The following is a 54,682-nucleotide window of genomic DNA, read 5'->3' as shown; positions in this document are numbered from 1 at the left end:
GTCGGGCGGCAAGGATTCCTACGGCCTGTTGGCGCTTCTTCTTGATCTGCAATGGCGCGGGCTGCTGCCGGTCGAGCTCTTGGCCTGCAATCTCGACCAGGGCCAGCCCAACTTTCCGAAGAATGTTCTGCCCGATTATCTCGATTCGATCGGTGTGAAGCATCGCATCGAATATCGGGACACCTATTCGATCGTCACCGAAAAGATCGGCGAGGGCCGCACCTACTGCTCGCTCTGCTCGCGCTTGCGGCGCGGCCATCTCTACCGCATCGCGCGCGAGGAGGGCTGCGCGGCCCTGGTGCTCGGACATCATCGCGAGGACATCCTCGAGACATTCTTCATGAATCTCTTCCATGGCGGGCGATTGGCGGCCATGCCGCCAAAGCTGATCAATGACGAAGGCGATGTCGTCGTCCTGCGCCCGCTCAGCTATTGCGCCGAGGCCGATCTTGCCAAATTCGCCGGCGCAATGCGCTTTCCCATTATCCCGTGCGACTTGTGCGGCAGTCAGGACGGATTGCAGCGCAACGCCATGAAGGCGATGCTGGATGATATCGAACGCAGGATGCCGGGGCGCAAGGACACCATGATCCGTGCACTGACCAATGTGCGGCCGTCGCACTTAATGGATCGCAAGCTGTTCGATTTCGTCGGTCTCGTGACCGGCGCGTCCGAAGCCGCCGACGTTGGACCGGAGCGTCAATAAGGAGACGTTCTATTCGACCGGCGGATTGTGCGGCTGGAACAGGCGTCCCTTCTCGCCCACCAGCACCATGACAAGGGCGAACACGGCGGCGAAAAAATAGCCCGCTGCCAGCGGTGTCACCGTGCCGTCGAAGGCCTGGCCGATGAAGGCTCCGAGCAATCCCCCGCCGACCGTCTGCATGAATCCCTGCACCGACGAGGCGGTGCCCGCCACATGGCCAAGCGGCTCCATCGCCAGGGCGTTGAAATTCGAGCCGATCCAGGCGAACTGCATCATGGCCAGCGCAAAAAGGCTGATGAACAGCCAGAACGGCACCGGGCCGAACAATGACGCCGTGAAGGCGATGGTGTTGACGATCAGAAACCCGATCAACGCCCCGTGCGCGAGCCGGCGCATGCCAATTCGTCCGACAAGCCGCGAATTGAGAAAGGACGAGACGGCCATCAGGCCGGCGACGGCGGCGAAGTAGACCGGGAACATTGTCCCGGTGTCATAAATACCGATGTAGACCTGCTGGGCCGAATTGATGAAGCCGAACAGGGCCCCGAAAACCGCGGTCGTGGCGATCGTGTAGCATATGGCGACGCGGTTCGTCAGGACGATGCGGAAGCCCTGGGCAATGACGTCGAGCCTGAACGGACGCCGGTATTCTTCGTGCAGCGTCTCGGGCAGCCGCATTGCCGTCCACAGGGTGAAGACAAGAGCCACGCTTCCCATGAACAGGAAGATCATGTGCCATGTCGACAACAGCATCATGACCTGGCCGATGCCGGGCGCGATCACCGGAATGATCATGAAGACCATGAAGACGAGCGACATGACTTCGGCCATGGCCCGCCCGCCATAGACGTCGCGGACGAGCGAGACCGAGATGACGCGGGTTGATGCCGCGCCCAATCCCTGGACGAAGCGAAAGGCCAGAAGCGTGGCGAAATTGGGCGCGAAGGCGCAGGCGAATGCTGCCACGACATAGATGCTGAGGCCCGTCAGCAGCGGCACGCGCCGGCCGAACCGGTCCGAGACGGGTCCGAAGAGCAACTGGGCGAGGCCGAAGCCCGTGATATAGGCCGTGATCACATATTGGCGTGTGTTCTCGTCCTCCACGCCAAGGCTCGCGCCAAGTTGCTGCAGGCCGGGCAGCATGATGTCGATGGCCAGCGCATTGAGCGCCATCATGGCGGCCGTGATGGCGATGAATTCCCAGCGTGCAATGGCGAGCGGCGCCGTCGGCGCCAGGGCAGCCCTCTGGTCCATGTCAATTGATCCAGATTGTATCCACAAAAAGAAAACGCGCCGGCCAGCCGACGCATTTCACTCACTCCATTCCCGGGCGCAGGCCCGGGAATGGCCAAATCAGTACCTTGTCAGGCGGCGCCTTTGACGCTCACGCCTTTCTCGTCGAGAAAGCCTTGCAACTCACCCGCCTGGAACATCTCGCGAATGATGTCGCAACCGCCGACGAACTCACCCTTCACATAAAGCTGCGGGATGGTCGGCCAGTTGGAATATTCCTTGATTCCCTGCCGCAATTCGTCGGAGGTGAGCACGTTCACGCCTTTGTAGTCGGCGCCGACATAGTCGAGAATCTGCACGACCTGACCGGAAAATCCGCACTGCGGAAAACCGGGCGTGCCCTTCATGAAAAGAACAACGTCGTTGCTCTTGACCTCGTTGTCGATGAACTCATTAATGGCGGTCATTGCATCCAGTCCCTGTTCCTCCGGCCAACGTCCGGAGACGGATATCATCCTCTGGCCCCTAGATAGAAGATCATCGGCCATATGTCGAGGCTCGAGGCGGTTCAGGATGTTTCCTCCCGCCGAGCCTTGACGCTTCCGGCCCAGCCGAACGGCCAGAATCCGTTGGCCCGAGCGGTATCATTCGGGTGCGCTGGTCTGCAGCGCCAGGGCGTGCAGAACACCGCCCATATTGCCCTTCAGCGCTTCGTAGACCATCTGGTGCTGCTGCACCCGGCTCTTGCCACGGAAGCTCTCCGACACGACTTCGGCCGCATAATGGTCGCCGTCGCCTGCGAGATCGCGGATGGTAACGGTGGCGTCGGGAATCGCGTCCTTGATCATCCGTTCGATCTCATGTGCGTCCATGGCCATGGGTTTGCCTCCACCGCTGCTTGTTTGAGTGAGATATGGCGTTCCGCTGCGCGCGGGTCAATTGGCCGAGGGCAGTTCGCCTTCCATGAAGCGGGGGAACCATCCCTCATGCGCCGCCTTGAGCTGTGTCACGGCGAGCGGTTGTGCTGCCGGCAGCCGCAATTCGCCGCCGCCGGTGCTGCCGATCCAGGGAGCCGACACGCCCAGTTCCGCGCCGCGCTCGATGATCGCCCTGAGCTCGGCACCCGAGGCAGCGACGGTCACCAGATAGCGTCCCTGGTCCTCGCCGAACAGAACGGGGATCGGATCGCAGGCATAGGGCAGGTTTGCCGCTGCGCCGATCCCCGATGAGATCGCCATCTCGGCCAGCCCCACGGCGAGACCGCCGTCGGACAGGTCGTGGACGGCTGTCGCAATCCCTTCCCGGATCAATTCGCGAACAAAGTCGCCGGTCCTCTTCTCGTGCTCCAGGTCGACGGGCGGCGGCGGACCGTCGAGGCGGCCATGAATGTCGCGCATATAGATCGATTGTCCGAGATGCGTGCCCCAGCCCTCCGGCGCGCCGACGAGCAGGATCGCTTCGCCCTCGGCGGCAAACCCGGTGCGGACCATCTTCGACCAGTCGGGGATGAGCCCGACGCCGCCGATGGTCGGGGTCGGCAATATGCCCTTGCCGTTGGTCTCGTTGTAAAGCGAGACATTGCCCGAGACGATTGGAAACCCAAGCGTGGTGCAGGCTTCGCCGACACCCTTCACGGCCATGACGAACTGGCCCATGATCTCCGGACGTTCCGGATTGCCGAAATTGAGATTGTCCGTGGCCGCCAGCGGTTCGGCGCCCGTCGCCGTCAGATTGCGCCAGCATTCGGCAACGGCCTGCTTGCCGCCTTCATACGGATCAGCCTCGCAATAGCGTGGCGTGACGTCGGAGGAAAAGGCGAGCGCCTTGGTTGCATGGCCCTCGACCCGGACGACACCGGCGTCTGCGCCCGGAATCTGCAGTGAATTGCCCTGGATCAGCGTATCGTACTGCTCCCAGACCCAGCGCCGCGAGGACAGGTCCGCGCTGCCCAGCATCTTGAGCAGCGCTTCGGCGATGTCGGCTTGCGGGATATCGTCTGCGGCAAGCGGCGCCGGCTTGGCCGGCTCGACCCACGGGCGGTCGTATTCCGGCGCCTCGTCGCCCAACTCCTTGATCGGCAGGTCGGCAACCTCCTCGCCGCGATGGAGAACGCGGAAGCGCAGATCGTCCGTCGTCTCGCCGACCACGGCAAAATCGAGCCCCCATTTGCGGAATATCGCCTCGGCCTGCGCTTCCTTCTCGGGCCGCAGGACCATGAGCATGCGCTCCTGGCTCTCCGACAGCATCATTTCATAGGCACTCATGCGCTCTTCGCGTACCGGCACCTTGTCGAGGTCGAGGCGGATGCCGAGATCGCCCTTGGCGCCCATTTCGACGGCCGAACATGTGAGCCCGGCCGCGCCCATGTCCTGGATGGCGATGACGGCGCCCGACGCCATCAGTTCGAGACAGGCTTCGAGCAGGCATTTTTCTGTAAAAGGATCGCCCACCTGCACGGTCGGGCGCTTTTCCTCGATCTTCTCGTCGAACTCGGCCGAGGCCATGGTGGCGCCACCGACGCCGTCTCGGCCGGTCTTGGCGCCCAGATAGACGACCGGCAGCCCGACGCCCTCGGCCTTGGAGTAGAAGATGCCGTCGAGCTTGGCCAGGCCGGCGGCAAAGGCGTTGACGAGAATGTTGCCGTTGTAACGGGCGTCGAAATTGACCTCGCCACCCACGGTCGGCACGCCGAAGGAATTGCCGTAGCCGCCGATGCCGGCGACGACGCCGGCGACGAGGTGGCGGGTCTTGGGATGATCGGGCGCACCGAAACGCAATGCATTCATCGAGGCGACGGGCCGCGCGCCCATGGTGAAGACATCGCGCAAAATGCCGCCGACGCCGGTGGCGGCGCCCTGATAGGGCTCGATGTAGGAGGGATGGTTGTGGCTCTCCATCTTGAAGACCACGCAATCGCCGTCGTCGATGTCGACCACGCCGGCGTTTTCGCCCGGCCCCTGGATCACCCGCGGGCCGGAGGTCGGCAAAGTACGCAGCCATTTCTTGGAGGATTTGTACGAGCAGTGCTCGTTCCACATGGCCGAGAAGATGCCCAACTCGGTGAATGTCGGCTCGCGGCCGATGAGATCGAGTATACGCTGGTATTCGTCGGGCTTGAGGCCGTGGGCCGCAATAAGCTCGTCGGTGATCTTGACGTCGTTGATGATGGTCATCGGGAGCATTCGATTCCGTTGGCGCGCTTGATCAGGCTCTTAGCGCACCTTGCCGCGCCAATACACCGCCCATTGGCCAAAAATTGCGGGAAAATGCAGCCTCGACACCGCTTCAGCCATAGCTGTCATAGCTCGCCGCCCCGCCTTCCAGGACACGGCGGACGGTATCGAAGCCGCCCTGCACCTCTTCGCGCGTGCGCAGGGCGGAAAATGCGATGCGCACGCGGTGATAGACGTGCTCGGTGCGTCCAGGCTTGAACTCGTCCTCGTCGTCGATGAGCACGTCTTCATTGGCCACGGCATGCTTGAAGATGCCCGAAAGCCAGGGGTCGGGCAGCTTCAGCCAGACGAACGGCGCGTGGGCAGCGGAAACGAAGTCGAGACCGGCAAAGCTCGCGCGTGCCATGGCTTCGCGTGCTGCGATCTCGGCGCGCACCTTGGCCAGGATATCCGCAGCCGCACCCGACAGAACGAGTTGCGCGGCCAGTTCGGGCATAAGGAACGGCTTGCCGCCCGACAGCATCTTGTAGGTCATGAAGACGCGCGGCGCGAAATGCGGCGGACAGGCGATCCACCCGGCGCGGATCCCCGCGGCGACCGTCTTCGACAGCCCGCCGATGTGAAATGTCCGCTCCGGCGCCAGCGCCGCAAGTGACTGCGGTCCCTCCGGCAGCAACGCGCCATAAACCGCATCCTCGATCAGCCACACATTGTGCTTGCGGGCGATCTCGACGATGTCCGCCATTCGGCTCGCCGACAAATTGGTCAACATCGGATTTTGCAGGCACGGCATCAGGAAGACGATCTTCGGATGCTGCTGGGCGCACAGGCGATCGAAATCCTCGGGAACGACGCCACTTTGGTCCGATTCCACTGCGATCGGCCGCCGCCCGATCAGCGTCGCACTGCGGGCGATCGAGGAAAATGTAAGGTTTTCGAATACGATTCGGTCGCCTGGCGCAGTGACGGCGGCGATCACCGCCATGATTGCCGCATGGGCACCGAGCGTAGGAACGATGGCCGAGGGATCCGGCGTCCAGCCGCCGCAGTCGAGCCACCGGCAGCCTGCTTCGAGCCAGCCGGGCGAGGGGGTGCGCACATAGTCCAGGCATTCCTCCCGGGACCGGGCGGCGATGCTGGACGTCAGGTTCTCGATGACCGCCGACTGCCCGACGTCGGGCGCGGCGGTGGAATCCATGCGCAGCTTGCCCGGCACGGGCGGAGAGCGCGTGCCGGTCAACGGGGCGGGAAGGGCCGGCGCCGTGGCCGCTTCTTCCTGCCCGAGCACATAGGTGCCCCGGCCGACCTCACCGGACACGAACCCGCGCTCGCGTACCAGCTTGTAGGCGCGTCCGACCGTTCCGATCGTCACCCCGATGTCGAAGGCGAGATTGCGCTGCGGCGGAAGCTTGGACCCAACCGGAAGGATGCCGGAGACGATATCGCTTTCGATCTGATCGGCGAGACGCAGATAGAGCGGCCCGGAGCCGTGCGGCAGCGAAGGAAGCCAATTTGTCATGGTGACAAATCTCTATATTGCGATCATTGGCGAGTCAAATCATGGATAATACGGGGAGGATTTCGGTGCAATTCGTACGCGGGAGCGCAGAGATGGGTACAATAGATACAATTCGCCAAGATGGTGCTGCTGGGCAGTATATCGCCAGACGTTTCCGTTCGAACTATCTGCGTGTTGTGGTCACGCGCCTCGTATCGGCATTCATCTGGATCGATGGACGCATGGAACGTCAACGCAGCCGGCGCGATCTGATGGAACTGACTGACGAACAGCTCAAGGATATCGGTGTCTCGCGCAGCGAGGCCTACCGCGAATGCATGCGTCCGTTCTGGGATTGAGTGAGGCGTTCGCCGGCCACCGTGGATCGCCGTCCCTTTCCGGCCAGCCGGTCGAGAAGGACAATCACCGCGCTCATGGCGACAAAAACGGCGGCTATGATCAGGATTGTCGCGATTACGGTCAGCCAGCCATTGGCGGTTACATCGAGGAACGGGTAGGGCACTTCTCCGGCAATCGGGGCACGGATCATCGCGTAGCCGACATAGGCCACCGGATAGATCATCCATGATGGAATCTGACGATAGGACAATTGCCCGTCGGCGCCATCTAGGAGCCACCACAGCAGAAGAATGGCAGGCGCGCCGGCATGCAGGATGACGTCGGAAAGGCGGAGCATGCCGGTGGGATGCCAGAGGTCCTTGAGTATGGTCCAGTAGACCAGGACAACCAACGCCGTCGCCGCGAGTACGCCGCCACGGACGGACGCTCTTCGAAAGAAGGCTGGCCTGGCGAACAGGGCGGCCATATGGGTAATCACCATCAAGATGTTGGTCAGGATCGTGAAGAAGGAAAAATAGTCCACGATTGCGCCGCCATAGCTGCGCCCCGCCTCGATCAGGGCAGGCACCATCAGGACGAATTGCAGGACCAGGACGAACAGACCGACCACAATGCCGGCAATGTTGAGCAGGCGTGCCATCCTACGAAACTCCAGCGTGACCGACGGTTGTCGAGCCTAGCGCGCGTTCGCTTCAAACGGAAAGGTTTGAGCGGGACATGCTCCGGACTGCTTCATTACTTCACGGAAGTGAAAACCATCCGAACGCCTTGCGCAACCGCAGAATGAGGGCCCGTTTCCGTCCGCATGACTGATTGCATGCCCTTTTTACGCCTGACGGCAAGGCCGAAGACCGCGGCACCACGACTTGAACGAAGGCGCCGTCAGGCTGTCGCGGCGCAAGCAGAAGAACCTGCATTCCAGCGGCGAATGTCGGCCGCGATGCGGCTGCCCAGCGGCCCGTCCATCAGTGGCCCGAACGCCTGGAGGTCAGGCCGAGGACCTTCTGCCTGAACGACCAGCAGCGGCCGCAATTCCGGGGCCTGCGCAGGCACCAGCAAGAAGCGCGGGCGACCGGAAAAGGAATTCAACTCGTCGGCCAAGCGGTAGGATCGGAAATCCGGGTCCTTCGAGGCAAACCAGCATTTGTGCGCATGGATGGCGATGCGCTCCATGGTCTGAAGCGCCGCACTCTTGCCGGATGCAGCAGGACCGGACCCCGACTGGCAGGCCGTCAGCGCGATCAATGTTGCCGCACAGACGAAAATGCGCTGCCCGAAATCCGAAATCATCAAGCAGCGATCCCCAGCGCGCTTTCGAACAGGGCACGCCCGTCCGAGCCGCCGTGGGCGTCTTCGATCAGGTTTTCAGGGTGCGGCATCAGTCCGAACACATTTCCGCTCGTGCTGACGATACCGGCAATGTCGTTGATAGCCCCGTTGGGATTGGTGCCTTCAGCGTAGCGGAACACCACCTGGCCATCACCTTCGATCCGGCTCAGCGTTTCGGCATCAGCGAAAAAGTTGCCGTCATGATGGGCGACCGGGCAGCGGATGATCTGACCATGAGCGTAGTTGCGCGTAAAGGCCGTATTGGCGTTGGCGACCTGCAGCTTGACTTCGCGGCAGACGAATTTGAGCGATGCATTGCGCATCAGCGCGCCGGGCAGAAGACCCGCTTCCAGCAGGATCTGGAAGCCGTTGCACACGCCCATCACCATGACGCCCTTCGCGGCCTTCTCGGCCACGGCGCGCATGACCGGCATGCGCGCCGCAATGGCGCCGCAGCGCAGATAGTCGCCATAGGAAAAGCCGCCCGGAATGACGATCAGATCGACATCGGGGATTTCGGTGTCGGTCTGCCACACGGTGAGGGGCGGGTTGCCCGAGACCTTCGTCAGCGCCGCGATCATGTCGCGGTCGCGGTTGAGGCCGGGAAGGAGGACGACGGCTGATTTCATGTGCTCGTATCGTAGGGTTGTTGCGGACGTTCGGCCATTTCGCGAAGATCCTGGCGGCGTTCTATGCGCTCAAGGCGCTCGTCGTGGCGTCCAAGGATCCCGTAAATATTGTGAGTGTCCTGCTGTATCGCGATCATATGACCGCGAGTGGAAACCAGTTCCTGCTTTATTTCCGTTTGGCCGGTTTCGAGGTTGTCCAGCCGAGTTTGCATCTTCTTGAGGAGTTCATAGAGCAGGTCATTGCTGACTTCAGCCATCAAGCGCCTCCGAATGCAACCTCTACGCGATCTTGATACTATAATCCTCAATCACCGTGTTCGCCAACAGCTTCTCGCACATCTCCTTGAGCTGCAATTCGGCCCGGGCATGATCGGCGCTGTCGATCTCGACATCGAAGACCTTTCCCTGCCGCACCTCGCCAACGCCGTCAAAGCCGAGCGCGCCGAGCGCGCCTTCGATCGCCTTGCCCTGCGGGTCGAGGACGCCGTTCTTGAGGGTGACGGTAACGCGGGCCTTGATCACGGTGTTCAATCTCCGGCTGAGGCTTGTCGACGCGGTCGCATGCGGCCAGGGTCAATGTTTGACGAGGGTCGGTCCGGACGGTCGCGGTTGGTCGTTCTCGTTCATGATGCCGAGCCGGCGCGCAACCTCCTGATAGGCTTCCACGAGGCCGCCCATGTCACGACGGAAACGGTCCTTGTCGAGCTTGTCCTGGGTGGCGACATCCCAAAGCCGGCATGAATCGGGTGAAATCTCGTCGGCCACGACGACACGCATCATGTCGCCCTCGAAAAGACGGCCGCATTCGATCTTGAAGTCGACAAGCTGGATGCCCACGCCGAGGAACAGGCCGGAGAGGAAATCGTTGATGCGGATGGCGAGCGCCATGATGTCGTCGATTTCCTGCGGGCTCGCCCAGCCGAATGCGGTGATGTGCTCTTCCGACACCATGGGATCGTCCAGCGCATCGGCCTTGTAGTAGAACTCGATGATGGAGCGCGGCAGCATGCTGCCTTCCTCCAGTCCGAGCCGCTTGGCCAGAGAGCCGGCAGCAACGTTGCGCACGACCACTTCGAGCGGGATGATCTCGACCTCCCGGATCAGCTGCTCGCGCATGTTCAAACGGCGGATGAAGTGTGTCGGAATGCCCATCCGGTTCAAATGGGTGAAGATGTATTCCGAGATCCGGTTGTTGAGGACGCCCTTGCCGTCCACGATCTCGTGCTTCTTCTTGTTGAAGGCGGTGGCGTCGTCCTTGAAGAATTGCACCAGCGTTCCAGGCTCAGGGCCCTCATAGAGGATCTTGGCCTTGCCCTCGTAAATGCGGCGGCGGCGGTTCATAGGATAACTCTGGTCCTTGCGTGTTGACAGTCAGTCGGGGGACCGATCGTAGTGCCGTCGAAGTGCGGGCGGCAGAACAGGTTCTTCGGCGCGTCTCTAGCGCAACTGCATCATCTACTCAATCGGCAAATGAAGCCAGTCACCCGGAATCGGATGTTGAAGCAAGGCTGCCGCCGCGCTTCCTGCCCACCAGTTCGACCCGAACACCGAAAAGCTTTGATTTCGGGCGAGGCTCGCCCTACAAAATTCATAGGCATTTGAGCCTGCGGAGAAAGGAACATGACGAGCATGAAAGACCGGGAAGAAAGCTTCGAGCGCAAGTTCGCCCATGACGAGGAACTCAAGTTCAAAGCCATGGCACGGCGCAACAAGATGCTCGGGCTTTGGGCTGCCGAAAAACTCGGCAAGGCCGGTGCGGATGCCGAGGCGTACGCCCAGGAAGTCATCAATTCCGACTTCGAGGAAGCGGGCGACCATGACGTGTTCCGAAAAGTCCGTGCGGATTTCGATGCTGCCGGGGTCGACCAGTCCGACCACCAGATCCGGCGCACGATGGACGAATTCCTGGCCGTGGCCGTCGACCAGGTAAAAAGCGGCTAAGGTGCTGGACCAGCCGATTCCGCTTGCAAGGACCGCCCGTTCGGGCGGTTTTTGCTTTCGGGGCGGCATTCGCTTTGCTTGAATGCGGTCGATCTTTGTCCAGGGAGGATTCGTGGAAATGAGTTTGCGATCGCGGCTGCAGGACGGCGAGACCCTGTTTACGGCCTGGTCGGGCGTTCCGGACACGCTGACCGTGGAAATGGTGGCGAGACAGGGCTTTGATGCCGTAACGCTCGACATGCAGCACGGCGGCCATCACGAAGACAGCGTCCTGCGCAGCATTCTGCCGGTCACGGCGGCCGGCAAACATGCTGTGGTGCGCATTCCCGTCGGCCGCTTCGACATGGCGAGCCGCGCACTCGATTTCGGTGCCGAGGCCATCATCGCGCCCATGGTCAATTCGGTGCAGGATGCGCGCGACTTTGCCGCCGCCATGAAATATCCGCCGCTCGGCGAACGCTCATGGGGACCGACATTCAGCTTGCCGCGCAGCGATCTGACCGACACGCAGGACTGGCTCAAGCAATCGAACGTGCGCACGCTTTCCTTCGCCATGATCGAGACGCGACAGGCGCTCGACGCGCTCGACGGCATTCTGGAGGTGCCGGGCATAGACGGCGTCTTTGTCGGGCCATCGGATTTCTCGATTGCCTGGACGGAGGGCGCGGCGGTCGATCCACTTCTCCCAGACATGACCGAGACCCTGGCCGACATAGGCCGGCGCACGCTCGATGCCGGCAAGGTCGCCGCGATCTATGTCATCGACATGGGCCTGACCGGCCGCTATGCGGCGATGGGCTACCGGTTCCAGGCGATCGCGTCGGAACACAGGCTGGTCGAAACGGGAGCGCAAATGCTGATCGAGAACGCCAGAGCGGGTCTCAAGCAGGCCTGACCGTGTCTTGCGGGGTCAAAGCCGCGAAAGAAACTGCGCGAAGACCATCGAGCCTTCCGGCCACGGCCCGTGCCCGGAGCCGGCGTTGATGTGGCCGGCCTCACCGGCATCGATGAACAGGGACCCCCACGCGCCTGCAATGTCTTCGGCGATGGCGAATTCGCAGAACGGATCGCTGCGGCTGGCGATGGTGACCGACGGGAAGGGAAGCGGATTGCGCGGGTAGGGGCCGAACGTCATCAGGTGCTTCGGCCGGATCTTCGGATTGGCCACGTCGGGCGGCGCGACGAAAAAAGCCCCGGCAATCGGCTTCTCGATTGCGGGCAGGGCGTGAATGGCCGTCGGTATGCCCAGGGAGTGACCGACCAGGACGATCGGCCGCTCGGCCTTATTGGCGGTATCGGCGAGCCGCTGCGTCCAGTCCTCGCGCACCGGCTTGGACCATTCGTCCTGCTCTACCCGCCGCGCCGTCGAAAGCCGGCCCTCCCACCGCGTCTGCCAATGGTTGGGGCCCGAATTCGTATAGCCGGGAATGATGAGAATATCTGCGTCCTTGACCTTCATGCGCGCTCATGTAGCGACCGGCCTGTCGCAGTGCAACCCGCCGCTTTCAGGCATTCCGGCACATCCCTCCGGGTGCCGGTTCGTCAGGAACCGAACACGCGTTCGAAGATCGTGTCGACATGCTTCGTGTGATATCCGAGATCGAACTTTTCGCGGATTGCGTCTTCCGACAGGGCGGCTCGGACATCCTTGTCTGCGAGCAATTCTTCAAGAAAATCTTTGCCTTGCTCCCAGACCTTCATGGCGTTTCTCTGAACCAGCCGGTAAGCGTCCTCGCGTGAAACGCCGGCCTGCGTGAGCGCCAGGAGCACGCGCTGCGAATGGACGAGGCCGCGGAACTTGTCGATGTTCTTTTGCATGGTCTCGGGGTAGACGACGAGCTTGTCGACAACGCCGGTAAGCCGCGCCAGCGCAAAATCCAGCGTCACCGTGGCGTCGGGGCCGATCATTCGCTCGACCGAGGAGTGCGAGATATCGCGCTCGTGCCACAGCGCCACGTTCTCCATCGCCGGCATGGCGTAGGAACGGACCATGCGCGCCAGCCCGGTCAGGTTCTCCGTCAGCACCGGATTGCGCTTGTGCGGCATGGCCGACGATCCCTTCTGGCCGGGCGAGAAATATTCCTCGGCCTCCAGCACCTCGGTGCGCTGCAGATGGCGGATTTCGGTGGCCAGGCGCTCGATCGAGGAAGCGATGACCCCGAGCGTGGCGAAGTACATAGCATGACGGTCGCGCGGGACGACCTGGGTCGAGACGGTCTCCGGCTTCATTGCGAGCCTTTGCGCCACATGCTCCTCGACCCGCGGATCGATGTTGGCGAAGGTGCCGACGGCGCCGGAGATGGCGACGGTGTTGATTTCCTCGCGTGCCGAGACGAGCCGCTCGCGGCAGCGGGCGAACTCGGCATAGGCCTGGGCGAGCTTGACGCCGAAGGTGGTCGGCTCTGCGTGGATGCCGTGCGAACGGCCGATGGTGACGGTGTCCTTGTGCTCGAATGCGCGGCGCTTCAGGGCGGCGAGCAGACCGTCGATGTCGGCCAGCAGGATATCGCTGGCGCGCACGAGCTGGACGTTGAAGCAGGTGTCGAGGACGTCCGAGGAGGTCATGCCCTGATGGACGAAGCGCGCCTCGGGTCCGACGATTTCGGCCAGGTGGGTCAGGAAGGCGATCACGTCATGCTTGGTTTCGCGCTCGATCTCGTCGATCCGGTCGACATCGAATTTGGCGGCCGATCCCTTTTCCCAGATGGTCCTGGAGGCTTCTTTCGGAATGACACCGAGTTCGGCCAAGGCCTCGCAGGCATAGGCCTCGATTTCGAACCAGATGCGAAACTTGGTCTCGGGCGACCAGATGGCGACCATATCCGGCCGCGAATAGCGCGGGATCATGATTGTTGTCCTGCTTCATGGAGGAAAGCTGGTTCGGCTGTAGCAGAGGGGAGCGGCAAGCTCAACGCGCACGTGCGGTCAGGCACAGCGCAAAGACGATCAGCGCTGGAACGCCCACCGGCAGATAGAGCCGCAGGCCAAGGGCCGCGAACTGGTAGAACGCGCCGAGGATCGTGAATATCAATTGCAGCGTCCAGTCGACCGAGGGGAACGATGCGTGCCACTGGGCGAAGTAGACGCGGTGATGCATGGCATAGAGTGTGGCGGTCGCGCCGATCGTACCCGCGGCCAGGGTGAACAGGTGAGCGGCAAACCGCGCCTCGATGCGTTGCGTGGCAATGGTCAGGCGAAATCCGATGCGGGCAAGCAGATATCCGACCACGCCGCCGAGGCCAAAGATCGTGGAAACCGCGCGGATTTGCTCGTCTGTCCGCCAGTCGAGCCAGATCAGGGACACCGCCGCGCTGAGCGCCATCAGCGCACCCCATAAGGCGGCGCCGGTGGCAAATTGCAGCATTGCTGCCGGGCGGGCTCCTTGCGTGGCCGCGCCCGGCACATGGCGGTCAGGCGACGTCACGTCAGGCTCGACCAGGCGGGATAGAGGTCGTTGTCGTCCGGCTGTGCGGCATGGACGCCACGCGCGATGGCACGGGCCATTGTCGAGGCCGAAGCGGCATAAAGCTCGGAGGAGGCCGCCGCGTCGGGCTTGATCTGGCTGGCGCCGGTTGCAAGCGCGAACACCAGATCGCCGTCGACGGGCGTGTGCGACGGCCAGATGGCACGCGCAAAACCGTCATGGGCACTGATCGCCAGGCGTTTCGCCTCGGCCTTGCTCAGGACCGCATCGGTGGCGATCACCGCGATCGTGGTGTTGGCGCCGTTGCCGGCCAGATCGCGGAACTTCATGCGAATGTCCGTGGCGTCGGTGGGCAGGGGGGAAGGATAGCCGAGACCGCCGAACTCGTCGCCGGCCTCGAAGGGAGCGGCCCAGAAATGCCGGCTGCGCCCGATCGTTGCCGAACCGGTCGGATTGACGCCGACGAGCGCGGCCACCGTGATGCCATTTGGCAGGACCGTGGATGCAGAGCCGAGCCCGCCCTTCAATCCGGCCGTCAAGGCGCCGGTGCCGGCGCCCTGCGTGCCGATGGAAAAGTCCTGTCCCGCCGCGTCGGCCGCCTCATAGCCCATTTCGCGGTAAGGCGGGTAACGGCCCCAGACCTTCTCCCCGCCATTGATGAGGTCGAACAGGATTGCAGCCGGGACGATCGGCACCCGCTGATTGCCGACCTTGTGGCCGATGCCGCGCTCGCGCAGCAGGGCCTGGACGCCGGAGGCTGCATCGAGCCCGTAGGCCGATCCGCCGGCCAGCACGACGGCGTTGACCGTTTCGACGCTGTTGTGCGGCTCCATCAGATCGGTCTCGCGCGTGCCTGGCGCGCCGCCCAGCACCTGGTACGAGGCGACCGCCGGCGTGTCGCACAATACCACCGTCACGCCCGACTTCAGTCGCAAGTCCTGCGCATTGCCGACGCTCAGGCCGCCTACGTCGGTCAGCAGGTTTTTCTCTCCCGTCTTGAACTGCATCACTCCGTCACCTGTCTGAATGTCTCGCCATCGAACTCGAACAGCCGGTAGGGATTGCCCTGCCAGTCTCCCATATCGTCAAAACGCACCTCGCCGAGCACTGTGGCGAAAGCGCCGTCCTGCAGGGCCGTCGCCACCGTCATCTCGGGAGAGGTGGCGGAGCGTACGGCCTGGAGCGCGGTCTCGACCGCCGCATAGGTCGGCAAGATGTAACCCTCCGGTACGACGCCGCTCTTTCGCATAACCTCAACGGCTTGCGGATCCGCCAGATCCGCCCATTCCGGCAGGCCAATCATCAAGGTTCCGGGCGCCAGCGCCACATCGTTGTCCGCTGCGCGCAACGTCTCCCCGCCGGCAATGGTGAGACCATAATCCAGTTCGGCAGCGTCGCGGCCAAGGATCGCGATATCGGAACGGTCGCCACCGGCCAGCACATGGGTCGCGCCGGCCTTGCGCAGACGGCCGGCGAGCGCGATCTGATTGTCGAGCTGCGGCCGGAACGTGTCGGTAAAGACCGGATTCAGGCCGGCTTGTTCCGCGGCCAGCCGAAAGCCCTCCGCCAATTCGCGGCCGTAGATCGTGCCGTCGTCTATGATGGCGATGTGCTCGTCGCTCCAGCGCCGGATGAGATAGGTCTGCGCGGCCTGCAATTGTTCGGCGGCGCGCGGGGCAAGGCGGAAGACCGGCCAACCGGTCTTGTTGCGCCGCTCGGTCAGGCTGTCGACGCGCACGCCGGTCGTGACGACCGGAATGCCGGCATCCTTCAGGACGGGCAGTGCCGCTTCGATGGAATCGATGCACAGGAAGCCGACCGCCACGCTGACCTCGGCCTCGACGAATTGCTGCGCGGCGGCCCGCCCGCCATCGGCGCTGCATTGATCGTCGGCGATTTCGAGGGCGGCGTCCCGGCCGTTCTCGGCGGCAAGCGCAGCGCCAGAGCGCATCTGCTCGCCGAGCGTGGCAAAGTCGCCCGACAGCGGTGCGGCAAGGCCGAGCCTGGTTTCGGCCGCCAGCGCACCCGTTGTGCTGACCACGACTGCGAGGAGGGTTGCCGACAGGGCTGGCAGAACATGCATGCGCGTTTTGGGCCTGAAACCATGTGCAAAGGTCTGGCAAACAGGTAAACAAGCGGACCGGGCGGCGCAACATGCTTGTCAGGCTGCTTGTGACGCTGCCCAGTATCCCTATATTTCGGCCACGCGCCGCAAGGAACAATTCAATTGCTGAAGAAGAGCCAGATCGAACCCAAACATTATCGCGATGCGATGGCGAATTTTTCAGGCGCCGTCCATATCGTCACCACCGACGGGCCGGCCGGTCGGCGCGGCGTTACAGCCATTGCCGCGTGTTCCGTCTCCGACAATCCGGCGACCGCGCTGGTTTGCCTCAACCGCGAGAACCGCGCCAATGATTGTTTCGTCGAGAACGGCGTTTTCGCACTCAACACGCTTTCGGCGGACCAGGAACCGCTCGCCTCGCATTTTTCGGGATTGACCGGCCTGGCGCAGGACGACCGCTTTGCCGCCGCCGATTGGGAATTGCTGACGACGGGCGCTCCCGCATTGGTCAATGGCATGGCGGTGTTCGATTGCGAGCTCATCGAAGCCAAGGACCTGGCCACGCACCGGATCCTCATCGGCAAGGTGACAGGCCTCAATGTCGGGGATACGCTCGACCCGCTCATCTATTTCAACAGGGCCTATCGCACGCTCAAGTCTTGAGGCCCATGTCTGGAGAGACAATGAACCGCAAAACCGGGAACGGCCTGCCGCAGTCGATCGACGAGACGCTGGCCCTGCTCGAGGGCGCCGACTATGTCGCCGACCGCGCTCTGGCCACCGTTCTCTTCCTGAGCCTGCGCATGCAGCGTCCGCTCTTCCTGGAAGGCGAGGCCGGCGTCGGCAAGACCGAGATCGCCAAGGTGCTGGCCCAGGCGCTCGACCGCCGTCTCATTCGCCTGCAATGTTATGAAGGGCTCGACGTCTCCTCGGCCGTCTACGAATGGAACTATGCGGCGCAGATGGTCGAGATCCGCATGGAGGAGGCGACCGGCGTTTCCGACCGCAAGGCGATGGAGCGCAACGTCTTTTCCGAAAAATACCTGATCCGCCGGCCGATCCTCGACGCGCTTTCCGGGCGCGACGGCAAGGCCCCGGTGCTGCTTATCGACGAGCTCGACCGCACCGACGAGGCGTTCGAGGCCTTCCTGCTCGAAATCCTTTCAGATTTTCAGGTCACGGTGCCGGAGCTTGGCACGATCAGCGCCGAGGAGCCGCCGATCATCGTCATCACGACCAACCGGACGCGCGAGATCCACGACGCGCTGAAGCGCCGCTGCCTTTATCACTGGGTCGACTATCCCGATGCGGCGCGCGAACTGGAAATCGTGCGGCGCAAGGTGCCGCATGCCAACCAGCGCCTGTCGGACGAGGTGGTGCGCTTCATCCAGAGACTGCGCGAACTCGACCTGTTCAAATCGCCCGGCGTCGCCGAAACGATCGACTGGGCCAGCGCGCTGACCGAGCTCGACAAGATCGCGCTCGATCCCGAAACCATCTCCGATACGTTGGGCGTGCTGCTGAAATATCAAGACGACATCGCCCGCATTGACGAGGGCGAAGGCCGTCGCCTTCTCAAGGAGGTGAAGGCTGAACTGGCAGAAGGGTAGGCATCGATGCCGATCAATCCCTCCCTCCCGAAAACCGCCGATGCCGACGGGCGCATTGCCGACAACATCGTCTATTTCGGCCGTGCGCTGCGCAAGGCCGGCATGCGTGTCGGCCCGGCCTCGATCAAGGATGCGATCGAGGCGGTGCTGGCTGCCGGCATCGGCACGCGCGAGGATTTCTACTGGGTGCTCCATTCCGTGCTCGTTACGCGCCATGAAGACCATGCCGTGTTCGACGAGGCGTTCCGGCTGTTCTGGAAATCGCGCGAGCTGATCGAGAAGATGCTGGCGATGTTCTCACCCATCGCACCCGACAGACGCGAAAAGGCCAGCCAGCGTGCGGCCGAGCAGCGCGTGGCGAGCGCCCTGTTCGACGGGCACGAGAAGGACCGCCAGAAACGCGAAATGCCGGAGGTCGAGGTCGATGCGCGCTTTACCGTCTCGGGCAACGAAATCCTGAGGCAGAAGGATTTCGCCCAGATGACGGCGCGCGAGATCGCCGAGGCCAAGCGCGCCATCGCCGGTTTGAAGCTGCCGGTGGACCTTATCGCGACCCGGCGGTTTCGGCCCGATCCGCACGGGCGGCGCGCCGACCCGCGCGCCATGCTCAAGGGTGCCATGCGCACCGGCGGCGATCTGATCGTGCCGAAGTTCAGATCGGTGCGTACCGTTCACCCACCCTTGGTCGTGCTTGCCGACATTTCCGGCTCGATGAGCCAGTACACGCGCATCTTTCTGCACTTCCTGCACGCACTGACGGAAAAGCGCCGCCGCGTGCACACCTTCGTCTTCGGGACCCGGCTCACCAACCTGACGCGGCAGATGCGCCACCGCGATCCCGACGAAGCGCTGGCGGAATGTTCGCGCGCGGTGGAGGACTGGTCGGGTGGAACGCGCATCGGCGAGGCGCTGCATGAATTCAACCGGCTCTGGTCGCGCCGCGTATTGGGGCAGGGTGCCGTCGTGCTGTTGATTACCGACGGCCTCGAGCGCGATGACGTGGCGGGGTTGCAGCGCGAAATGGATCGCTTGCACAAATCGTGCCGCCGGCTGATCTGGCTCAACCCCTTGCTGCGCTTCGACGGATTCGAGGCGCGGGCGCGCGGGGTGCGCGCCATGCTGCCGCATGTCGACGAATTCCGCCCCGTCCACACGCTCGATTCCCTGTCCGATCTCTGCGCGTCGCTGTCGGCCGGCCGCTCGCGCGACGCCGATCCGCGCATCCATATGGACCTTGGCAATCGGGTTGCGGCGTGACCATATTCGATCAGGAGGAGCGCATGATGCATGTGGCCAATCTCGACGAAAATCGTGATCCGTTGTTGATCGCGGAAGCCTGGATGAAGGACGGCAAGGACGTCGCCGTCGCCACGGTGATGGAGACCTGGGGCTCGGCGCCGCGGCCTGTTGGCAGCCATCTGGTCATCGATACGGAAGGCAATTTCGAGGGTTCGGTGTCCGGCGGCTGTGTCGAGGGTGCGGTCGTGGCCGAAGCGATGGACGTGCTCGACAGCGGCAAGGCGACCATGCTCGAATTCGGCGTGGCCGACGAGACTGCCTGGGAGGTCGGACTTTCCTGCGGCGGCCGGATCAAGGTCTATGTCGAACGGCTGGGCTGAGGCACGAGGATGGATCCCCATAGCCTGAAAAAGCTCAACGCCGAGCGCGAGGCCCGCCGTGCGGCCGTGCTCGTCACCAATCTCGATGACGGCCGAGACCGGGTCATTTGCGAGGGCGACGAAGTGGCCGGAGCGCTTGGCCAGGCGGTGGCGGCGGGTTTGCGTTCGGGGCGTTCGGGCCTCGTCGAGGCGGACGGCACCCAGTTTTTCCTCAATGTCCATCTGCCGCCACCGCGCCTCGTCGTCATTGGGGCTGTTCATATCAGCCAGGCTCTGACGCCGATGGCCAAGATCGCGGGCTTCGACGTAGAGATCATCGATCCGCGCACGGCCTTCGCCACACCGGAGCGTTTCCCGGACGTGCCGCTGTTGGCCGAATGGCCGCAGGACGTCCTCGAAAAACATCCGTTCGATCCCTATACGGCGGTCGCCGCGCTGACCCATGATCCGAAGATCGATGATCCGGCGCTTGTTTCGGCCCTGCAAACGGGCTGCTTCTATGTCGGAGCTCTGGGCAGCCGAAAGACCCACGCCAAGCGCCTCGACCGCCTGACCGCGGCCGGCCTGTCAGAAGATATGCTCGCCCGCATCCATGCGCCCATCGGCGTCGATATCGGCGCGGCAAGCCCGGCCGAAATCGCCGTCGCCGTGCTGGCCGAAATCATTGCGGCATTTCGCAGGCGGGGGCTCGCCGACAAGAGGGAAGGCAAGGCGGCGTGAAGTTCGGACCCGTTCCAACAGCCGAGGCACAGGGTGCCACCGTGGCGCACGCCGTCATGGCCGGGCGCCGCAAATTCAAGAAGGGGCATCGCCTGACCGCCGCCGATATCGCCGAACTGTGCGAGGCGGGCATTGAACAGGTCACGGCCGCAGTTCTGGGCCCCGATGACATTGGCGAGGATGAGGCGGCGGCCCGGATCGCGGCCGCACTCGGCAGCGAGAATGTCGAGGTCAAGCCTGCCGCAACCGGCCGCGTCAATATCCATGCCTTGGCCGCCGGCGTTTTCACCGTCGATCGAGCCATGGTCGACGCCATCAACGCCGTCGATCCGGCAATCACACTGGCCACGCTCGGTGAATTCGAACCGGTCGAGGCCGGCCGCATGATTGCGACGGTCAAGATCATCCCGTTCGCCGTGCAGAAGGGGCTGGTCGAAGCGGCCGTCGAACGATGCGCCGGCGGCCGTGCGTTCGGTGTCCAACCCTATCGGCCGCGTCGCGTCGCACTCATCCAGACGGCGCTGCCGGGCATCAAGGCGAGCGTGCTCGACAAGACACGCCGCATAACAGAAGAACGCCTGGCGCGGTCGGGCAGCGTGCTGGCGGGCGAGCACAGGCCACCGCATGACGAGGACACGCTTGCCCAAGCGATCGGCGAGGCCGCGCCGACATGCGACCTGCTCCTGATTTTCGGGGCATCCGCGGTCAGCGATCCGGACGACGTAATTCCCGCAGCCATCCGCAAGGTCGATGGCATCGTTGAACGCTTCGGCATGCCGGTCGATCCGGGCAATCTGCTGGTGCTCGGTCGACTGGGCGATAAGCCCGTTCTCGGTGCGCCCGGCTGCGCCCGCAGTCCGCGGGAAAACGGCTTCGACTGGGTGCTCGACCGGCTGATGGCCGATCTGCCGGTAAGCGGGCGCGACATCGCCGCAATGGGTGTCGGCGGTCTTTTGATGGAAATCGCCGAACGCCCGCAGCCGCGCGAAACGGCTGCGCGCGCACGCCACACAGAGGTTCATGCAGTCGTGCTGGCTGCCGGACAGTCGCGGCGCATGGGCGGCCCGAACAAGCTCCTGGCGCGCTTCGACGGCGTGCCGCTTGTCAGGCGAACCGCCGCACGCGTCGTTGCCTCCGACGCCGCCTCGACCAGCGTGGTGATCGGCCACCAGGGCGAAAGAATCACCGATGCCCTCAATGGTATCGAAGTGATTGTCATTGAAAATCATGATTATGCGGCTGGACTTTCAACCTCTCTCAAAGCCGGCATTCAGGCACTTCCGGCGGCCGCTGCCGGGGCGATGGTCGTGCTGGCCGACATGCCGGACCTGACGACACCGGACCTGAACCGCCTGATCGCCGCCTTTCACGCGCATGGCGGGCGTGTGGTCGTGCGGGCAACCCATGGCGGAAAGCGCGGCAATCCGGTGATCCTGCCGCGCTCGCTGTTTGGCGCGGTGTCGGCGCTCGAAGGCGATACCGGGGCGCGCCATATCGTCGAAAACGGCAGCGTCGAGGTCGTGGATGTCGAGATCGGCCGGGCGGCGACGATGGATGTCGACACACCCGACGCCTTGCACGCTGCAGGTGGCTCCCTCGAGGCCGCTGGCGCGGCTGATCGTTCGGGATGATCCCTGTCACGTCCCTTGCGCGATTGCTGGTCTTGCCGGCGGCGATCCTGATCGCGGCCTGCGGGACGGGATGGGCCGACGCTGTGGAACTGAAGCCATACAAGGATCGGCTCTTCGGCTATCCGGGCATTTTGTCGAGCACGGACGACGGCGCCGCGATTGCCGTCGATTATCGGGAGTTGCGCGACATCAACCGGCGCGACGCGGTGCCCGAACGGCGCGTGCAGGCCGCCTATGTCGATCTCGGCGTGCGCCGCAGCCAGCAGGATCTCGTCGTGGACGGCATTCGCCACATCGCGGTCGGGCGCACCGATGGCGCGCGCATCATCACCATCTATCTGCACGGCCAGGGCGGCAATCGGATGCAGGGCGCAAACGATTTCACCTTCGGCGGCAATTTCAACCGCATCAAAAACCTGATGGCAAGAAATGGCGGGCTCTACCTGACGATCGATCTCCCCGATTTCGGCGCGGGCGGGGCCGCCGCGGTCTCCCGGCTGATTGCATATTATGGCCGCACGTCGTCCGATGCACCGGTCTTCATCGCATGCGGTTCGATGGGCGGCATTTTGTGCTGGCGCATGGCCGGCGGCAGCCAAGTGGTCGAAAGGCTGGGCGGGCTGATCCTGCTCGGCTCCGACCGGGACGAACGCTTCTTGGCCAGTCCGGCCTTTCGTCGCCGGGTGCCCGTTCTCGTGGCGCATGGCAGCCGCGACAGCGTCTTTCCGATCGACCGGCAGCGGGCATTCTTCGACACTGTTCGGCGCCACGCGCCCGGCTATCCGATCCGTTTCGTGCGCTTCGAGACCGGCAGCCATGGCACGCCCATCCGCATGACGGACTGGCGCGAAACCTTGAACTGGATGCTGTCGCAGCGATGATACCGAAACAAGTGAGGAGGCGTTTGCATGGGCGAGGAATATGTCGATCCCACCCGCGAAATGTTCGGCGCATTTCGCGGATTGGCCGAGGAAGGGCCGATCCACATGCTCAACCTGGTCCGCTTTCGCGACAAGGCCGCCTATCCGGACGGCCGCGAGGCGACCGGCTGGCAGGCCTACGCAGCCTATGGCCGCGAGAGCGGACCGATCTTCCGCCGCGTGGGTGGACGCATCGCCTGGTCGGGCGATTATCGCCTGATGCTGATCGGACCCGATGAAGAGCGCTGGGATCGCTGCTTCATCGCCGAATATCCCTCCGGCGCCGCCTTCGTCGAAATGGTCAAGGACCCGGACTATCAAAAGGCCGTGGTGCATCGCCAGGCGGCCGTGCTCGATTCGCGGCTGATCAGGCTGAAACCGCGCGAGGCCGGGCAGGGGTTCGGTGATTGATGCCGCTACGGTCCTGAATTGTAGTCGAGCACGGTTTCGGGATTGATCTCGCCGTCATAGGACGCATCGACATCGTAGCGGACGAGCGTGAAGCGGCCGTCTCGAAAGAGCCAGGTGCCGGTCGACGAAGCATCGCCGATGCCGCGCCATTTGTTGTGGGACATGATGGTGTAGGTCTCGGGATCGTAGCCTGAATTGACCAGCATGGGGCCGGTCTCGAAGCCGATGGTGCGGATGCTGTCGACCTTCTCCTCGGGATTGTCGTTCTCGTAGCGAATATCCAGTTCGGGCGAGGCGAACTGCAATTCGCGCACCCCGCCCACCTCGTCTGCGAGATAGTAGACGTGGTTTTCGTTGTAGGCGCCCGCGCCGCAATAGAAACGGAACAAATGCGCCTTGCGCTCCGCCGTTTCCGGACCGTCGCTGGCGTAGCGAAAGGCGATCGTATGGCTTTCAGGCTCGACATCCGCTCCGTCGGGAAGGGTCCGGGAACATTCCTCGCCATGGGCGGCACGCAGCAGCCGCTCGGCGGTTTGCGCGTCGCGTTCCAGGGCGGTGAGGGGAGGAGAGTCGCCGCATTGCGGTGGTAGGGCCTCCTGGAGCGACGTGTCGGCCGGCTCCAGCGCGCCTTCGACGAGATGCATCGGCTCGAACGGATCCGACTGGATCTGCGGATTGGCGAGCCGCGCCGTGTAGCAACCGGCAAAGACAGAATCCGTACCATCCTCGTCAACGGCCCGGATGGCCACGGCTATGGTGTAATAGACGCTGCCCGCCGCACCCTCGGCGCCATAGGCACCAGTCAGCACATCGACACGGTCCGTGCCTTCGAAACCGGCGGCGAACGCATCGAAATCGGGAGCCGGCTTATCCTCGCCGAAATAGCCCCAGGCGCGGGCAAATTCCTTGCGGTTGATCGCGTTATAGTAGGATTCAACCAGCGCCACCGGGTCGGACCGGTCGTCCAGATAGACGCTTTCCTGGGCCAGCGCCGCCACCGGCGACCAGACCATGCCGGCAACACATATTCCCCGCAATCCAATTCCGCTCATCGAATCCACCTCCTGCACCGGCCAGAGTTGGCAAAGATTGCGGCGGTGGTGTGAAGGCCGATGAAATTGCGGCGCAGCAGCTGCCCGGTTCAGTTCTTCGCCATCCGGCGCGCCATGCCGGGAAAATCGGCCGGCTTGATGCCGATATCGGCCCGATCGGCAGCGGACATCCGGTTGAGGAACGACATCGCCTCGCGGTAGCGGTGGCTGTCACCGGCGGGGCGCTGAAACAGCTTGCCGAAATAGCTCATCTGATTTCTCCTTATCTTTCCCGCCTTCAATATAGGTGAGGCAGCGCCGATGTTGCAGTGCAGCAATCGCATGCCAGCCATGCGCCGCAAGGCGAATTGCGGGTGATCGGACACCGGCTGTGGTTCGGGACTAGCCACGTACGAGAATTGGCAAGGATTTCCGATGCTTTGCGTTAAGTCATCATGCACATTCTCCGGTTAGACACGCTATGGACGGCGGCGCGGCAGCGTCGCACCCGGTGGATCGGGAATTGACGATGAGCGATTTTTCCAAGAGCGAGTTCGCCGCGCTGCTTGACGAGTTGATCGAGACCAGGGCGCGCGAAGCGGAGGAGGGCGATGGCGCTTCGGCCGCACGCGGCCATGCGTCGATGCCGTTCAGCTATGTCGGCACGCAGGATGCCGCCGAGGCCTTCTTCGCCAGCGTGCCGGGCGAGGTGGTTGCCGATCTTTATCGGCAGAATGCCCGGGCACAGGGCGCGCCGATTGCCATCGACAATCCTCCCGGAATCGAGTCACCCGATCCCGCTCCCCCGCTGCCTTCGATCGATCCGGCAGAAATTGCTCGCGAACTCACGCTGACCGCGAACCGGATTCCACACGACATCGACCGCATCCGCCGCGCATTCGCCTTTGCCAACCATCCAGACCGTGTCGACCCGGCGTTGCGCGAGCGTGCCGAGATCCGCATGCGCATCGCCAACATGCTGATCGACCAGGTGAAGAAAAAGGTGACGAAGCGCCGACGCTGATCATCCGGGCGGTTTTGACGACACCGGCAGTTGGTCTATAAGGCGGCGTCTTTCCCGGCGGCGGCGCCAGCGCGCCATCCGCGATCGCAATCCGGAGCTTTACCATGCAACAGCGCCGTCTCGGCCGCACCGATCTATCTGTTTCCAGAATCTGCCTCGGCTCGATGACATGGGGCGAGCAGAACAGCGAGGCGGAAGGCCACGCCCAGATGGACATTGCCTTCGAGCGCGGCGTCAATTTCATCGACACGGCCGAGCTCTATCCGATCCCGCCCAAGGCGCAGACGCAGGGACGCACGGAAGAGATCATCGGCACCTGGATGCGCGCGCGCGGCAATCGACGGGATGTCGTGCTGGCCTCCAAGGTGGTCGGTCGCACGGCCAATGAATGGTTTCGCGGAGGCCGTCCGTCGAAACTGGTGCGTGCCGATATTGTCGACGCGGTCGAAAAGTCTCTGAAACGGCTCCAGACCAATTATATCGACCTCTACCAGATCCATTGGCCGGACAGGCCCACGCCCTGGGGCGCCAATCCGACGCGCATCGGGATTGCATCCGACCAGGCCGGTGAAACGGTTGACGACGAGACGCCCATCGAAGAGACGCTGGCCGTTCTCGGTGACCTGGTCGAGCAGGGCAAGATCCGCCATCTCGGACTGTCGAACGAAAGTTCCTGGGGCGTGATGCGATTTGTAGCCGCCAGCGAGCGCGGTGATGGGCCGCGTATTGCCACGCTGCAAAACGCCTACAGCTTCGTCAACCGGACCTATGAGGTGAACCTGGCCGAGGTCTGCCAGCGCGAGGATATCGGTTTGCTCGCCTATTCGCCGCTGGCCCAAGGCTATCTGAGCGGCAAATACGACCATGGCGCACTGCCGAAAGGATCGCGCAAACAGCTCTTCGACCGTCTCCAGCGCTACGAGAAGCCGTATGCGGGCGAGGCGATCCTTGCCTATAACGAGCTCGCTCGGCAATTCGGCATGGAGCCGGCCCTGTTCGCCAATGCATTTGTGACGAGCCGGCCCTTCGTCGCATCCAATATCGTCGGCGCAACGAATCTCGACCAGTTGGCTATGGCGCTGGACTCGGCCGATGTAGAGTGGACGCAGGAGATGCAGGAGGCGGTCGACGCGATTCATCAGCGCTTCGGCAATCCCTGTCCTTGAATATGGGCGTCACAGCAGGAATGGAGGACGGTGTGACAGCGGATTTCGAGCCCGGCTCAGGTCGGTTTCCGTCGCCGGGTCCGATATGCGGCCAGTCGGCTATCGAACTGGCACGAGCGATCCGCGAGCGGCGGCTGTTCGTGCGCGAGATCATGGACGCCTTTATCTCGCGCATCGAGACCGTCAACCCGCACGTCAACGCCATCGTCTCCATGCGCCCGCGGGAGGAATTGCTGGCGGAGGCGGACGCTGCCGATACGGCCTTGGCGCAGGGCGTCGAAGCTGGGCCGCTTTTCGGGCTGCCGATCGCGATCAAGGACCTGGCTCTCACCAAGGGGCTGCGCACGACATTCGGCTCGCCGATCTTCGCGCGCCACGTGCCCGATGTGGACGACTATTTCGTCGAGCGGATCCGCCGCGCCGGCGCCATCATCGTCGGCAAGACCAATGTGCCGGAATTCGGGCTCGGCTCGCACACCTACAATCCCGTCTTCGGACCGACGCTCAACGCCTATGATCATCGGTTGACCGCCGGCGGCTCGAGCGGCGGCGCCGCGGTGGCCCTGGCATTGCATATGCTGCCGCTGGCCGACGGCAGCGACATGGGCGGCTCGCTGCGCAATCCCGCAGCCTACAACAATGTCTATGGCTTCCGTCCCTCGCAAGGCCGCGTGCCCGGCGGTCCCAATTTCGAGGCGTTCATGTCGCAAATGGGGATTGAAGGGCCGATGGGGCGGAGCGTCGCCGACATCGCGCTGCTTCTCGGCGTGCAATCCGGACACGACCCGCGCTCGCCGCTGTCGCTCGACGGGCATGAGGATTTCCTGGCCGGGCTGGCTCCGCGCGTACAGGGCGCCCGCATCGCCTGGATGGGCGATCTCGGCGGCCATCTGGCCGTGGAGGAGGGCATTCTGGACCTGTGCACGCAAGCCCTGGCACAGCTCGAAGGTGCGGGAGCGACGGTCGATTCCCATGTGCCGGATTTCGACTTCGAGGCCTTGTGGCAGGCCTTCGTCACCTTGCGCCATGCCACGAGCGGCTGTGCGCTGAAAGCGCATTACGACGATTCCGACAGGCGCTCGCAGCTCAAGCCCGAAGCCGTCTACGAGGCCGAGGGCGCGCTGCGGCTCGAGGCGCCGGCAACATTTGCCGCCTCGCAGCGGCGCACGGCCTGGTATCAGACCGTGGTGCGGCTTTTCGAGCATTTCGACTATCTGGCGCTGCCCACGGCGCAGGTCTTTCCCTTCCCCGTCGAATGCCATTGGCCGGAGGAGATCGCGGGGCGCGCGATGGACAGCTATCATCGCTGGCTCGAAGTGTGCACGCTGGCAACCATGGCCGGCCTGCCGGCGATCAGCGTGCCGGTCGGCTTCGACCCGGCCGGGCGGCCCATGGGCATGCAGATCATCGGCCGGCCGCGCGGCGACTTGTCGGTGCTGAGCCTCGCCGCCGGCTACGAGAGACTGACACCCTTCGGCGTGCGCTGAAGCGGCGGTGCATGGGGCCTGGCGCCAAAGCCGGGCCGTACGCATTCTGCGCTGATGGCCGGACAAGGCAGTTGTTTCGCCAGGGTAGTGCCAAACGTGGCAATCTTTCCAACAACCGGCCAAAATTTGTCACGGAACCGACATCACAGAGTCATGGCACGCGCCTAGATTGTCTCCTGCGGGCGGCGATGAGGAGACTTGGCATGATTCACAGCGAAACCACGCTTGACGAGCTCCTGAACGAGCCGATCATCAGGAAGGTCATGGCGCGCGACGGCGTGCGCACGAACGACATCCGGGCGCTGATGAACGAGATCAGCGGCCGCGCGCGGCACGCCACCCATAACGAGGCGATTCTCCTGCCGCCGCCCGGCCAGATGCGGATGATGGAGCGCAGGGCGTGAAACACCGGCTTGCCGGACATACGCCCGGCCTGCGGGCCGCATTGCCGACGGCCGCCCAAGACATCGGTTCGCACCGATGCCTGCATTTAGACGCGTTCCTCAGTGCAGCCTTTTGGTGCTGAGGAACAATCACATTTCCTTTTGAGATTCGAGAACGCCGTTTGACTGCCGGAAAGCGCGGTCCGGCTCAACGGGTCCGCACCTATGCCACTTGGGACCGCGTATGCGTCTGGTCGCCACGTCCGGCGAGCAGGCCGGCAATGGAAATATCTTCGTCGAGCGCATCCCAATGCAGTCCCATCGGGCTGATTTCGACATCCTCTCGCTCCGCCTTCGTCGCGTGCAACAGGCGCGGAAACCAGGCCAGCGGCACGCCGATTGTGCGGCCGTCGCTTAGGTCCACCCACATGGTGTGGTCGTCGAAGCGGACTTCAGCCGCCGAAATGCTCATGCCAAGCCTGTTCGATCTGCACGTGATTGGTTTCCACAATGGAAATTATAGTCCTTAGCTGACGTGAATTGAAGCCGAAGCTCTCCGCGACCGAAACCGCGGTTCCACCCAAATCTTAGCTTCGCCGTCGCTGCTGCGCACATGCACATGAATCGGCTCTCGCGGATCGCCTTCATTGAGATAGAAGAAGAGGCGATAGGGACCGGAACTGAAGATGAGTGGCATGATCGGCGCCAACTCCCTGCTCAAGAAAATGGCCCGATCTTGCGACCGGGCCAATACGTCATCGTTCCATATACGATATTCGGCGGTTCTTCACGAGCACCCACTTGTACTTCCGCAGGTATCGCACTTTTCGCAGGTCCCGTTGCGCACCATGGTAAAGTTCTGGCACTCCGAGCACATATTGCCGGTATAGCCCTGCATCACTGCCTGGGCGCGGCGTTCGGCGGCCAGCGCCTTGGCATCGGAGGCCTCCTTGGCCGCCTCTTCGGTGAACAGGGCATCGGCCTCTTCGGCTGCCGCGTCTTCGGCCAGTTCCTTCGCCCGCTCCTCATAGTCGCGCTTGAAGGCGCTCGCCGCTTCCTGCTGCTCCGCAACGGCGGGGCGGGCCGCGGTCGACAGCGCACGCACATTGGAGCCCGAATAGGCCGTCGGCACATTCGTCTGCTGCGGGGCAGGGGAGCCGGCCTGGCCCTTCGGGTCGTTGCCGGAAATCACCTTGAAGGCCGCGCCGCGTGTCAGGCCCTTGGAAACCGGCAGCGACTTTCCTTCCGAAATGCCCTTGCCGAGCGTGGTGTTGGAAAAGTCGCTCGTGTCTACATGGGCAAGGTCGTTGCGTCCCAGATAGGAGACCGCAAGCTCGCGGAACACATAGTCGATGATCGACGTGGCGTTCTTGATGGCGTCGTTGCCCTGCACCATGCCGGCCGGCTCGAACTTGGTGAAGGTGAAGGCATCGACATACTCCTCCAGCGGCACGCCATATTGCAGGCCGATCGAGATGGCGATGGCGAAATTGTTCATCATCGCGCGGAAGGCCGCACCTTCCTTGTGCATGTCGATGAAGATCTCGCCGAGCCGGCCGTCGTCGAACTCGCCGGTGCGCAGATAGACCTTGTGCCCGCCGACCACGGCCTTCTGGGTATAACCTTTGCGCCGGTTGGGCAGCTTTTCGCGCTCGCGCACCACCTTTTCGACGATGCGCTCGACGATCTTCTCCGTCACCTGGCTCGCCCGGGCGGCGGTCGGTGCCGCGACCAGTTCCTCCATCAGGTCGTCGGCTTCCTCGTCGTCGTCCGACAGCAGGGAGGCATTGAGCGGCTGCGAGAGCTTGGAGCCGTCGCGGTAAAGCGCGTTGGCCTTCAGCGCCAGCTTCCACGACAGCATATAGGCTTCCTTGCAGTCCTCGACTGTCGCCTCGTTGGGCATGTTGATCGTCTTCGAGATGGCGCCCGAAATGAAGGGCTGGGCCGCCGCCATCATGCGGATGTGGCTGTCAACCGACAGATAGCGCTTGCCGATCTTGCCGCACGGATTGGCGCAGTCGAAGACCGGCAGGTGCTCGTCCTTCAGATGCGGCGCGCCTTCCAGCGTCATCGCCCCGCAGACATGGACGTTGGCGGCCTCGATCTCCTTTTTGGAGAAACCCAGAGCAGGCAGCATCTCGAACGAAAAATCGCCCAACTGCTCGTCGGTGAAACCGAGCGCCTCCTTGCAGAACTCTTCGCCCAGCGTCCACTTGTTGAAGACGAACTTGATGTCGAAGGCGCTCTTCAGCGCCGCGTTCAGCGCGTCGATCTTCTCGTCGGTGAAGCCTTTTGCCTTCAGCGCACCGGGATTGACGCCGGGCGCCTGGTTCAGATTGCCGTGGCCGACGGCATAGGCCTCGATCTCGGCGATTTCGGCTTCAGAGTATCCGAGCGTCCTGAGCGCTTCCGGCACGGCGCGGTTGATGATCTTGAAATAGCCGCCGCCGGCCAGCTTCTTGAACTTCACCAGCGCGAAATCGGGTTCGATGCCGGTCGTGTCGCAGTCCATGACGAGGCCGATCGTGCCGGTCGGCGCAATGACGGTGGCCTGGGCGTTGCGGTAGCCGTGCTCCTGGCCGAGTTCCAGCGCCCGGTCCCAGGCGGCGCGGGCATGCTCGACCAGTTCGGCCTGCGCGACGTCGGCGGCATTAAGCGGCACCGGATTGACGGCGAGCTTTTCATAACCCTCCGTTTCACCATAGGCCGCGCGGCGGTGGTTGCGCATGACGCGCAGCATGTGCTCGCCATTGCGCTCATAATCGGGGAAGGCGCCGAGCTCGCCGGCCATTTCGGCCGAAGTCGCATAGGCCGTGCCCGTCATCAGCGCCGTCAATGCGCCGCAAATGCCACGCGCTTCCGGCGAATCATAGGGAATGCCCGACGTCATCAGGAGACCGCCGATATTGGCATAGCCCAGACCCAGCGTGCGGTATTCATAGGAGAGCCTGGCGATTTCCCTGGAGGGGAACTGCGCCATCATCACCGAGATCTCGAGCACGATGGTCCACAGCCGGACCGTGTGCTCATAGGCCGCGATGTCGATCGTGCCGGCTTCCTCCGGCCGTGCGCCCGGTTCGCGGCCCGACTTGCGGTACTGCAGCAGGTTGATCGAGGCGAGGTTGCAGGCCGTGTCGTCTAGGAACATGTATTCCGAGCACGGGTTGGAGGCGCGGATGGCGCCGGCCGACACGCAGGTGTGCCAGTCGTTCATCGTGGTGTTGAAATGCAGGCCCGGATCGGCCGAGGCCCAGGCGGCATAGCCGATCTTTTCCCACAGATCGCGCGCCTTGACGGTCCTGGCCACCTTGCCGTCGGTGCGCCGGATCAGGTTCCACTCGCCGTCATTTTCCACCGCGCGCAGGAAGTCGTCCTTGAGCGAGACCGAATTGTTTGAGTTCTGCCCCGAGACGGTCAGATAGGCTTCGGAATCCCAGTCCGTGTCGTAGGTCTTGAATTCAATGTCGGTGTGGCCCTGGCGCGCGAACTGGATCACCCGCTTGATGTAGTTTTCGGGCACCTGGTTCTTCTTGGCGGCGCGAATTTCGCGCTTGAGCGCCGGATTCTTGGCCGGCTCGAAACAGTCGTCATTGTCGGCCTGGCAGTTCACGCAGGCCTTCATGATCGCCGCAAGATGCTGCTTGACGATCTTGGAGCCGGTGACGAGGGCGGCGACCTTCTGCTCCTCCTTCACCTTCCAGTCGACATAGTCCTCGACGTCGGGATGGTCGATATCGACGACGACCATCTTGGCCGCGCGCCGCGTCGTGCCACCCGACTTGATGGCACCGGCCGCCCGGTCGCCGATTTTCAGGAAGCTCATCAGGCCCGACGACTTGCCGCCGCCCGAGAGCTTTTCGCCCTCACTGCGCAGATGGCTGAAATTCGACCCCGTGCCGGAGCCGTATTTGAACAGGCGCGCCTCGCGCACCCACAGGTCCATGATGCCGCCTTCATTGACCAGATCGTCGCCGACGGACTGGATGAAGCAGGCATGCGGCTGGGGGTGCTCATAGGCCGATTTGGATTTCACCAGCTTGCCGGTGAACGGGTCGACGTAATGATGGCCCTGGCCGGGGCCGTCGATGCCATAGGCCCAGTGTAGCCCGGTGTTGAACCATTGCGGCGAGTTGGGCGCGACGCGCTGTGTGGCGAGCATGAAGGCGAGTTCGTCCATGAAGGCCTGCGCATCGGCCTCCGAATCGAAATAGCCGCCCTTCCAGCCCCAATAGGTCCAGGTGCCGGCAAGGCGCGTGAAGACCTGCCGGGCATCGGTTTCCGAGCCGTAACGCTCGTCCTCGGGCAGCGCCTTCAGCGCCTCCTCGTCGGCCACCGAGCGCCACAGGAAGGAAGGCACGTCGTTTTCCTCGACCCTTTTCAGGCGCGCGGGCACGCCCGCCTTGCGGAAATATTTTTGCGCCAGAATGTCGGCCGCGACCTGGCTGAACTGGGCCGGCACATCGATGTCGGCGAGCCGGAAGACGATCGAGCCGTCCGGGTTCTTGATCTCGCTCGTCGCCTTGCGGAACTCGATCTCCGCATAGGCCGATTGTCCATCCTTGGTATACCGCCGTTCGATGCGCATCTTGGCTTCCTCATCTCCATTTGTAGCACACTTCGGCCGGGCAGCCTCGTTCCGCCCAACACCCGTATGCCGTCCGCCGCTCGGGCCACGTCGTCAGACGCGCCCCCTTCAATTGCCGCCCGGCGCCGGTCCACCGGCATTGCCGCACGCCCGATCGTCTGACCGATCACGTGCCGGGCGGGCCCCCGTCTCCATATTGCTGATTTGTGGCTCACTCCATCGAGTGCAACACTATCTAGGCAATAGGATCACCGCAAACACTAAATATAGTATTAACAGCTCGTTTACGCTAGTCGTTCTCGTGCGCCGCTGCGAGCATTTCTCAAGGTAAAACAACGCCATTGCCGCCCGTCCCTCATGGCAGGCAACATTGCAAAGACGCAGCAAGATCTGGAATTTCGACCGGTCAATTTTCCCGGCCGCACGCGTCACGAACTGAACACCCGATCCATAAAAGGCGACTCGCAGTCGAGCGTCAAGGGATCGTTCGCGCAAGTTCTAAGACCCCAATATGTTGTATGTCGATCATGTGGATATCGGGGACGGATGAAGATGCGGCTTGTACAGAACGATCGTTCGGGAGGCGTGCGTGACAGCTCACGCAATCCGCCCACGTCAGGGCAGGGGAGTGTCCGTCCTGCCGACCCACACGGCCTAGGCGCCGAGCATGGCAAGCATGGCATACAGGCCGGCCGCGATGGCGGCAGTGGCGGGCACCGTCACCACCCAGGCGGCTACGATTGTCGTGAAATGGGCCCTTCGAACCAGCTTGCGCCGGTTGATCTCGGCACTTGACGGCTTGCTCGGTTTCGACCGGGCGGCATCGCCTTGGCTTTTCGTGCGGCTGGCTTGTACGGCGCCGGTCTGCTCGGCCATGCGGCGACCGTTCTTGCGCTCCAGATAGGCACGACGGCGCGGCGAATGGGCGGTGTACCATTCGCGGAAGAAGCCGACGCCGAAGACCGCGCCGACTGCGATGTGGGTGGAACTGACCGGCAGGCCGAACGACGAGGCGACGATGACGGTGAGTGCAGCCGACAGCGCCACGCAGAATGCGCGCATCGGATTGAGCTTGGTGATCTGCTCGCCGACCATGCGCACCAGGCGCGGTCCGAAGAGAAGCAGGCCGATCGATATGCCGACCGCACCAATGATCATGACCCAGGAGGGAATGGCGACGGCATCGGCCATTTCCCCGCCGCTGGCCACGCGCACGATCGCCGCCAGCGGTCCAACGGCATTGGCGACGTCGTTGGCGCCATGGGCAAACGACAGGAGGGCGGCCGAGATGATGAGCGGGACGTTGAACAGCCGGCGCAGTGACTGGTTGCGGTTTTCCATGCCCTTGGCGCGCCGGCGGACATGGATGTACGCCAAACCCCAGGTAGCGGCGAAGGTCGATATGCCGATGAGCGCGATCGACATTCCGTCAAGATGCACCACCTTGCGCAGACCCTTGGAGGCAAGATAGGCGGCAAAGGCGCCCGCCATGACGGCGATCAGCAGCGGAACCCAGCGCACCGCCGCTTGTATCTTGTTTTCCTGATAGATGATGTGCGCCTTGATGAAGGCGAGGAAGGCAGCCGCGATGACGCCACCCAGAACGGGCGATATGACCCAGCTCGCCGCGATACCGGCGACCACGTGCCAGTCGACGGCCGCAAAGCCTGCTGCGGCGACGCCCGCGCCCATCACCCCGCCGACGACGGAATGGGTGGTGGAGACAGGCGCGCCGAGCCAGGTGGCAAGGTTGATCCACAGCGCCGAGGCCAGCAGTGCAGCCATCATCGCACTGACGAAGAGCGTCGGGTCGGCCACCGCTTCGGGCGCAATGATGCCCTTGGAGATCGTGTCGACGACGTCGCCGCCGGCAATCAGCGCACCGGCGGTTTCAAAGATCCCCGCCAGCACAAGTGCGCCGGCCATCGTTAGCGCCTTGGCGCCGACCGCTGGACTGACATTGTTGGCAACGTCGTTGGCGCCGATATTCATCGCCATATAGGCGCCGATCGCCGCAGCGGCGATGATCGCGACGCCACCAGGCTCGCCGGCCGTGAACAGGGCCGCCGCAAGCGCCACCGCAGCCATGAAGAACAGGGCAAAACCGGGACCGGCCAGCCCGCGCGCCAGGAAACCCGCGGCTTCGTTGACCTGGACCAGTTTCTCCAGGTCCTTGTCGAGCGTAGCCTTGCGCTCCATCGAGCCTGAATCGTCCATTCGATTTCCTGTTCGGGCAGTTCGCGCCATTGTCTCGGGGTCGGTGGGCAAGCGACAATCGTCCGCCGCCGCGCAGCGCTATGATTTCAGGTCTATGACCGCGTCAAGGTCTTATCTTAGCGGGATGGAAGTCGGCAAGGATCTCGGCCAGGTCGGGTTCATTCACGACCCTGGCCGCCTCGTGCGGCTTGAACCAGCGGCGAAGGCGCTCGCCCTTTTCAGGCCATTTGCTGGAGACCTGCTCCACGGCAAGCGGGAATACGATCACCTCGCAGCGCTGCTTGAGCCCGGATCTGAGGCCCTTGCCATAAAAATAACGACCAGTTTCGTCCTTCGCGATGGCGCCACGGATGCCCGCTTCCTCCATCGCTTCGCGGCCTGCGGCATCATGGCCCGCCTCGTCGCCCTCCGGCCAGCCCTTGGGCAGCACCCAGCGACCGGTATCCTTGCTGGTAATCAGCATGATCTCCGTTTCGCCGTCGACCAATCGGTAGGGCAGGGCGGCGACCTGCACGCGCGAAGGCGCACCGCCCAGGAGACGGCGCAGCCGTTCGATCGAATGGTGCCATGTGCGGTTGTTGACGAGCATTCTCGGTAAACCCCTGTCATCTCGACAGTCCAGTTTATGCTGATTCCTGCTTTTTGATCAGACGCTTCGGCAAATCTCTGCAAGAATTCTGTGAATTCCTGCATGCATTGATTCATCGCTGCAGGTCGGACCCGCATGCAGTCTGTGCCGAGGCAACTGGCTTGCCACAGGCATAAATACGCATTGGAAGGTCCGTTTCAAGAGCCCGAACGGTGCGTTTGCCGCCCGCCGCAACTTCGTTCAGCCGGGCTGGCCGTCGGAAATCGGCTGTTGATAGGTAAAGCCCATGTCCCAGGGAAAATAGATCCAGGTGTCCTGGGATACTTCGGTAACGAAGGTGTCGACCAGCGGACGCCCTTTGGGCTTGGCGTAGACGGTGGCGAAATGTGCCTTGGGCATCATGGCCCGCACGATGGTGGCGGTCTTGCCTGTGTCCGTCAGGTCGTCGACGATCAACACGTCTTCGCCGCCATTTTCCAGCAGCGTCGGCGTTATCTCCTTCAAGACCTTCAGATCGCCCTGCGAGGTGTAGTCGTGATAGGAGGCCACGCACACCGTTTCGATGAGCCGGATGCCGAGTTCGCGCGCTATAACGGCCGCAGGGACAAGCCCGCCGCGCGTGATGCACACGATCGCCTTCCATTCACCGTTGGCGCCTGCAAGACGCCATGCCAGCGCGCGCGCATCGCGATGGAACTGATCCCAGGATACGGGGAAGGCCTTTTCTGGAAGCGACATTGCCTAGCGTCTCGACTTTGTAACATCAGGAGAATAGGCAGCGATCCTTAACCGCAAAGCTCCACGCCATGCAAGGCGATTTGGCACAACACGCACTGCAGCGGTTCGATTGTGTCTACTTTCGCTTCGCGCGCGTTCGCTTCAAACGGACGTTTGAAGCGAAGATATGCAGGTTAGATCAATATGAACGACAATCAGTGATTGCCCGGCCCATGAGGCTCGTAGCGGCCGTCGGGCGTCTGGCGAAAAAAATCTCCGATTTGCGGATGCCTTACAGGCTCGCCCGACGTGTCGTGAAGAAGGTTCTGTTCGGAGACATAGGCGACGTATTCGGCCTCTTCGTTCTCCGCCAGCAGGTGATAGAATGGCTGATCCTTGGCCGGACGCATCTCCGGAGGAATGGATTCATACCATTCCTCGGTGTTGGCGAATTCGGGATCGACGTCGAAGATGACCCCGCGGAACGGAAACAGCCGGTGGCACACCACCTCGCCGATGCTGAATTTTGCTTGTCTCATTTCAGTCATGCTTATAACCCACCGCCCCCTATGTGGCGCAACCGGCAAGAGAGTTCAATAGCGTCGGCCATCATTGGCATTGACCTTGGGCCACGCAGCGTTTAGCGCCAAGCCGATATTGCAGAGCTTGGTTTTATGACGGACGTCCTCGGTCTCGTTCTTCCCTTCTTCGGACTCATCTTCCTGGGCTTCTTCGTCGCCAGGATCGTCAAGCGGCCGCTCGATGCTCTCGGCTGGATGAACATTTTTGTCATCTATGTCGCGCTGCCGGCGCTTTTCGTTCAATTGCTGAGCCAGACCCCGATCGAAAAGCTGACCGAGTGGAGCTACATCTTCGGCGCCGTTTTCTCGACCTATCTCGTTTTCGCGCTGATGTTTTCCGCGTCGATCCTGCGCTCGGGCGGCGAGATCGGCGAAAGCACGATCAAGGGGCTGGCGGCCGCTTACGGCAATATCGGCTATATGGGCCCCGGCATCGCCCTGATCGCCTTCGGAGAGGAGGCGGCAGTACCGGTCGCGCTGATATTCTGCTTCGAGAACATCCTGCATTTCGCCATTGCTCCGATGATGATGGCGCTGTCGGGCGGCGAGCGCCGCAGCCCGTTGGAGATCGCCATCGACGTGGCCAGGAAGATCGTCCTCCATCCCTTCATCATCGCGACCGCGATCGGGGTGGCCGCGGCCGCCTTCGCGGTCACATTGCCGACCCCGCTTGCGCGACTGCTCGAGATGCTGGCCCGTGCGGCAGCCCCATGCGCGCTTTTCGCCATGGGTGTCACGCTGGCGCTGCGGCCGATCAAGCGGGTTCCGCACGAACTGGGCCTGATCGCCGTGCTCAAGCTGATCCTGCACCCGGCCATCTGCTACGTGATGTTGAGCATCGTCGGCGATTTCGATCCGGTCTGGGTCTACACCGCCGTGCTTCTGGCCTCGCTGCCGACCGCGACGAACGTCTTCGTCATCGCCCAGCAATACGGCTTCTGGGTGGAGCGTGCGTCAGCCGCCGTGCTCGTGACGACAATCATGTCGGTCTTCACCGTGACGGCGCTGATCTATCTCATCAAGAGCGGGACATTACCGCCGGACCTGTTCGCGTCCCCGTGAGAGCGCATGGGCGAACCCGCTTCCCGGCTGCAGGCCCTCGCGCATGAAGAAACCGCGCAGCGGCGCAAGGGCCGACAGCGCCTCCAGGCCGATGCTGCGGGCCAACTGCGCAGGCAGAAAATCGCTCAGGAGCGATGCATTCAGCGCATTGACGGCGCCGGACCGGGCCAGGATGTCGGGCCGGCGTCGTCGCGAATAGTCCGCCAGGGCCCGGTCGGCGCCGGGATCTTCGCGCCGCGCCGAGCAAACTGTGACCAGATCCTTGATGTCGCGGATGCCGAGATTGAGCCCCTGGGCACCGATCGGCGGAAAGACGTGCGCTGCTTCGCCGACCAGGGCGATGCGATTGCGCGCAAAAGTGGCGGGCAGAGCGCTGGTCAGCGGATAGACCTGGCACGGGCCCTCGACCGTCACCCGGCCGAGCATGGACTGCATCTGCTCCTCGATCAGCCGCGACAATCTTTCGTCCGGCAAGGCTGCGTGGGCCTCGGCCGTTTGCGGCGACAGCACCCAGACGAGGCTGGAGCGCCTGCCAGGCAGGGGAACTTGTGTGAACGGGCCCGTCTCGGTGTGGAACTCGGTCGAAACGAATTGGTGGTCGGCCTCGTGGCTGAAGTTCAAGACGAGTGCGGCCTGCGGCAGCGACCGGCGGAATACCGTAATGCCGGTCGCCTCGCGGGCCGACGAATTGCGCCCATCGGCGGCGACGGCCAGCTGCGCCTCGATGCGCACTTGCCGGTCGGTCTCGGCGGCTATGCCGTCTTGCGAGATATGCCAGCGCTCGACAAAACCTTGCGTCCAGGAAATGGCCGAGCGGTCTTTGACCGCCGCTTCCAGTTCGCGATGCAGTACCGTATTGGGAATGTTGTAGCCGAACGCCTCCTCGCCGATTTCGTTGGCGCTAAAGCGGACTGGCCGGCTGCGTACCAGCCGGCGCGTCGCGTCGACGATCTGCATGGTGCGCAACGGCGCCCCTTCGGCAATCAAATGCTGGGCGATGCCGATCTCGGTAAGGAATCGCAACGACGGCGCCATGAGGGCGGTGGTGCGGGCGTCATCCGTGCGGACGGCCGGGCCGACCAGGTGAACGGCAAATCCGGCATCGGCAAAGGCCAGGGCCGCCATCAGGCCCGCCGGACCCGTTCCGGCAACCAGAATGTCCGTTCTTTCGCTTTTGCCCATGGCAATCATCTCCGGTCCCGGTATCCGCCGGATGCTGGACACCTCACGCGTAGCTATAGGCCCGAGCCGGGTGGCCGATCAACCGGACCGATTGTCCACTTGTTGTCTGCGGAGTAACGGTCGTAAGTGCTTGTGCGGGCTGCCGTGCTGGCTGTAGTGTCACACGCCGACAATGAAGGCTTGGCAAAGATGACGGTTTGCGGCGGTATCCTCACGACACAAAGACATCCGGGTTACGAGCCGCGCCAAGATGCGTGGGCCGCGCCCGTCCGTCTCCAGATCATTTGCATGCCGGGATGACCACGGCCGTGAATCAACATTCGACACGCAGGAAAGTGACGGCGCCGCAGGCAAAGGCCTTTTCGGTGCATCTTCTCACCGCCTCGGGTTCGTTCCTGGCCTTTCTGTCGCTGGTCGCGGCCAGCGAGATGCGCTGGACGGCCATGTTCTGGTGGCTCGGCCTTGCCCTGTTCGTCGACGGCATCGACGGCCCGATCGCGCGCAAGCTGCAGGTTCGCGAGGTCCTGCCCACCTGGTCCGGCGACATGCTCGACAACATCATCGACTATGTCACCTATGTGCTCATCCCCGCCTTCGCGCTCTATCAGAGCGGCTTCATGGGGGAGGGGCTGTCGTTCCTGTCGGCGGCCATCATCGTGATAACGAGCGCCATCTATTACGCCGACACCGGAATCAAGACGAAGGAGAATTTCTTCAAGGGCTTTCCGGTGGTGTGGAACATGATCGTCTTCACGCTTTTCGTCACCCAGCCGGGCGAATGGATCTCGCTGGCGGCCGTCATCCTGTCGGCCGTCCTGACCTTCGCGCCGATCCATTTTCTGCACCCCGTCAGGGTCAAACGGCTGCGCGCCATCAACCTGACGGTCTTTCTGGTCTGGTGCCTGCTCGGGGTCGTCGCCTTGCTGCAGGATCTGGACGCGCACATGGCGGTCAAGGCCGGGATTGCCGCCACGGCGGTCTATTTGTACATCATCGGCGCAATCATGCAGATTTTTCCCAAACTTGGAGCAGTTGGAGCAAGAGATGCCTAAAGCCGTTCGAGTCCATGCCTGTGGCGGCCCGGAGGTTCTGACCTACGAGGATGTCACGGTCGCACAACCGGGGCCCGGCGAAGTGCTCGTGCGCCAGACGGCGGTCGGGCTCAACTTCATCGACGTCTATTTCCGCACGGGCCTTTACAAGGCCCCGGACGGACTGCCGTTCATCCCCGGCAACGAGGCAGCCGGCACCGTGGAGGCCGTGGGCGAGGGGGTCGACTGGCTCACGCCGGGTGACCGCATCGCCTATGCCGGCCCGATCGGCGCTTATGCGCAAGAACGCGTGATCGCCGCCGACCGTCTGGTCAAGGTTCCAGACGCGATATCCGACGAGCAGGCTGCCGGCATGATGCTCAAGGGCATGACGGCGCAATATCTGCTGCGCCGCACCTTCAAGGTGAAGCCCGGCGACACGATCCTCTATCATGCCGCCGCCGGCGGCGTTGGCCTGATCGTCGGCCAGTGGGCAAAACATCTCGGCGCCACGGTGATCGGCACTGCCGGCTCGGAAGAAAAGGTCCAACTGGCCAAGGCGCATGGTTACGATCACGTGATCAACTACCGCGATACCGATTTCGTCGCCGCGGTGCGCGACATCACCGGCGGCAAGATGTGCGATGTCGTCTACGACTCGGTGGGCAAGGACACTTTTACGTCGTCGCTCGATTGCCTGCGCCCGATGGGAATGATCGTCAGTTTCGGACAATCCTCCGGCCCCATTGCACCGTTCGACCTGGCGCTCCTTTCGCAGAAGGGATCGCTGTTTGCGACCCGGCCCACCCTGTTCACCTATGTGGCGCGGCGCGAGGACCTGGTGGCAACGGCCGACGACCTCTTCGACATCGTCTCGCGCGGTGCCGTCCGTCTGCAGATCAATCAGCGTTACAACCTCGCGGATGCGGCCCAGGCGCATACCGATCTGGAAGGACGTAAAACCACGGGGATCAGCCTGTTGCTGCCTTGAAATTAAGCTGAAATTGTTGAAGCTCTTTCATTGAGCAGCGCGCTATGCGTAATGGGAGCGGCGCGCCTAAAATCGGGCTGGGAACTTATAAGAATAATGGGAGTGGATCGTGGCGGCTGAGAGCGCGCGGGGCGATGCGGCCCTACTTGATGTGCGCGGCCTGACCAAGCTGTTCGGCGAACTGAGGGCCTGCGACGGCGTCGATCTCACGATCGAGCGCGGCGAGATTCATGCGCTGCTCGGCGAAAACGGGGCCGGAAAATCAACATTCGTCAAGATGCTCTTCGGCTCGCTCGAGCCGAACGCCGGCGAAATCCGCTGGGACGGCCGTCCCACTGCAATTGCCAGCCCCGGTGAGGCCAGGGGGCTCGGCATCGGCATGGTGTTTCAGCATTTCTCGCTGTTCGAGGCGTTGACGGCGGCGGAAAACATCGCCCTGTCGCTCGACAGCAGGACGCGAATCTCCACCATCGCCGCCAAAGCACAGGCGCTGTCCCACAGCTACGGCCTGCCGCTCGACCCCTATGCGCTGGTCGGCGATCTCTCGGTCGGCGAACGCCAGCGCATCGAGATCATCCGCTGCCTGCTGCAAACGCCCGAACTGATCATTCTCGACGAGCCGACCTCCGTGCTAACGCCGCAGGAAGCCGACAAGCTGTTCGAAACGCTCGAAAGGCTGCGCTCGGAAGGCAAGTCCATCCTCTATATCTCCCACCGGCTGGAAGAGGTGAAGCGCCTGTGCGACCGCGCAACCGTGCTGCGCAACGGCAAGGTGGTTGGACATTGCGATCCGCGCGGGGAATCGGCCGCATCGCTGGCGCGCATGATGGTCGGCGACGAGGTCAAGGCCGTGGAGCGCCCGCCGCTGAGCGAGCGCGCTTCCACGGACAAACTGCTTCGGATCGAGGGACTGGACCGCCCGCCGGCCACGCCATTTTCCATTCCGCTGCGCAATATAGGCCTCGCCGTGCACGCCGGAGAGGTGATCGGCATTGCCGGTGTGGCGGGCAACGGCCAGAGCGAGTTCTTCGAGGCTGTCTCGGGAGAGGTGAGGCAGGCGTCGCCCGGCACGATCCGCATACGCGGCAAGGATGCCGGACGCGCCGGCATCACCGAACGGCGCATGATGGGGGCAGCCTTCGTGCCTGAAGAGCGTCTCGGTCACGCCGCCGCGCCGGCCATGAAGCTGTCGGAGAACCTGCTTCTGTCGCGCCATGCGACCGACGCCAGAGCCTTTCTGGGGCGCGCAGGCGTGGTCAAAACTGCCGCCATCACGGCATCGGCCAGGCGCATCAACGTGGCCATGGATGTGCGCAAGAGCGGCGAAGACCCCGCCGCCGCATCACTGTCCGGCGGCAATCTGCAGAAATTCATCATCGGGCGCGAGCTCGACCGGAAACCGTCGGTCATGGTCGTCAACCAGCCGACCTGGGGCGTCGACGCCGGCGCGGCCGCGCGCATCCGCCAGTCCCTTATCGAATTGGCGCGCAACGGCTCGGCCGTGCTGGTGATCAGCCAGGACCTGGACGAGCTGTTCGAGATATCCGACGCGATCTGCGTCATGCACAATGGCGAGCTTTCCGAGCCGGTTCCGATCACGGAAGCGACTTTCGAGAAGGTCGGCCTGCTCATGGGCGGGGCCGAACCCGGGCATTCGGCCGCGGCGGGAGCACATTGATGCGGATCGAACTCGTCAAACGCCCGCAGCAATCGGCGCTTTTCGCCGCGATCTCTCCATTCATCGCCTTCGCCATCACCCTCGTCGCTGGTGCCATCCTGTTCAGCCTGCTCGGCAAGGCGCCACTCAACGGCTTGTATGCCTATTTCGTCGAGCCGCTGACAGAGGTCTGGTCCCTGCATGAGCTGGCGATCAAGGCCGCGCCGCTGATCATGATAGGCGTCGGCTTGTCGATCTGCTTCATGTCCAACAACTGGAATATCGGGGCCGAGGGCCAGTTCGTCGTCGGCGCCATCGCCGGTTCGATCCTGCCGGTGGTCTTTCCGGATTTCCAAAGTCCCCTCGTCCTTCCGCTGATGCTTTTGATGGGCATTGCCGGTGGTGCGGCCTACGCGGCAATTCCCGCCTTGCTGAAGGTGCGTTTCAACACCAATGAGATCTTGAGCAGCCTGATGCTCGTCTATGTCGCGCAGCTCTTTCTTGACTGGCTGGTGCGCGGGCCGTGGCGCAACCCGGAAGGCTACAATTTTCCCGAAACGCGCAATTTCCATGCCTCTGCGGTGCTGCCGGAAGTCCTGCCGATGTCAGGAAGAGCTCATTGGGGCTTCGTCTTTGCAATCCTGGCCGCACTGATCTTGTGGTTCCTCGTCTCCAGGACGTTGAAGGGTTTCGAGATCCGGCTGCTCGGCCAAAGCCCGCGGGCAGGGCGGTTCGCCGGCTTCTCGTCGGCCCGCATGGTGTTCTTTGCATTCCTTGTTGCAGGCGGGCTGGCCGGCCTCGCCGGCATCTGCGAGGTTTCGGGCGCAATCGGCCAATTGCGGCCGACGATCTCGCCGGGCTACGGATTTGCCGCCATCATCGTCGCCTTTCTGGGCCGGCTCAATCCGCTCGGCATCATTGCCGCCGGGCTCGTTCTGGCATTGTCCTATCTCGGCGGCGAGGCGGCGCAGATATCGATCGGCGTGTCCGACAAGACGGTGCGGGTCTTCCAGGGCCTGCTCCTGTTCTTCGTTCTCGCCTGCGACACGCTCATCCATTACCGCGTGCAGATCGGCAAGGCGCCGGCAGTCCAGCCGAAGGCTCAATCGCATGAACAGCCGGAGGCCGCACATGGGCATGGTTGAGGCGATACTGCTGACAATCGCGACGGCGGCAACACCGCTGCTGCTGGCTGCGATCGGCGAACTGGTGTCGGAACGCTCCGGGGTGCTCAATCTGGGCGTGGAGGGCATGATGGTCATGGGCGCCGTGACCGGCTTCGCAGTCGCCTACACGACCGGGTCGCCCTGGCTCGGCGCCGTCGCCGCAATCGTGGTGGGGGCATTGTTCTCGCTGCTGTTCGGCTTTCTCACCCTGACGCTGGTGACCAATCAGGTGGCTACCGGGCTTGCCCTGACGCTTCTCGGACTGGGCCTTTCCGGCATGATCGGCGAGCGTTTCATCGGGCTTCCCGGGGTGAAGATGGAAACGATCTCGATCCCGTTCCTGTCCGACCTGCCGCTGGTGGGGCGTCTCGTCTTCGGCCAGGATCCGATCTTCTACATCTCCATCGCGCTCACTGCGGCCGTCACATGGTTCCTGTTTCGCTCGCGCGCCGGGCTGACGATGCGTGCGGTGGGCGACAGCCACGATTCCGCCCATGCACTGGGCATCAAGGTGATTGCAATACGCTACCTGGCCGTGATGTTCGGTGGTGCATGTGCCGGGCTCGCTGGCGCCTATCTGTCACTGGTCTATACGCCGCAATGGGTGGAGAACATGACCGCAGGCCGCGGCTGGATCGCGCTGGCTCTTGTCGTCTTCGCCTCATGGCGACCATGGCGCGTGCTGGCCGGCGCCTATCTCTTCGGCGCGGTCTCGATCGGACAGTTGCACGCCCAGGCGCTCGGCATCGGCATCCCTTCGCAATTTCTCTCCGCGCTTCCCTATCTGGCTACGATCGTGGTCCTTGTTCTAATCTCCCGGAACAGACGGCTAACCATGATGAACACGCCGGCTTCCCTGGGGCGGCCGTTCGTGCCCGATCGCTAGTTCGTCGTGGACAAAGCCCCAATCGAAACCAACAGAGGACGAAACACAATGAAAAAGACAATTCTCGCACTGGCCGCCGCCACGGCGCTCATGTCGGTGGGAACGGCAATGGCGCAGGAAAAGACCAAGGCCTGCTTCATCTATGTCGGCCCGATCGGCGATTTCGGCTGGTCCTACCAGCACCATCAGGGCGTGCTGGAGATGCAGAAGGAGATCGGAGAAGATAAGGTCGAGATCGCTTATCTGGAAAGCGTGCCGGAAGGTGCCGACGCCGAGCGTGCCATCGAACGCTTCGCGCGCTCAGGCTGCGACATCGTCTTCACCACGTCCTTCGGCTATATGGACGCCACCAACAAGGTTGCCGGGCGTTTTCCCGACGTGAAGTTCGAGCACGCAACCGGCTACAAGCGCGAGCACCCCAATGTCTCGACCTACAATTCGAAGTTCCACGAGGGCCGCTACGTGCAGGGTGTGATCGCCGCCAGCATGTCGGAGGTCGGCACGGCCGGCTACATCGCCTCCTTCCCGATCCCCGAAGTGGTGATGGGCATCGACGCATTCGTGCTCGGCGCGCAGTCGGTCAATCCCGACTTCAAGGTCAAGGTCGTGTGGGCCAATACCTGGTTCGATCCCGGCAAGGAGGCCGACGCGGCCAAGGCGCTGATCGACCAGGGCGTCGACATTATCACCCAGCACACCGACTCCACCGCGCCGATGCAGGTGGCCGCCGAACGCGGTATCAAGGCCTTCGGCCAGGCGTCAGACATGATCGAGTTCGGACCGGAGACGCAATTGACGTCGATCGTCGACGACTGGGGCCCGTACTACATCGAACGCGTGAAGGCGGTGATGGACGGCACCTGGGAGCAAATCGACGTGTGGGGCGGCATGGGCGCAGGTCATGTCGTGATGGCGCCTTATGCCAACATGCCTGACGATGTGAAGAAACTCGCCGAGGAAACCGAAGCCAAGATCGCGTCCGGCGAATTCGATCCCTTCACCGGACCGATCAACAAGCAGGACGGCTCGGTCTGGCTGAAGGAAGGCGAGGTCGCGGAAGAGGGCGTATTGCTCGGCCTCAACTTCTATGTCGAAGGCGTCGACGACCAGTTGCCGCAATAGATTGATCCGCCGCGAAGTGCGAAGAGGAGAGGGCGCCCGCGTGGCGCCCTTTCTTGTTTTTCGTGCGGTCGCAAGGAAGCGGCAATTCGCGATTGTTCCGCGTCGGGGCGAGCCTGCACACGACTCCTGACAATCAGGTGTCAGGAGTACGCTGCTATTGGTGGGCCAACGACCCGTCATCATCAGGAGGAGAATGCGATGCTGAAATTCTATCACGCGCCATGGTCGCGTTCGTCGAGCATATTCTGGCTGCTCGAAGAACTTGGCCAGCCGTACGAAATGGAGGTCGTCGACATTCGCGCCGAAGGCGGCGTGCCGGAAGGCTACCGCGAAATCCAGCCCAACAAGAAGGTACCGGCGATCGTCCATGACGGGGCGGTCATCACGGAACGGGCCGCCATCTCCATCCATCTCGCCGATGCTTTCCCGCAGGCCGGTCTCGCCCCGGCAATCGGCGAAACCATGCGTGGTCCGTATCTGACCTGGCTCGTCTATTGCGACGCCGTTTTCGATCCCGCCATCGCCGCCAGGGCCCACGGGCTGACCTACAAGAGCAACGACTATTCCTTCGGCACGTTCGACGACATGGTGCGCAACGTCGACAACCATCTGGCGAAGAGCAACTTTGCCGCCGGCGATCGTTTCACCGCTGCCGACGTGCAGCTTGCAAGCGGCATCAACTATACGATGAACGTCTTGAAGGCGCTGCCTGAAAGGCCCGCATTCGTCGATTATCTGGGACGCATCGGCGATCGTCCGGCATTTCGCCGGACGCAGGAAAAGGACCGGGACATGGCGATGGCGACGCCGTATTTTCAAGCCTGGGCCGCGGCCGCGGGGCAAGGATGATCGCGGTGCCCGGCATGCTTTTTTTGCCTGATGTCGCACGCATCAACTGCATCAAAGGAACGCGAAGGCTCCGATGACCGCCAGGGACAGCAGATAGCACAGGAAGGATGCGACAATGGCCCGTAATGTCGGCACACGGTCGCGCCAATTGTAGAAATCGTTCATCGCCGAGCTCCATCGGCTGCAAGGCCGGGCGCCGCCGCCGTCTTGCGCGGGGGGTGCGCCACCATCCGTCATACTTGCCGAGAAACGAATTCCGAACCGCGATATTCTTCACATGGCCGGACAAATGTGCCGTCGATCTCCAGGTCCGCCGTTTGCCGGCGCACCGTCGTGTGAGCGGGAAGGGCCGAGTTCTACGCCAAGACCGCCGCCTTGGCCAACTCCGCCATTGCCCGTGTTGTCGATCGGAGCTGTTCATCACCCAGGTGCCGGGACAGCTCGGCCTTGGCAGATTTCCATACGGGGAAGGCATCTACCATGAGGCGACGCCCAGAACGGGTCAAGTTTAGCCGCTTTCCTGCGCGGCCACGTCCACCTTCAGCGCGGACCAAACCTCGCGCCTCTAGGTTCTGAACATTTCGGCTGAGAGTAGTCGCGTCGACCCCTGCACTAACCGCGAGATCAACGAGTGTAGCTCCCTCGGCCGCACCGATCCCGACCAAGAGGCTGAACTGCTCGGCCGTCAGCCCGAGCGGCTTGAAGCAGGCGTTGTAGTAACGCGTGATTGCACGTGCTGTCGCCCGAGCCTGAAAGCCCGGACATTCCGCTGCGACGCCCATCAAAAGTTCTGGATCAAAACCGCTCACGTCTGCACCCTCGACATTCCAATATCGGCGTTATAATGTATATGCATTATTTTGCAAAATTTGGAGATGGACCATGCCTGCGTATGTGCATTTCAATCTGCGTGTCATCGACACTACCAAACAGGAGGCGCTAGCTCCTCGCTTTCAGGCGGCTCTACAAGAGGCGGGCGGGCGAATTCTGCACTTCGGCCATGTAGCGCAGGTTCTTGAAGGCGATGCAGTGCCGCTCCCAATAGCTGGAGTGTTTGAGTTTCCAACCCTGGACCAGGCGCTAGCTTTCTACAATTCCGAGAAGTACGCACCGATCAAGGCAGAACGCCAGGAGGCTCAACAAGCGAGAATGTTCGTTGTCGAATCCGGCTAAAGCCCGCGCAAACCCACTGAGTATAACGAGTTGCACCGACATTGCCGGATCGCCGCAAGAACCTACTCGCCGCATGAGGAAGTCACGCTGACGCGCCAATGGCGCGTCCTGCCATTTCAGCAGGCCGGTAAGTTCCATAATCTATCTTATGCAACATCGCTTGGCATGGCATCCGCCACACAAGTCCACGGTCGTCGCATCATGCGATCAGCAGAGTTTTATGCGTTACCCTTCGCCCTTTCGTGCAACCTACTCCTCTAAGCGTCCCGAAGCGTCACGGTCCCGTTCGTATCGCTTCTTGAGCTGAATCGGCGGCAGCCAGGACTCGCGACGGATGGTCCAGAGTTCGTAGGTTGGCATCAGCTGGTCCGGCGCGTCGAGGGAGCCCAGGTTCACTTCGACCTCGTCGTCGGTGCGTCCGAAGACGGTCGAGCCGCAGCGCGGGCAGAAATGCCGCCCGGCATAGGCGCGCGTTTCTCCTTCGACCGTCACCGCATCCTGCGGAAACACCGCGGAAGCGTGAAAAAGAGCGCCATGATGTTTGCGGCAGTCGAGGCAGTGACAAAGGCCGACCCGGTAAGGCCGTCCCGACGCCACGATGCGGACATCGCCGCACAGGCAACCGCCCGTGTATCGATCCATCTGTGTCTCCTTCCAGATCATTTCCAGGAGAAGCGGCAGCCGGTTCTTCGCGGCTCCCTGCCCTCAAAAGAAGAAATACTTTATCAAGGCCACGACGCCCAGCACGAGAAAGACGACGACGAGCATCCACAAAAAGCTCATGCCCCACATGGCCAGACCGCTCATGCCGTCCATCATGCCGCCTTGTTCATTCATCATCGCACAGTCCTTCCCTGGAAATGCTTGTCGCCGTCGAGGCCGCAAAGGTCACGACATGGCTGCATGATCTATTCCCGCGCATAGACACCGGTGACTTCGCCTGGCTTCGAGACCGCGAGGATCTCGAACGGTCCCTGCTTTTCGCCGCCCATGCCCGGCGAGCCGAGCGGCATGCCGGGCAGCGTCACGCCCGTAATGTCGGGACGTTCCGAAAGCAGTTTTCTGACCGTGTCGACCGGAACGTGGCCGCTCACCGCATAGCCTTCGATCATCGACAAGTGGCAGCCCTGGACATCGTCGGGAATACCCGCCTTGCGGCTCATCGGAGCGAGTTCGTGGGTCGGTTCGACCGTGACGGTGAAGCCGTTGTCGCGCAGATAGTCGGCATAGCCTTCGCAGCAGCCGCATTGCGGGTTCTTGTAGAGCATGACCTCCTGGGCTTCGGCCGGTTGGGGCCAGACCATGGACATCGCTCCGGCGCCCGCGATCACCGCGGCGCCCGCCAGGGCAAGGATTGGGTTGCGCATTGTCTTGTTCCTTTTTCCTGTTGTGGTTCAGCCGACGCGAATGACGCCCATCATGCCGGACGCCTGATGTTCCAGAATGTGGCAATGGAACATCCAGTCGCCGGGATTGTCGGCGACAAAGGCGATTTCGGCCGTCTCGCGCGGCGCCATCAGCACCGTGTCCTGCCATTCGCGGTAGCGCGTCGGTTGACCATTGCGCGATATGACCCGAAAGGAATGCCCGTGCAGGTGGATGGGATGATGCCAGGCCGTGGCATTGGTCATCGCCAGCACGTGGGTTGCGCCGCGCTCAAGCGTCAGCATCGGATCGAGGATGTGGCCCTGTGCCGCCATACCGTTGATGAACCAGATGTCGTCGCCGTGCATCATGTTCATCATCGAGCGCATATTGCCCATCATCCCGCCGCCGGCCCCCTCACCGCCCATGCTGCCGCCCAACTGCTGCATGACCATCTGTCCCATCATGCCGCCGTTGAACGTCACCTCGTGACGCATGGCATTGTCCATGTCCGGTTCGGCAAGCGGGTTGGCTGGCAAGTCCATCGGCCAGTCGGGTGCGCGCTCCCTGAGCGGCGCGTCGTCATAGGCAAGATCGACCAGCCGGTATTCGAGGCCCTCGTAGAAGCGGTCGACGACGGAGACGCGGCTGCCCGGCTTACCCGTCAGGTCGACAACGAGATCGACGCGCATGGCCGACCCCAGCACGACCTGCCCGCCATCGGGGGCGTGCGGTGCCACCGGCTGGCCGTCCAGCGCCACGATGACCGGCTCCAGATCGGCGAAATCGAGCGCGAAGACGCGCGCATTGGCGGCATTGATCAGCCGCAGCCTCAGCCGCTCGCCCTTGCGCACGGCAAATGTCTCCGGAACGCGGCCATTGATGGTCACCGTGTTGCCGATGCGACCGCTGTGCATCATGTCGTGACGGCCGCCGAAATCGTCGCTGATGGCGCCCGCCTTGGTGAGCCGCCAGTCGTCGAGCACCCAGGTGACGTCGCGGTCCACCCGGATCGGCTCGGCTTCCTCGACGATCAGCGGACCATAGAGCCCGCGTCCCACCTGCTCGAAGCTGCACTGGTGCGGATGGTACCAGAAGGTGCCGGCATCGACGGCGTCGTATTCGTAGACGAAGGTCTCGCCGGGCGCGATCGGCGTCTGGGTCAGATGTGGTACGCCGTCCATGGCATTGTGCACACGCATGCCGTGCCAATGGACCGTCGTTTCCTCGGCGAGGCCGTTTTCGACGGTGACCCGCAGGCGCTCGCCCTGCCTGACGCGGATTTCAGGGCCCGGCACCGCATCATTGTATGTCCAGGCCTGCGTTTCGGCCCAGGGTTCCGGCACCAGCCGAACAGGCGCCGGGGCACAGCGAAGCTTGTATTCCCGCGCTGCCGGGCTTGCGGCGCTGAAAGTCGGTGGTGCAAGCAGCGAAACGGCAGCGCCTGCCGTTGCCGATGTCAAAAAGGTCCGGCGCGTGAGCGTCGGTGAACGAAAATGCGACATGTGGATGGTCCCGAATAGGGTTTCGCCTCCGCAGCCGCAAAGCGGTTGCGGTCCGGCCTTTCGGCCGTGCGCTCATGGGGCGAACAAGCAGGCGATACCTGCCCGCATCGCCTCAAAAACGACTATCGGGGCGGATGCCGCTCGGGCGGACTCGAGCGCCCCAGGAGGCCGCGCGAAATCGATTGTCCGGGCGAGAATTCTGCAAAATCCGTCTCCGTCGATTCGGATGCCGGCAGCACGGCGAGGGGTACGGCACAGATCTGATCGCAGGCGATCGCGGCATCACGCGTTTCGTCGCAGCCATCGCAACCGCCCGTGTGGTCTTTGGTGGCGGCTGCCATGCGGAGCGACATATCGGTCGTCGCCACAGCCTGCGCGAACGTGGCGGCCGCGAAGGTCGCAAGCACAAGGAAGGCAGCAATGCGCATCAGCCGTTTCATCGACTGAAAATTACTCCGGGCCGCGACCGCTGTCCATGGCGGCAATGTCGCAGGCCCGCCCCACCCTCGCCTTCAATCCAGCGTGAAACGAAACGGCACGCCTTCGAACGCGTCGGCGCCGCGGCCGATCTCTTCGATCGCACGCGTCATGCGGCCTTCACGCGCCAGCAACGTGTCGGCCAGCGCAACCAGCCGGACATTCGGCGTGGCGCTCGGCGAGGCGCTGCGCAGGGCCCTGGCAAGCCAGTGTTCCTCGCGCGCCGGGTTGAGGGCCGCGGCGACGATATAGGCCGCGGCGGTCGAGCGCGAAATTCCGGCAAAGCAATTGATGACAAGCGGCCTCGCCCGATCCCAGGCCTGTGCGAATTCGAGCAGCCCCTCCACATGACCGCGATGCGGCGCGACCATCTCCGGCGCCTCGTCGACAATATCGTGCATGAACAGGCACAGATGATTGTCGACCGAAATACTGGGCGGGCGCTCGAACACGGTGTTTTGGGTGAGCAGGCTGACAAGCTGTGCAGCCCCGGTCCGTGCGACGGTCTCGTTCAGTTTCGACAGTGGCGTCACATAAATCACGCCGGATCCGGATTCATTCATGCGGTTCGCCCCTGTACGATTCCAGCGCCGCCGCAAGGCGCTTCCATTCGCTCTCGCTTCCCGGCAATCCGATGCGCAGCGCATTGGGCATGGCCGAAAAGGCGCGTGTCATTATTCCATGGCGCCCCAGATGATCAAACAGCGCGGGCGCGCCGGCAAAGCGCAGGAAGCGAAACAGCGCCGTTCCCGTCGATTGCGGCAGGCCGGCTGCCGCGAGCAGACGATCAAGCCGTGCCGCGTCAACCTCGAGGCGCTGGCGATTCGCCCTCTGCCAATCGCTGTCGCCCAGCGCTTTGAGGCCGTATTCGAGTGCCGGTCCGCTCACCGCCCAGGGGCCGAGCTCGTCCTTCAGTTTCTCTGCGAGCGGCTCTGCCGTCAACGCAAAGCCCAGGCGAATGCCGGCCAGGCCGAAGAACTTGCCGAAAGAGCGCAGGACCACGAGGCCGCCCTGCCCGATATCCCCGGCGACACTGTGCGTGTCCGATGTGACGTCCATGAAGGCTTCGTCGACGACCAGCAAGCCACCCCTGCCCTGCATCCGTGCCGCCATATCGACAATCGGCTCGCGGGCCGTCATTCGCCCGTCGGGATTGTTGGGATTGACCAGGATGCCGAGATCGGCACCTTCCAAAGCGGCGATGTCGCCCACCTCTTCGACCCTGTGGCCGGCCAGCGCCGCGACGCGCGCATGTTCGGCATAGGTCGGGCCGAGTATCCGTGCCCGGCCCGGCGCGACAAGCCGGGCGATGTGGGCCAAAAGGCTCTGCGTGCCCGGCGCCGGCACCACGCAATGCGATGAGGGCGCCCCGTAAGCCGCAGCGGCCTGCCCGGCCAGTTCGTCCAGGCGCGCCGGCTCCGGCAGCCGCGCAAAGGCCGTGGCGGGCAGATCGAAAAGCGGATAGGAGTGCGGGTTGATCCCGGTGGACAGGTCGACCCAGGGCTCGGGAGCCTGCGGGAAAAGCGCCCTTGCCCGCTCCAGGCTTCCGCCGTGGTCGGCAACAGCAGCAACAGGATTCGGCTTCGCCTCCATGTCAGTGGTCATCGCCCTTATCGCCCTCATTGTGGAACGGGCCTTCGGATACCCCGACCGGCTGTTCAACGCGATCGGACACCCGGTCGTGTGGATCGGCAGCGTTATCGGATATCTCGACGAGCGCCTGAACCGTCCGGAACTGATGGCGCACAGCCGACGGCGCAACGGTGTGATTGCCCTTTTGACGATCCTCGCTGCCGCCGCAATCCCGGCCTTCATAGTCCAGTCGATCCTGTCCTGGATCCCGTTTGGCTTCGTCGTTGCAGCACTGCTTGCCTCGAGCCTGATGGCGCAGCGCAGCCTTGAGGATCATGTCGGTGTCGTCGCCACCGCATTGGACGATGGCGGCGTGGCGCAGGGCCGTAAGGCTGTATCCATGATCGTCGGGCGCGATCCCGAAAGCCTCGACGAGGCCGGCGTGGCACGCGCGGCGATCGAAAGCCTGGCCGAAAATTTTTCCGACGGCGTGGTCGCGCCCGCGTTCTGGCTCTGCGTTGCCGGACTGCCGGGCATTGCCGCCTACAAGGCCGTCAACACCGCCGACAGCATGATCGGGCACAAGACAGAGCGTCACGGCGCATTCGGCTGGGCGTCGGCGCGCTTCGACGATCTCGTCAACCTGCCGGCCTCGCGCCTGACGGCACTTCTCATCATGGCGGCGGCGGTCGTCGTGCCGCACGCGTCGCCGCGCCGGGCCTGGCGCGCCGTGCGCCGCGACGCGCCAAGGCATCGCTCGCCCAATGCCGGATGGCCGGAGGCGGCGATGGCCGGCGCGCTCGGCCTGGCACTTGCCGGACCGCGGCACTATGACGGAGAGGTGGTGGACGACGCCATGATGGGCGACGGCGGGCGCCGCGATGCCGACGCGGCCGATATTCGCCGCGCGCTCCGTCTCTATCGAGCCGCCGATGCCATTTTGATCGGACTTCTCGGTCTCCTGGCGGCGACCGTCTTCATCTTGCATTGGCGATGATCCCGTCAATGTCGAGATGCGCTTCCAGATGCACCGCCAGCCTGTCGAGCACGGCGTCGACCTCCTGCTCGAACTCCAGGACGCTCGCGCTCCCGCCGAGGCGTTCCAGCCATGCCGAACGCTGCCGGTCGTCGGCGAACAGGCCGTGCGCATAGATGCCGGAAATCCGCCCGCTGGCCGACATCGCCCCGTCCGCGCGGCCGTCCGTCAGCCGGGCGAAGGGGCGTTTGCAATCCGGCCCCGTCGTCTCGCCCATATGCATTTCATAGCCGGCAAACGACACACCATCGAAGGTCGTGCCCGATACCGCGATGAGGTGCTTTTCGGGCGTCAGGCGCGTTTCGACGTCGAGATGCCCAAGCCCCGGCACCTCGCCGGCCGGTCCCTCTACGCCATCCGGATCGGCGATCGTCCGGCCGAGCATCTGGTAGCCGCCGCACAGCCCGAGCACGTAGCCGCCGCGGCGGATATGGGCGGCGATGTCGATGTCGAAACCGGCCGCGCGCAATGCGGCGAGATCGGCAATCGTTGATTTCGATCCGGCGAGCAAGACGAGGTCCACGTCGCCGGGCAGCGCCTCGCCCGGCCAGACACGCTT

General features: G+C 63.2%; 61 protein-coding genes (2 of these 61 only partly in view). 26 read left to right on the top strand and 35 right to left on the bottom strand.

From position 1 onward, the window contains the following. On the top strand, positions 1-706 hold the 3' portion of the coding sequence (gene ttcA, locus GM909_RS06595; RefSeq protein ID WP_157015414.1) for a tRNA 2-thiocytidine(32) synthetase TtcA. 179 nt of this gene lie to the left of the window's left edge; the window shows 706 of its 885 coding nt (coding positions 180-885); the start codon falls outside the window, past its left edge; its stop codon occupies positions 704-706. A 9-nt stretch (positions 707-715) separates the two neighbouring features. Here ttcA and GM909_RS06590 read toward each other — a convergent pair whose 3' ends face one another. The 5 genes from GM909_RS06590 to GM909_RS06570 form a co-directional block, all read right to left on the bottom strand. Continuing rightward, the gene (locus GM909_RS06590; protein ID WP_157015413.1) at positions 716-1,960 is read right to left on the bottom strand and encodes a multidrug effflux MFS transporter; all 1,245 of its coding nucleotides are present in this window, start codon (positions 1,958-1,960) and stop codon (positions 716-718) included. Between the two features lie 110 nt (positions 1,961-2,070). Next, the gene (gene grxD / locus GM909_RS06585) at positions 2,071-2,406 is read right to left on the bottom strand and encodes a Grx4 family monothiol glutaredoxin (RefSeq protein ID WP_157015525.1); all 336 of its coding nucleotides are present in this window, start codon (positions 2,404-2,406) and stop codon (positions 2,071-2,073) included. 177 nt (positions 2,407-2,583) lie between these two features. Further along, positions 2,584-2,817 (bottom strand): BolA family protein, encoded by a 234-nt coding sequence (locus GM909_RS06580; RefSeq protein WP_157015412.1) that lies wholly within the window; start codon positions 2,815-2,817, stop codon positions 2,584-2,586. Positions 2,818-2,874: 57 nt separating this feature from the next. Then, a complete protein-coding gene (gene purL / locus GM909_RS06575; RefSeq protein ID WP_157015411.1) occupies positions 2,875-5,112 on the bottom strand; it encodes a phosphoribosylformylglycinamidine synthase subunit PurL in 2,238 nt (745 codons plus the stop codon). A gap of 112 nt (positions 5,113-5,224) precedes the next feature. Next, positions 5,225-6,631, bottom strand: a complete 1,407-nt coding sequence (locus GM909_RS06570) for an aminotransferase-like domain-containing protein (RefSeq protein WP_157015410.1) — start codon at positions 6,629-6,631, stop codon at positions 5,225-5,227. 92 nt (positions 6,632-6,723) lie between these two features. Between GM909_RS06570 and GM909_RS06565 the strand changes: the two genes are divergently transcribed. Continuing rightward, positions 6,724-6,969, top strand: coding sequence for a DUF1127 domain-containing protein (locus GM909_RS06565; protein WP_157015409.1), 246 nt, complete (start codon positions 6,724-6,726; stop codon positions 6,967-6,969). Here GM909_RS06565 and GM909_RS06560 read toward each other — a convergent pair. From GM909_RS06560 to purC, 6 genes are all read right to left on the bottom strand, one after another. Next, positions 6,936-7,610 carry a Pr6Pr family membrane protein gene (locus tag GM909_RS06560; protein WP_157015408.1) on the bottom strand — a complete coding sequence of 225 codons (675 nt, stop codon included), beginning with the start codon at positions 7,608-7,610 and terminating at the stop codon, positions 6,936-6,938. The genes GM909_RS06565 and GM909_RS06560 overlap by 34 nt on opposite strands. A gap of 242 nt (positions 7,611-7,852) precedes the next feature. Then, positions 7,853-8,260, bottom strand: coding sequence for a hypothetical protein (locus GM909_RS06555; protein ID WP_157015407.1), 408 nt, complete (start codon positions 8,258-8,260; stop codon positions 7,853-7,855). Further along, positions 8,260-8,928 carry a phosphoribosylformylglycinamidine synthase subunit PurQ gene (gene purQ / locus GM909_RS06550; protein ID WP_157015406.1) on the bottom strand — a complete coding sequence of 223 codons (669 nt, stop codon included), beginning with the start codon at positions 8,926-8,928 and terminating at the stop codon, positions 8,260-8,262. Before purQ ends, GM909_RS06555 begins: the two co-directional genes overlap by 1 nt. Then, positions 8,925-9,185, bottom strand: coding sequence for a restriction endonuclease subunit S domain-containing protein (locus tag GM909_RS06545; RefSeq protein WP_157015405.1), 261 nt, complete (start codon positions 9,183-9,185; stop codon positions 8,925-8,927). The genes purQ and GM909_RS06545 overlap by 4 nt, the downstream gene beginning before the upstream one ends. 22 nt (positions 9,186-9,207) lie before the next feature. Further along, the gene (gene purS, locus GM909_RS06540; RefSeq protein ID WP_157015404.1) at positions 9,208-9,450 is read right to left on the bottom strand and encodes a phosphoribosylformylglycinamidine synthase subunit PurS; all 243 of its coding nucleotides are present in this window, start codon (positions 9,448-9,450) and stop codon (positions 9,208-9,210) included. 51 nt (positions 9,451-9,501) lie between these two features. After that, complete coding sequence (gene purC / locus GM909_RS06535; RefSeq protein WP_157015403.1) at positions 9,502-10,269, bottom strand: phosphoribosylaminoimidazolesuccinocarboxamide synthase; 768 nt, start codon at positions 10,267-10,269, stop codon at positions 9,502-9,504. Positions 10,270-10,548: 279 nt separating this feature from the next. Between purC and GM909_RS06530 the strand changes: the two genes are divergently transcribed. Then, entirely contained in the window at positions 10,549-10,869 is a 321-nt protein-coding gene (locus GM909_RS06530; RefSeq protein WP_157015402.1) for a DUF1476 domain-containing protein, read from the top strand. 118 nt (positions 10,870-10,987) lie between these two features. Further along, positions 10,988-11,764 (top strand): HpcH/HpaI aldolase family protein, encoded by a 777-nt coding sequence (locus GM909_RS06525; RefSeq protein ID WP_157015401.1) that lies wholly within the window; start codon positions 10,988-10,990, stop codon positions 11,762-11,764. Positions 11,765-11,779: 15 nt separating this feature from the next. Here GM909_RS06525 and GM909_RS06520 read toward each other — a convergent pair whose 3' ends face one another. From GM909_RS06520 to GM909_RS06500, 5 genes are all read right to left on the bottom strand, one after another. Further along, positions 11,780-12,328: an RBBP9/YdeN family alpha/beta hydrolase gene (locus GM909_RS06520; protein ID WP_157015400.1), complete on the bottom strand. Its 549-nt coding sequence runs from the start codon at positions 12,326-12,328 to the stop codon at positions 11,780-11,782. An 83-nt stretch (positions 12,329-12,411) separates the two neighbouring features. Next, on the bottom strand, positions 12,412-13,716 hold the full coding sequence (gene purB, locus GM909_RS06515) for an adenylosuccinate lyase (RefSeq protein ID WP_157015399.1): 1,305 nt from the start codon (positions 13,714-13,716) through the stop codon (positions 12,412-12,414). Positions 13,717-13,777: 61 nt separating this feature from the next. Next, a complete protein-coding gene (locus tag GM909_RS06510; RefSeq protein WP_157015398.1) occupies positions 13,778-14,293 on the bottom strand; it encodes a hypothetical protein in 516 nt (171 codons plus the stop codon). Next, positions 14,290-15,300 (bottom strand): P1 family peptidase, encoded by a 1,011-nt coding sequence (locus GM909_RS06505; RefSeq protein WP_157015397.1) that lies wholly within the window; start codon positions 15,298-15,300, stop codon positions 14,290-14,292. Before GM909_RS06505 ends, GM909_RS06510 begins: the two co-directional genes overlap by 4 nt. Then, complete coding sequence (locus tag GM909_RS06500) at positions 15,300-16,376, bottom strand: branched-chain amino acid ABC transporter substrate-binding protein (protein WP_157015396.1); 1,077 nt, start codon at positions 16,374-16,376, stop codon at positions 15,300-15,302. Before GM909_RS06500 ends, GM909_RS06505 begins: the two co-directional genes overlap by 1 nt. 144 nt (positions 16,377-16,520) lie before the next feature. Here GM909_RS06500 and GM909_RS06495 point away from each other — a divergent pair, with 144 nt between their 5' ends. From GM909_RS06495 to GM909_RS06460, 8 genes are read left to right on the top strand one after another with little or no spacing between them, the layout of a single operon-like run. Beyond that, on the top strand, positions 16,521-17,021 hold the full coding sequence (locus tag GM909_RS06495) for a flavin reductase (RefSeq protein ID WP_157015395.1): 501 nt from the start codon (positions 16,521-16,523) through the stop codon (positions 17,019-17,021). A gap of 20 nt (positions 17,022-17,041) precedes the next feature. Continuing rightward, on the top strand, positions 17,042-17,968 hold the full coding sequence (locus tag GM909_RS06490; RefSeq protein ID WP_157015394.1) for an AAA family ATPase: 927 nt from the start codon (positions 17,042-17,044) through the stop codon (positions 17,966-17,968). A 6-nt stretch (positions 17,969-17,974) separates the two neighbouring features. Continuing rightward, on the top strand, positions 17,975-19,225 hold the full coding sequence (locus tag GM909_RS06485) for a vWA domain-containing protein (RefSeq protein WP_157015393.1): 1,251 nt from the start codon (positions 17,975-17,977) through the stop codon (positions 19,223-19,225). Between the two features lie 23 nt (positions 19,226-19,248). After that, on the top strand, positions 19,249-19,587 hold the full coding sequence (locus GM909_RS06480; RefSeq protein ID WP_157015524.1) for an XdhC family protein: 339 nt from the start codon (positions 19,249-19,251) through the stop codon (positions 19,585-19,587). 9 nt (positions 19,588-19,596) lie between these two features. Continuing rightward, entirely contained in the window at positions 19,597-20,307 is a 711-nt protein-coding gene (locus GM909_RS06475) for an XdhC family protein (RefSeq protein ID WP_157015392.1), read from the top strand. Beyond that, positions 20,304-21,938 (top strand): NTP transferase domain-containing protein, encoded by a 1,635-nt coding sequence (locus tag GM909_RS06470; RefSeq protein WP_157015391.1) that lies wholly within the window; start codon positions 20,304-20,306, stop codon positions 21,936-21,938. The genes GM909_RS06475 and GM909_RS06470 overlap by 4 nt, the downstream gene beginning before the upstream one ends. Then, the gene (locus GM909_RS06465) at positions 21,935-22,819 is read left to right on the top strand and encodes an alpha/beta hydrolase (protein ID WP_157015390.1); all 885 of its coding nucleotides are present in this window, start codon (positions 21,935-21,937) and stop codon (positions 22,817-22,819) included. The genes GM909_RS06470 and GM909_RS06465 overlap by 4 nt, the downstream gene beginning before the upstream one ends. A 27-nt stretch (positions 22,820-22,846) precedes the next feature. Next, positions 22,847-23,269 carry a DUF1330 domain-containing protein gene (locus GM909_RS06460; protein WP_157015389.1) on the top strand — a complete coding sequence of 141 codons (423 nt, stop codon included), beginning with the start codon at positions 22,847-22,849 and terminating at the stop codon, positions 23,267-23,269. 5 nt (positions 23,270-23,274) lie between these two features. Here GM909_RS06460 and GM909_RS06455 read toward each other — a convergent pair whose 3' ends face one another. After that, a complete protein-coding gene (locus GM909_RS06455; protein ID WP_157015388.1) occupies positions 23,275-24,321 on the bottom strand; it encodes a DUF1176 domain-containing protein in 1,047 nt (348 codons plus the stop codon). 89 nt (positions 24,322-24,410) lie between these two features. After that, positions 24,411-24,572, bottom strand: coding sequence for a hypothetical protein (locus GM909_RS25705; RefSeq protein WP_198174150.1), 162 nt, complete (start codon positions 24,570-24,572; stop codon positions 24,411-24,413). Between the two features lie 257 nt (positions 24,573-24,829). On the opposite strand from GM909_RS25705, the gene GM909_RS25980 reads away from it, so the two are divergent. From GM909_RS25980 to GM909_RS06435, 4 genes are all read left to right on the top strand, one after another. Continuing rightward, a complete protein-coding gene (locus tag GM909_RS25980; protein ID WP_235911693.1) occupies positions 24,830-25,324 on the top strand; it encodes a hypothetical protein in 495 nt (164 codons plus the stop codon). Positions 25,325-25,428: 104 nt separating this feature from the next. Continuing rightward, a complete protein-coding gene (locus tag GM909_RS06445; protein WP_157015387.1) occupies positions 25,429-26,490 on the top strand; it encodes an aldo/keto reductase in 1,062 nt (353 codons plus the stop codon). A 32-nt stretch (positions 26,491-26,522) separates the two neighbouring features. Next, complete coding sequence (locus GM909_RS06440) at positions 26,523-27,977, top strand: amidase (protein ID WP_235911691.1); 1,455 nt, start codon at positions 26,523-26,525, stop codon at positions 27,975-27,977. A 203-nt stretch (positions 27,978-28,180) separates the two neighbouring features. Continuing rightward, positions 28,181-28,381, top strand: coding sequence for a hypothetical protein (locus GM909_RS06435; RefSeq protein WP_157015386.1), 201 nt, complete (start codon positions 28,181-28,183; stop codon positions 28,379-28,381). A gap of 202 nt (positions 28,382-28,583) precedes the next feature. Here the strand turns inward: GM909_RS06435 and GM909_RS06430 are convergent, their stop codons facing one another. The 7 genes from GM909_RS06430 to hspQ form a co-directional block, all read right to left on the bottom strand. Then, on the bottom strand, positions 28,584-28,832 hold the full coding sequence (locus tag GM909_RS06430) for a DUF2442 domain-containing protein (RefSeq protein ID WP_157015385.1): 249 nt from the start codon (positions 28,830-28,832) through the stop codon (positions 28,584-28,586). Between the two features lie 54 nt (positions 28,833-28,886). Next, complete coding sequence (locus GM909_RS06425; RefSeq protein WP_235911689.1) at positions 28,887-29,057, bottom strand: DUF4160 domain-containing protein; 171 nt, start codon at positions 29,055-29,057, stop codon at positions 28,887-28,889. Positions 29,058-29,147: 90 nt separating this feature from the next. Then, positions 29,148-32,945: a vitamin B12-dependent ribonucleotide reductase gene (locus GM909_RS06420; RefSeq protein WP_157015384.1), complete on the bottom strand. Its 3,798-nt coding sequence runs from the start codon at positions 32,943-32,945 to the stop codon at positions 29,148-29,150. 654 nt (positions 32,946-33,599) lie between these two features. Further along, a complete protein-coding gene (locus GM909_RS06415) occupies positions 33,600-35,162 on the bottom strand; it encodes an inorganic phosphate transporter (RefSeq protein WP_157015383.1) in 1,563 nt (520 codons plus the stop codon). Positions 35,163-35,265: 103 nt separating this feature from the next. Next, a complete protein-coding gene (locus tag GM909_RS06410; protein WP_157015382.1) occupies positions 35,266-35,751 on the bottom strand; it encodes an NUDIX hydrolase in 486 nt (161 codons plus the stop codon). 240 nt (positions 35,752-35,991) lie between these two features. Further along, positions 35,992-36,489, bottom strand: coding sequence for a xanthine phosphoribosyltransferase (gpt, locus tag GM909_RS06405; protein ID WP_157015381.1), 498 nt, complete (start codon positions 36,487-36,489; stop codon positions 35,992-35,994). A gap of 194 nt (positions 36,490-36,683) precedes the next feature. Continuing rightward, the gene (hspQ, locus tag GM909_RS06400; protein WP_157015380.1) at positions 36,684-37,007 is read right to left on the bottom strand and encodes a heat shock protein HspQ; all 324 of its coding nucleotides are present in this window, start codon (positions 37,005-37,007) and stop codon (positions 36,684-36,686) included. A gap of 135 nt (positions 37,008-37,142) precedes the next feature. Here hspQ and GM909_RS06395 point away from each other — a divergent pair, with 135 nt between their 5' ends. After that, positions 37,143-38,111 carry an AEC family transporter gene (locus tag GM909_RS06395; protein ID WP_157015379.1) on the top strand — a complete coding sequence of 323 codons (969 nt, stop codon included), beginning with the start codon at positions 37,143-37,145 and terminating at the stop codon, positions 38,109-38,111. On the opposite strand, the gene GM909_RS06390 is transcribed toward GM909_RS06395, so the two are convergent. After that, complete coding sequence (locus GM909_RS06390) at positions 38,082-39,293, bottom strand: UbiH/UbiF family hydroxylase (protein ID WP_157015378.1); 1,212 nt, start codon at positions 39,291-39,293, stop codon at positions 38,082-38,084. The genes GM909_RS06395 and GM909_RS06390 overlap by 30 nt on opposite strands. Positions 39,294-39,589: 296 nt before the next feature. On the opposite strand from GM909_RS06390, the gene pcsA reads away from it, so the two are divergent. From pcsA to GM909_RS06355, 7 genes are all read left to right on the top strand, one after another. Next, a complete protein-coding gene (gene pcsA / locus GM909_RS06385; protein ID WP_157015377.1) occupies positions 39,590-40,345 on the top strand; it encodes a phosphatidylcholine synthase in 756 nt (251 codons plus the stop codon). After that, positions 40,338-41,315, top strand: a complete 978-nt coding sequence (locus tag GM909_RS06380) for a quinone oxidoreductase family protein (RefSeq protein WP_157015376.1) — start codon at positions 40,338-40,340, stop codon at positions 41,313-41,315. Before pcsA ends, GM909_RS06380 begins: the two co-directional genes overlap by 8 nt. A gap of 109 nt (positions 41,316-41,424) precedes the next feature. Further along, positions 41,425-42,993 (top strand): ABC transporter ATP-binding protein, encoded by a 1,569-nt coding sequence (locus GM909_RS06375; protein ID WP_157015375.1) that lies wholly within the window; start codon positions 41,425-41,427, stop codon positions 42,991-42,993. Next, positions 42,993-44,117, top strand: coding sequence for an ABC transporter permease (locus GM909_RS06370; protein ID WP_157015374.1), 1,125 nt, complete (start codon positions 42,993-42,995; stop codon positions 44,115-44,117). Before GM909_RS06375 ends, GM909_RS06370 begins: the two co-directional genes overlap by 1 nt. Beyond that, a complete protein-coding gene (locus GM909_RS06365; RefSeq protein ID WP_198174149.1) occupies positions 44,104-45,024 on the top strand; it encodes an ABC transporter permease in 921 nt (306 codons plus the stop codon). The genes GM909_RS06370 and GM909_RS06365 overlap by 14 nt, the downstream gene beginning before the upstream one ends. A gap of 48 nt (positions 45,025-45,072) precedes the next feature. Beyond that, positions 45,073-46,146, top strand: coding sequence for a BMP family ABC transporter substrate-binding protein (locus GM909_RS06360; RefSeq protein WP_157015373.1), 1,074 nt, complete (start codon positions 45,073-45,075; stop codon positions 46,144-46,146). 198 nt (positions 46,147-46,344) lie between these two features. Further along, positions 46,345-46,995, top strand: coding sequence for a glutathione S-transferase family protein (locus tag GM909_RS06355; RefSeq protein ID WP_157015372.1), 651 nt, complete (start codon positions 46,345-46,347; stop codon positions 46,993-46,995). 356 nt (positions 46,996-47,351) lie between these two features. Here the strand turns inward: GM909_RS06355 and GM909_RS06350 are convergent, their stop codons facing one another. Next, complete coding sequence (locus GM909_RS06350; protein WP_235911714.1) at positions 47,352-47,777, bottom strand: MarR family winged helix-turn-helix transcriptional regulator; 426 nt, start codon at positions 47,775-47,777, stop codon at positions 47,352-47,354. A 100-nt stretch (positions 47,778-47,877) separates the two neighbouring features. On the opposite strand from GM909_RS06350, the gene GM909_RS06345 reads away from it, so the two are divergent. Beyond that, positions 47,878-48,168 carry a DUF1330 domain-containing protein gene (locus GM909_RS06345; protein WP_157015370.1) on the top strand — a complete coding sequence of 97 codons (291 nt, stop codon included), beginning with the start codon at positions 47,878-47,880 and terminating at the stop codon, positions 48,166-48,168. 249 nt (positions 48,169-48,417) lie between these two features. Here GM909_RS06345 and GM909_RS06340 read toward each other — a convergent pair whose 3' ends face one another. The 7 genes from GM909_RS06340 to cobD all read right to left on the bottom strand — a co-directional run bounded on the left by GM909_RS06340 (position 48,418) and on the right by cobD (position 53,120). Further along, positions 48,418-48,810 (bottom strand): GFA family protein, encoded by a 393-nt coding sequence (locus GM909_RS06340; protein ID WP_157015369.1) that lies wholly within the window; start codon positions 48,808-48,810, stop codon positions 48,418-48,420. A gap of 63 nt (positions 48,811-48,873) precedes the next feature. Continuing rightward, the gene (locus GM909_RS26265) at positions 48,874-49,008 is read right to left on the bottom strand and encodes a hypothetical protein (RefSeq protein ID WP_268890747.1); all 135 of its coding nucleotides are present in this window, start codon (positions 49,006-49,008) and stop codon (positions 48,874-48,876) included. Positions 49,009-49,076: 68 nt separating this feature from the next. Continuing rightward, a complete protein-coding gene (locus tag GM909_RS06335) occupies positions 49,077-49,535 on the bottom strand; it encodes a DUF411 domain-containing protein (RefSeq protein ID WP_157015368.1) in 459 nt (152 codons plus the stop codon). Between the two features lie 27 nt (positions 49,536-49,562). After that, the gene (locus GM909_RS06330; protein WP_157015367.1) at positions 49,563-51,038 is read right to left on the bottom strand and encodes a multicopper oxidase family protein; all 1,476 of its coding nucleotides are present in this window, start codon (positions 51,036-51,038) and stop codon (positions 49,563-49,565) included. Between the two features lie 122 nt (positions 51,039-51,160). Then, complete coding sequence (locus GM909_RS06325) at positions 51,161-51,478, bottom strand: hypothetical protein (RefSeq protein ID WP_157015366.1); 318 nt, start codon at positions 51,476-51,478, stop codon at positions 51,161-51,163. 72 nt (positions 51,479-51,550) lie between these two features. Then, on the bottom strand, positions 51,551-52,057 hold the full coding sequence (locus GM909_RS06320) for a tyrosine phosphatase family protein (protein WP_157015520.1): 507 nt from the start codon (positions 52,055-52,057) through the stop codon (positions 51,551-51,553). 13 nt (positions 52,058-52,070) lie between these two features. Further along, the gene (gene cobD, locus GM909_RS06315; protein ID WP_235911686.1) at positions 52,071-53,120 is read right to left on the bottom strand and encodes a threonine-phosphate decarboxylase CobD; all 1,050 of its coding nucleotides are present in this window, start codon (positions 53,118-53,120) and stop codon (positions 52,071-52,073) included. Between cobD and cbiB the strand changes: the two genes are divergently transcribed. Further along, positions 53,107-54,084 (top strand): adenosylcobinamide-phosphate synthase CbiB, encoded by a 978-nt coding sequence (gene cbiB, locus GM909_RS06310; RefSeq protein ID WP_157015365.1) that lies wholly within the window; start codon positions 53,107-53,109, stop codon positions 54,082-54,084. The genes cobD and cbiB overlap by 14 nt on opposite strands. On the opposite strand, the gene GM909_RS06305 is transcribed toward cbiB, so the two are convergent. After that, a protein-coding gene (locus GM909_RS06305; RefSeq protein WP_157015364.1) for a cobyric acid synthase crosses the window boundary here: on the bottom strand, positions 54,065-54,682 show its 3' end. Its footprint extends 846 nt past the window's final position; the window shows 618 of its 1,464 coding nt (coding positions 847-1,464); the start codon falls outside the window, past its right edge; the stop codon is at positions 54,065-54,067. The two genes, cbiB and GM909_RS06305, sit on opposite strands and share 20 nt — an antisense overlap.

This window comes from Mesorhizobium xinjiangense (assembly GCF_009749525.1).
Taxonomy (GTDB): Bacteria; Pseudomonadota; Alphaproteobacteria; order Rhizobiales; family Rhizobiaceae; genus Mangrovimarina; species Mangrovimarina xinjiangensis.
The sequence above is the reverse complement of the archived record's forward strand: the minus strand, read 5'-3'. Positions and strand labels throughout refer to the sequence as shown.

Excerpts from the sequence above, each read along its gene's own strand:
- GM909_RS06590 (WP_157015413.1), bottom strand. The coding sequence starts at position 1,960 with ATGGACCAGAGGGCTGCCCTGGCGCCGACGGCGCCGCTCGCCATTGCA.
- grxD (WP_157015525.1), bottom strand. The coding sequence starts at position 2,406 with ATGACCGCCATTAATGAGTTCATCGACAACGAGGTCAAGAGCAACGAC.
- GM909_RS06580 (WP_157015412.1), bottom strand. The coding sequence starts at position 2,817 with ATGGCCATGGACGCACATGAGATCGAACGGATGATCAAGGACGCGATT.
- purL (WP_157015411.1), bottom strand. The coding sequence starts at position 5,112 with ATGACCATCATCAACGACGTCAAGATCACCGACGAGCTTATTGCGGCC.
- GM909_RS06570 (WP_157015410.1), bottom strand. The coding sequence starts at position 6,631 with ATGACAAATTGGCTTCCTTCGCTGCCGCACGGCTCCGGGCCGCTCTAT.
- GM909_RS06565 (WP_157015409.1), top strand. The coding sequence starts at position 6,724 with ATGGGTACAATAGATACAATTCGCCAAGATGGTGCTGCTGGGCAGTAT.
- GM909_RS06560 (WP_157015408.1), bottom strand. The coding sequence starts at position 7,610 with ATGGCACGCCTGCTCAACATTGCCGGCATTGTGGTCGGTCTGTTCGTC.
- GM909_RS06555 (WP_157015407.1), bottom strand. The coding sequence starts at position 8,260 with ATGATTTCGGATTTCGGGCAGCGCATTTTCGTCTGTGCGGCAACATTG.
- purQ (WP_157015406.1), bottom strand. The coding sequence starts at position 8,928 with ATGAAATCAGCCGTCGTCCTCCTTCCCGGCCTCAACCGCGACCGCGAC.
- GM909_RS06545 (WP_157015405.1), bottom strand. The coding sequence starts at position 9,185 with ATGGCTGAAGTCAGCAATGACCTGCTCTATGAACTCCTCAAGAAGATG.
- purC (WP_157015403.1), bottom strand. The coding sequence starts at position 10,269 with ATGAACCGCCGCCGCCGCATTTACGAGGGCAAGGCCAAGATCCTCTAT.
- GM909_RS06530 (WP_157015402.1), top strand. The coding sequence starts at position 10,549 with ATGACGAGCATGAAAGACCGGGAAGAAAGCTTCGAGCGCAAGTTCGCC.
- GM909_RS06525 (WP_157015401.1), top strand. The coding sequence starts at position 10,988 with ATGAGTTTGCGATCGCGGCTGCAGGACGGCGAGACCCTGTTTACGGCC.
- GM909_RS06520 (WP_157015400.1), bottom strand. The coding sequence starts at position 12,328 with ATGAAGGTCAAGGACGCAGATATTCTCATCATTCCCGGCTATACGAAT.
- purB (WP_157015399.1), bottom strand. The coding sequence starts at position 13,716 with ATGATCCCGCGCTATTCGCGGCCGGATATGGTCGCCATCTGGTCGCCC.
- GM909_RS06505 (WP_157015397.1), bottom strand. The coding sequence starts at position 15,300 with ATGCAGTTCAAGACGGGAGAGAAAAACCTGCTGACCGACGTAGGCGGC.
- GM909_RS06500 (WP_157015396.1), bottom strand. The coding sequence starts at position 16,376 with ATGCATGTTCTGCCAGCCCTGTCGGCAACCCTCCTCGCAGTCGTGGTC.
- GM909_RS06490 (WP_157015394.1), top strand. The coding sequence starts at position 17,042 with ATGAACCGCAAAACCGGGAACGGCCTGCCGCAGTCGATCGACGAGACG.
- GM909_RS06485 (WP_157015393.1), top strand. The coding sequence starts at position 17,975 with ATGCCGATCAATCCCTCCCTCCCGAAAACCGCCGATGCCGACGGGCGC.
- GM909_RS06480 (WP_157015524.1), top strand. The coding sequence starts at position 19,249 with ATGATGCATGTGGCCAATCTCGACGAAAATCGTGATCCGTTGTTGATC.
- GM909_RS06475 (WP_157015392.1), top strand. The coding sequence starts at position 19,597 with ATGGATCCCCATAGCCTGAAAAAGCTCAACGCCGAGCGCGAGGCCCGC.
- GM909_RS06465 (WP_157015390.1), top strand. The coding sequence starts at position 21,935 with ATGATCCCTGTCACGTCCCTTGCGCGATTGCTGGTCTTGCCGGCGGCG.
- GM909_RS06460 (WP_157015389.1), top strand. The coding sequence starts at position 22,847 with ATGGGCGAGGAATATGTCGATCCCACCCGCGAAATGTTCGGCGCATTT.
- GM909_RS06455 (WP_157015388.1), bottom strand. The coding sequence starts at position 24,321 with ATGAGCGGAATTGGATTGCGGGGAATATGTGTTGCCGGCATGGTCTGG.
- GM909_RS25705 (WP_198174150.1), bottom strand. The coding sequence starts at position 24,572 with ATGAGCTATTTCGGCAAGCTGTTTCAGCGCCCCGCCGGTGACAGCCAC.
- GM909_RS25980 (WP_235911693.1), top strand. The coding sequence starts at position 24,830 with ATGAGCGATTTTTCCAAGAGCGAGTTCGCCGCGCTGCTTGACGAGTTG.
- GM909_RS06445 (WP_157015387.1), top strand. The coding sequence starts at position 25,429 with ATGCAACAGCGCCGTCTCGGCCGCACCGATCTATCTGTTTCCAGAATC.
- GM909_RS06435 (WP_157015386.1), top strand. The coding sequence starts at position 28,181 with ATGATTCACAGCGAAACCACGCTTGACGAGCTCCTGAACGAGCCGATC.
- GM909_RS06430 (WP_157015385.1), bottom strand. The coding sequence starts at position 28,832 with ATGAGCATTTCGGCGGCTGAAGTCCGCTTCGACGACCACACCATGTGG.
- GM909_RS06425 (WP_235911689.1), bottom strand. The coding sequence starts at position 29,057 with ATGCCACTCATCTTCAGTTCCGGTCCCTATCGCCTCTTCTTCTATCTC.
- GM909_RS06420 (WP_157015384.1), bottom strand. The coding sequence starts at position 32,945 with ATGCGCATCGAACGGCGGTATACCAAGGATGGACAATCGGCCTATGCG.
- GM909_RS06415 (WP_157015383.1), bottom strand. The coding sequence starts at position 35,162 with ATGGACGATTCAGGCTCGATGGAGCGCAAGGCTACGCTCGACAAGGAC.
- GM909_RS06410 (WP_157015382.1), bottom strand. The coding sequence starts at position 35,751 with ATGCTCGTCAACAACCGCACATGGCACCATTCGATCGAACGGCTGCGC.
- gpt (WP_157015381.1), bottom strand. The coding sequence starts at position 36,489 with ATGTCGCTTCCAGAAAAGGCCTTCCCCGTATCCTGGGATCAGTTCCAT.
- hspQ (WP_157015380.1), bottom strand. The coding sequence starts at position 37,007 with ATGAGACAAGCAAAATTCAGCATCGGCGAGGTGGTGTGCCACCGGCTG.
- GM909_RS06395 (WP_157015379.1), top strand. The coding sequence starts at position 37,143 with ATGACGGACGTCCTCGGTCTCGTTCTTCCCTTCTTCGGACTCATCTTC.
- GM909_RS06390 (WP_157015378.1), bottom strand. The coding sequence starts at position 39,293 with ATGGGCAAAAGCGAAAGAACGGACATTCTGGTTGCCGGAACGGGTCCG.
- pcsA (WP_157015377.1), top strand. The coding sequence starts at position 39,590 with ATGACCACGGCCGTGAATCAACATTCGACACGCAGGAAAGTGACGGCG.
- GM909_RS06380 (WP_157015376.1), top strand. The coding sequence starts at position 40,338 with ATGCCTAAAGCCGTTCGAGTCCATGCCTGTGGCGGCCCGGAGGTTCTG.
- GM909_RS06370 (WP_157015374.1), top strand. The coding sequence starts at position 42,993 with ATGCGGATCGAACTCGTCAAACGCCCGCAGCAATCGGCGCTTTTCGCC.
- GM909_RS06365 (WP_198174149.1), top strand. The coding sequence starts at position 44,104 with ATGGGCATGGTTGAGGCGATACTGCTGACAATCGCGACGGCGGCAACA.
- GM909_RS06360 (WP_157015373.1), top strand. The coding sequence starts at position 45,073 with ATGAAAAAGACAATTCTCGCACTGGCCGCCGCCACGGCGCTCATGTCG.
- GM909_RS06355 (WP_157015372.1), top strand. The coding sequence starts at position 46,345 with ATGCTGAAATTCTATCACGCGCCATGGTCGCGTTCGTCGAGCATATTC.
- GM909_RS06350 (WP_235911714.1), bottom strand. The coding sequence starts at position 47,777 with ATGGGCGTCGCAGCGGAATGTCCGGGCTTTCAGGCTCGGGCGACAGCA.
- GM909_RS06345 (WP_157015370.1), top strand. The coding sequence starts at position 47,878 with ATGCCTGCGTATGTGCATTTCAATCTGCGTGTCATCGACACTACCAAA.
- GM909_RS06340 (WP_157015369.1), bottom strand. The coding sequence starts at position 48,810 with ATGGATCGATACACGGGCGGTTGCCTGTGCGGCGATGTCCGCATCGTG.
- GM909_RS26265 (WP_268890747.1), bottom strand. The coding sequence starts at position 49,008 with ATGATGAATGAACAAGGCGGCATGATGGACGGCATGAGCGGTCTGGCC.
- GM909_RS06335 (WP_157015368.1), bottom strand. The coding sequence starts at position 49,535 with ATGCGCAACCCAATCCTTGCCCTGGCGGGCGCCGCGGTGATCGCGGGC.
- GM909_RS06330 (WP_157015367.1), bottom strand. The coding sequence starts at position 51,038 with ATGTCGCATTTTCGTTCACCGACGCTCACGCGCCGGACCTTTTTGACA.
- GM909_RS06325 (WP_157015366.1), bottom strand. The coding sequence starts at position 51,478 with ATGAAACGGCTGATGCGCATTGCTGCCTTCCTTGTGCTTGCGACCTTC.
- cbiB (WP_157015365.1), top strand. The coding sequence starts at position 53,107 with ATGTCAGTGGTCATCGCCCTTATCGCCCTCATTGTGGAACGGGCCTTC.
- cobD (WP_235911686.1), bottom strand. The coding sequence starts at position 53,120 with ATGACCACTGACATGGAGGCGAAGCCGAATCCTGTTGCTGCTGTTGCC.